Genomic DNA, 55,153 nt, shown 5'->3' on the forward strand with positions numbered 1-55,153 from the left:
AATTCGCGGCAGATTGAAATTCGCCTGTCAATGATCCGCTCTCATAATCAGCCGGTGCAACGCGCGCATCCGGAGGGCCAATCCGCGAATGCGATCTAGCCTGATAGACAAGCATCAGCTTCAATTCAACATTAATAAAAAGAGAATTAATGCAAATAAAAGCAATATTTTAGAGAGTGATCGGCTTCTGAAAGAGAGGCTTGAAAGTGATCAGGCTGCACCGCCCCTTTTCTTTAGTGTCCCGATACTCGCCCGCCAATAAACCCTGTGCAGCCCAGGCACGGCGCTGCAGTGACGATGCGCTCTTCTTGGCGTGGGGGAAGTCACCGGCGGATACCGGCTGACGTAAAAGCGGCGCGATGGGGCATCGCGCCGCTTCCGGGAACCGCCGGTTCTCCGTGTTACCAAGTGTATCGCAGGGTCAGCCGAACCGTCCGCCCGTCGCTGTAATAAGCGGTGTTCGCAAAGGTATCGACCTGGGTGACGGACCGTTCGTCGAAGATGTTGCTGGCGTTGAGCTGCAGCGTGGCGTTCTCGATGAACTGGTAGCTGATCGCCGCATCCATGACGGTGCGTGCATCCAGTTTGATCGTGTTCGCGTTGTCCGCAAAGCTCTCGCCGATATAGCGCACGCCGCCACCGATGGTCAGATCGCCGATGGTTCCGCGTCCGGGGATCTTATAGTTCAGCCAGGCCGCGCCGATATTGTTCGGGACAAGCTGCGGCCGGTTACCGGCATTGCCATCGGTGCCATCTTCTTCAATCGTCGGATCCCAGTAGGAATAGGAGAGGATCGCGTCGAGCTGATCGGTGAGCGCCATCTTGCCTTCGAACTCGATGCCGGTCACGTTCACCTCGCCGACCTGTTCCTGTGTGGTGGGGCTGGTATTGTACGGGACGTTGGTCTGCGTGAGATCGAATAGCGCCACTGTAAACAGAGCGTTATCGACAAAATCGGGGCTGTATTTCACACCGATTTCATACTGCGTTCCCTCTTTCGGCTCCGGCGTGCTCTGCAGGGCGGTTTCCGCCGAGACAGGTTCGAAGGATTCGGAATAGTTCGCATAGACAGACAGATCGTCCCGTACCTTGACGGTCACGCCGGCGCGGCCGGTCAGGGAATTGTCGGACGAGCTGTAGGACAGGCCGAAACCCGGATATTCGGACTCGGTCTCCACATGATCGTAACGCCCGCCGAGGGTGAGAATGACCCTGTCGTAGAACGTCATTTCTTCCTGCAGATAGGCGCCGACAGCCGTCCGGTCCGTCAGCCATTCATAGGCGGGCGGCTGGGTGATGCAGGTGAGACCGCAATAGACGGGATTGTTGATGTCGATACCGGTGGCGGAACCGAAGGCGCGCTTCTCGTCCACTTCTTCATAATAATAATCGACGCCGACGAGGGTGCGGCTGTCCACGGCGCTGATGCGCGTGTCGTACTGTAGCTGATTGTCGAGCGCGACCCGCTGCGTGCCGCCCTTCACCGCGTAAGAATAGCGGGAAGCGGTGGCATCCGTGCTCGCCCCGTAGACGGTTTCGTAATTCAGGCTGAGGTCGGTGAAGCGAAAATTCTGCCGGAACTGCAGGCCGTTGCCGAAGCTGTGGCTGAACTGATAGCCCGCATTCCATTCCTCAGTGTCCATGTTGTCGAATTCCGGCTCGCCCAGAAAGGTGTCCGGATCGATGCTGGAGCCGTATGGAATGCCGTGCCCCGGATTGCCGTTACGCTTGTTGAAATCGGTAAGCAGGGTCAGTTCGGTCGAGTCGTTCGGCCGCCATGTCAGCGAGGGGGCGAAATAGACCCGGTCATCATCGGAGAAATCCGTGCCGTCGCTGCTGTCCTGGCCCTTCATGGTCAACCGGTAGAAGAACTTGTCCTGGCTGTCGACGGGCCCGCCGAAGTCGGTGCCGAACTCGACATGCTCGTCGCCGAAGGTCGAATAGACTTCGCCGAATGTGAAATCGAGCGGCTTCTTCGAGACAGCGTTCACGAGACCGCCCGGAGAATTCAGGCCGAACAACGAGGAGGTGGAGCCTTTGAGGATCTCAACCCGCTCCAGACCGTATGGCTCGAGCCGATTGCCGATAAAGCCCGGAATGCGCATCGGCAGGGCATCGCGGTAGGAGCCGAGAGAGGTCTGGTAGAAGCCGCGAACGAGGTAGTGGTCGTAGCGGTTGTCGCTGCCGTAAAGATCGCTGACGACGCCCGAGCTATAGGCCAGCGCTTCATCAAGGTTTTCGACCCCGCGCTGTTTCATCTCTTTCTCGGTGACGACGGAGACGGATGCCGGCACGTCAAGGATCGGTGTGCCGGTCTTGCTGCCCACGGTCGATTGATCGGCGATGATCGATTCTCTGTCGCCGGCGCTCCTGGAGGCGCGCTCGGCCGCCGGCCCGGAGGCTGTTCCCTCTGCTTCAACGACGATCTTGTCGAGGTGTTTCGTTGTCTCCGTTGCGCTGTCCTGCGCCATGGCCCCTTGAGCCGACAGCAGGAGCGTCGCCGTGATCAGACTGGAATATTTCAGCATTCGCGCTTTTCCCCATGGTGCGAAATCCTGGCTACCGGCTTGGATTGTTCATGATGCCGTTTCGATAATGAGAAGCATATGCAAGTGCAATCAAAAATGTAAGTTGGAACTTACATTTTGTTCTGCGGCTACCTATATTTGGGGGAAAGGCTCGGGTTTGGTGTGTTTGTCACATTGTCGGCCCTGGGTCGCGGCTCCGGTCCGGGCCGCAGGCGTTTGGGGCGTGTGCCCTGTGCTATGCTGCTGTTAATGTTGGATGTCGTGTTCCGCCACCCGGCCAAGGAAAAAGAATGCGGGCGCGATCAGAAGAGTGGGAGGGAAGAGTGCAGAGGGTGGAAGGCGGTTCGGTCGTTGTACGAAAACAGGCCAAGCAACAGCGCTCCAGGGAAAAGGTTCAGCTCATCCTTGATGTGACGCTGGAGATGCTGGGCAATACGCCCGCCGAGAAAATAACGACGAATGACATTGCGAAAACGGCTGGTGTGAATATCGCGAGCCTCTATCAGTTCTTCCCGAAGAAGGAGGCTGTCTTCTTCGAGCTGTACAGGCAATGGCTGGAGCAGACACTGACCTTGCTGGACGGAGTCGATGCCCAATTCGATGGCTCAGAGGGGCTTGAGGCCTACGCCGACGCGGTGTTCGACTGCCTGTCTACCGATGAAAGCGTGAATACGCCGGGTCACTGGAAGCTCAGATTCGCGCTCGGGAATTCCCCGGAGCTGGCGGAGCTGAATGCCCGGCACGAGGAAAAGGCGTTCCGCCGCATCATCGCGGCGCAGGAAAAATTCTCCCGCAAGGTCACACCAGAGCAGGCCCGCGCGCTTGCCCGTCTGCAGCACCATGTCTCGGTCTCCTGCCTTTATGCGGCGGCCGAGGCGGCAGGGCAGCCGGAACATGGCATCCTGCTGGAGTGGTGCCGGAAAACAGTGCGTCTCGTCTACGACGCGGAGAAGCTCAGCGCCTGACCGTTGCCCGGGCGGGAGGCGGCTGAAAGCGCACCGCCCGCCCGAGTATTTCCGGCTTTTATTTGTAGCGGGACGTCGCATTCGTGAAGGCGTTGGAAATATCGTCCCAGGCCTTGTCGAAGCCGGATTTCACGTCTTCCCAGGCCTCGTCACTCGCGTTCCGGAGCTCGGTCAGCCGGCTATCGGCTTCGTCGCGCTGCGTGCGCATCTCGCTCAGCTGCTTCTGATACTCGATCTTCGCGTCGGCTTCGGCTTCATCGGCCTTGGCTTTCATCTTGTCGATCTCTGCATCCCACTGCGCGATGCGCGCCTTGGCTTTCTCAATGTACTGATTTTTCTCTGACATTTGGTACCTCCTTTGAAAGCAAAACGCGTGAGGAGGCGGGTTGTTCCGGCAGGAATTAAAGCGCTCATAGAAAACACTTACCCATTGACCTAACTGTTTGGTGTTTTATAGTTAGCTTTATGGATAACTATAAAACACCTCTCGACACCGTCTTTCACGCCCTTGCGGACCCAACCCGCCGGGCCGTGGTGCAGCGCTTGGTAAAAGGCCCTGCATCGGTGAAGGAACTTGCGGCCCCATTCGATATGGCTCTGCCTTCCTTCATGAAACATATCGGCGTGCTGGAAGAAGCTGGATTGCTTGCTTCGCGCAAGCAGGGCCGGGTGCGCACCTGCACGTTCAATCCCGACAAGCTGGCGGCAGCGGAGAAATGGTTTGGCGAGCAGCGGGCCATCTGGGCGAGCCGCTTCGACAATCTCGATACCCTGCTGACAACCCTCGCTGACAACCCACAAGGAAAAGACAAATGAGATCTGATCTGCGCTTTGATTTCATTGCGGATATGCAGAAAAGCACGCTGACCGTGAGGCGCGAATTTGCCGCCGGACGTCCATTGGTGTGGGACTGTTACACCAAGAGCGAACTCCTGGATCAATGGTACGCCCCCAAGCCGTTGATCACGAAGACCAAGTCTTTCGATTTCAGCGAGGGCGGCCACTGGCACTTCGCCATGATCGACCCGAACGGCACACATTATTGGAGCCGCACGGACTACGAAACGATCACTCCCATTGACGGCTACACAGGGTATGACGCCTTCACCGACGAGACGGGCGTGGTGAATCCCGATCTGCCCCGCTCACATGTGAACATGACCTTCACGGACAAGGGCGAGCACACACTCGTTGAAACACTCGTTGCCTATAACTCGGCCGAAGACCTGCAAGTGGTCATCGATATGGGCATGCAGGAAGGTTTGGCCTCGACACTCGAACGGCTGGACGCGTTGCTTGTGACGCTGGCTGTATAATCAAGGGGGCATGGGGGCAGGCTATTAGGGGGTACGTGCCCCCTAATTTCCGGATCCCTTAGTCCTTCTATTTGAAATATTCAGGCAGCTCCGAGACCAGCGCCGCGCGAATACGGTCGCGCACGGGGACTGCGGGATCGGTGCGATCGAATTCCAGACCGGTCAGCTGCTCGTAGAGGCTGACATACTTGTCGCTGAAGGCGATCAGGGTGTCGGCGGGGATTTCCGGAATGGGGTCCTTGTAGGGATCGCACTTACCGGCAATCCACAGGCGCAGGAATTCCTTGTCCAGACTGTCCGGCTCCGCGCCAGCCGCGAATTTCTGCTCGTAGCTGTCGGCACGCCAGTAGCGGCTTGAATCCGGCGTGTGGATCTCGTCGGCGATGGTGATCGTGCCGTTCTCGTCGATGCCGAATTCGTATTTGGTATCGACCAGAATAAGCCCCTGTTTGGCGGCAAGTTCCTGCCCGCGCGCGAACAGCGCCAGACTTTTCTCCGCCAGCTCGCGCCATTGCTCATTCGTCACGAGCTGGCTTTCGAGAATTTCGGCTTCCGTGATCGGCGCGTCATGCCCGCCGTCTGCGGGTTTCGTCGTCGGCGTGATGATGGTCCCGGCGAGTTTCTGGTTCTTCTTCATGCCGTCGGGGAGCTGATGGCCGTAGATCACTCGCTCGCCCCGGTCATACATGGTCCAGGCGCTGGTGTTGGTGGAGCCGGTGAGGTAGGCCCGCACGACAATCTCGATCGGCACCATCTCGAGATCCTTGCACAGGACGACATTCGGGTCCGGGTAGGAAATCACATGGTTCGGGCAGATATCGCCGGTGTGATCGAACCAGTAGCGCGCCGTCTGGGTCAGTACTTGCCCCTTGTAGGGCACGGCCGCCAGGACCTGATCGAACGCTGATTGCCGGTCGGTCGCGATCAGCAGCCGCCGCCGGTCCGGCAGTTTGTAGGCATCCCGCACCTTGCCGCGGACGAAGCCCGGCAGTTCGGGAAATTCCGCGTCGGTGAGGCAATTGTCGAGAAGCTGTGAGGTGGCCGTCTGCGGCGCCATGGGGATGTCCTGTGATCGAGAGTCTGAATGCGGCGGCACGATAGCGCTTTTACGCGCGGGTGCAACGGTGGGGTTGGTGGAGTGGGGGCTGGTGAGACTGGGCAGGGTGTCGAATTAAGTATTGTGTCGCTTAGTTCATTGGCCACCCCATTTGTCATCCCGTCGAAGGACGGGATCCAGGGATCATAAAACGCCGCCCGCCATCCCCTGGGCCCCGGCCTCCGCCGGGGTGACGTCGCGAGTTGGGGCAAAATAAGTATCGTGCCCCGTAATTTCGCCCGTCGTTTACCCGGCCTTCTGTAGTGTCGGGATCTGCTCGATGATATCGGCCAGATCCCTCTCCGCCTGTGCAACGTCCCATTGAGACTGGAGGTTGACCCAGATCGTGGGGCCGTTGCCGCAGAGCTTGCCGAGCCTCACCGCCATCTGGGCGGTCACAGGGGCTTTCTCGCTCAGGATGTCATGGAGCGTCTGTCGAGAGATCTTCAGGTTCTCCGCCAGTCTGGTTTTGCTGACGCCAAGCGCGGGCAGGATCTGGTCACGCAACAGCGCGCCGGGGTGCATCGGGGGGAGACCGTGAAGCATCAGTGATAATCCTCCAGTTTGACGTTGGCGGCGCCCGCGTCCCATTCGAAAGTGAGGCGCCAGTTGCCGGTGACACGAATGCTGTATGTGCCCCTGCGGTTGCCGGTCAGCTCGTGGAAGTGGAAACCCGGCAGGTTCATGTCTTCCGGCTGTGACGCGGCATTCAGGGTTTGAAGCATCTGCACGAGCCTGATTTGGGCGGCGCCCTGAACCGGCAATTTTGCGCCTTTTCCTGTGGCGGCGAACTGCTTGAGGCCCTTGTGAGCGATGCTCTTGATCATGGAAAAATGTAAGGTGATTCCTTACAAGCGTCAAGCGTTGGCTTACGCCGATTTGTGCTCTGGCGGCGGGAAGAGATATGGCCCGATACGGAACGCGATTTGATATGGGGGCGTGCGATTGATCCAATTGCCGTGAGTCATGCGCTTAAAATTAAGTCGCATGTCCCCTTATTTCTATGTCCCCTTATTTCTGCCCAAACCACTCACCAACACCCACCGCCGTCATCCCGGCCGGAGAGCGGGATTAGGTATCAAATGCACCTAGGTGGCGACGATGGGAGGAAAACGGCTATATTCCCGCTATGCGGGATTGGTTCAAGCGGCTCAGCGGCTTTGATTCTGTCGTATCGCTCGGTAGTGCGGCGATTGCGGTTGCAACGTGGGCTGTCGCCAACGTGACCTTCGTTCGCGAAGTTTGGTTCTATCTAGACCAAGCCGCTCAAATCGAGGGCGATTGGATCTATATCCTATTCGCGTTCTACAACCTCGCGTCTGTGGCGGTTGTTGTTTGGGCGATAAGGCGGTTGGCGGTTTTTGCGGTCAAGCGGGTCTGGCCAGAAAGATTTTCGGCACATTTATATGATCAAGACGATGTGCATCTAAACCAGATCAGAAGCGATGTGCTGCGCCTCCTCGACCTTTTGTCAGACTTTAGCGACCCTCTTCTTCAGAAGGAGCGGGTTATCGACCTGCTGCTTGCTGTAGATGGATCGGATCATCGGGTTTGGCTGGACCCAAAAGCACGTCAGGCGAGAAAAGATTTTCTGCATTGGTGTGAGGTCGCTTTCGAACAGCGCGTTCGCAACGGCCCCGCGTTTCGCGAGTTGAGCGAGAGGGAAGAAATTATTGGGAGCATCCGAGATGCTTCTGATCGAATTGCGGCGGCAATAGGTGAGAAGCGGATTGCTTAGTCCAATTCGGCAAGGCGGACAGAGTTGCAGCCAATTGCCGATAAGCACTGCACCATAAACGCTGCCGTGAACTTCCCTCGGGAATTAAGGGGACACACGATCTAATTAGATATTCCCAGGCTATGGCCTTTATTCTCACTGGACCTATTAACCGGTTTAATTAGTCGGTATCCCCTCAATCCCCTCGGTCAATTCCCGGCTGAATTCGGCTCGTTACGGCGCGTTCTAGTGCAGGTTCTCACAGTCCGTCGGCCCGGTTCCCCAACTCATTCCGGCATACTGGCCATTCTTTCTCTTGAGATCGGCGCATTGCCGCTTGGTGTATTCGCCCTGCCACTTTCCGTCGTCCGGGCAATTATGGTGGAAATAACAGGTCTCCTTCGCCTTCGCGATGACGATACGGCCGTCATTCTGCGCCAGGACGCAGCGGCCCAGTCCCACATCCGAAGGGCTGGAGCTATTCTGGACGCCGGCGCCTGACAGGCAATTCAGCGTCATGTCCGAAGCTTGTCCGGCATATGCTGCGGAAGCAGCAAGGCTGGTCATTGATGCCAAAAGCAAAGCCGCAACAGCCGCTTTCGCAGATTGGTGGCGCATGATCTGAAATGACATCACTAAGTCCTCGTCTGTTGATGTGAGAACGAGAGACGAATGACAGGGCCGTTGTGTGAAGAATCAAAAGAGCGGGTGACCAACGTCGCCCGCTCTTCTTGGATCGGTTTCAAAAGCCGGAAGCAGCCTTAAACCGCCAGCCCGCGCTCCATCGCCATCGCCAGCCGCCGGGCAAAAGCTTTCGGGTCCGGGATGGTTTCCCCTTCCATGATCCGGGCCTGGTCGAGCAGCAGGTGGGCCGCGTCGTCGAGTTCCTGGCCGGTCTTGCCGTCCTTCACCCGTTTGGCCAGCGCCTTGATGACCGCGTGCTTGGTGTTGACTTCCAGAACGCGCGGGACGGCATTATCGAGCTGTTTGTGCTGGCGCAGCAGGCGCTCGAGGTTGATGTCCATGTCGCCGTCATCGGCGATCAGACAGACCGGGCTGTCGGTCAGGCGGGTTGATTCCCGGACGTCCTTCACGGTCTCGCCCAGGGCCAGTTTGAGGGAGGCGAGCAGCGGCGCGATATCGGCGGATGCTTTCTCCTCGTTCTTCTTGTCCTCGGCCTTGTCTTCATCGGTCTTGTCAGCGTCGGCGCCCTTGACGGCGTCGAGATCGGCGGAGCCGCGGGTGATCGACTTGAAGTCCTTGCCTTCATAGCCGCCGAACATGGCCTGGATCCAGAAATCGTCGATCGGATCGGACAGCAGCAGAACTTCCACGCCCTTGGCCTTGAAGCCTTCGATATGCGGGGAGTTCAGCAATGCTTCCTTGCTGTCGCCGATGATGTAGTAGATCGCCTCCTGGCCTTCCTTCATCCGCTCCTTGTATTCGGCGAGGCTGACGAGCGTGTCGCTCTCCGTGGTGTGGAAGCGGATCAGGGACAGCAGGGTTTCCTTGTGGTCGCCCGTATCGGAATAGAGGCCTTCCTTCATCACCGCGCCAAAGGCGTCCCAGAACTTGGCGTATTCTTCCGGCTCCTTCTTGGCCTTCTTGCCGAGCTCGGAGAGCACGCGCTTGGTGACGGCGGAGGAGATCTTCTGCAGCACCGGGTTACGCTGCAGCAGCTCCCGGCTGACATTCAGCGGCAGGTCCTCGCAATCGATCACGCCGCGCAGGAAGCGCAGATATTCCGGCACCAGCCCTTCGCAATCGTCGGTGATGAAGACCCGCTTCACATAGAGCTTCACCTTGTTCTTCCGCTCCGGGTGGAACAGGTCGAACGGGCGCTGGGTCGGCACATAGAGCAGGGAGCTGTATTCGATCACGCCCTCCGCCTTCCAGTGCATGGTCAGCCAGGGATCGTCGAACGCATGGGCCGCGTGCTTGTAGAATTCGCCGTACTGTTCCGGCGTGATGTCGCTCTTGGAGCGGGTCCACAGCGCGGAGGCCTCGTTCAGCGGGCGTTCCTCGGTTTCCCCGTCCTTGGTCTCCACGAACAGGATCGGCACCGGGATATGATCGGAATAGCGCTTCACGATGTGCTGCAGGCGCTGCTCCTCGAGGAATTCGAGGGCGTCGTCCTTCAGATGCATGGTGATGATGGTGCCGCGATTGGCCTTCTCGGCATCCGCTATGGTGTATTCGCCGAGACCGTCCGAGCTCCAGAGATGGGCCTTGTCCTCGCCGGCGCGGCGGGTCAGCACCTCAAGCTTGTCCGAGACCATGAAGGCCGAATAGAAACCGACGCCGAACTGACCGATCAGCCCACTGTCCTTTTTCTCGTCGCCGGACAGGTTGGAGACGAAGGCTTCCGTGCCGGAACGCGCGATGGTGCCGAGATTGTCGTTCAGCTCATCGGCGCTCATGCCGATACCGTTATCCGACAGGGTCAGGGTCTTGTTGTCCTTGTCGGCGGCGATCCTGATCTTGTAATCGCCGTCGCCGGTGGTCAGCTCAGGCTGTGTAAGCGCCAGGTAACGCAGCTTGTCGCAGGCATCTGATGCGTTGGAGATCAACTCGCGCAGGAACACCTCACGCTCACTATAGAGCGAATTGGCGACGATCTTCAGGAGCTTGCTGACCTCGGCCTGGAACGTCCGCTTTTCCGCAGTCATCTTTTTGATCACCTCTTGCCTAGAATGACATCGTTATGATTGATGGAGCCTGATATGTGGGAAGTTGGCATTAATCGCAAGACCCCAGCGCTTTCCGCCTGAGCCGAGATCGGACCCGAATTTCCCATGAGCAGCGTTTTCGAGGACGGTCGGATCACCGCAATGCTGGGACCGACCAATACCGGCAAGACCTATTTCGCCATCGAGCGGATGCTGGCGCATGCCTCCGGCATGATCGGCTTTCCGTTGCGTTTGCTGGCCCGGGAGAACTATGAGCGCATCGTTGCCCTGAAGGGGAAGAATGCCGTTGCGCTGATCACCGGCGAGGAAAAGATACTTCCACCATACGCCCGTTATTTCGTCTGCACGGTGGAATCCATGCCGGTCGACCGGGTGGTGGATTTTCTGGCTATCGACGAGATCCAGCTCTGCGGCGACCGGGAGCGCGGCCATGTCTTTACCGACAGGCTGCTGCATGCGCGCGGCCGTCAGGAAACCATGTTCCTCGGCTCCGATACCATTCGCCCGCTGATCCGCAAGCTGGTGCCGAAGGCCGAGATTGTCGGCCGGCAGCGGCTGTCCCGGCTGACCTATACCGGCCCGCGCAAACTGACGCGGCTGCCGCGCCGGACCGCCATCGTCGCCTTTTCGGCGGCGGATGTTTATGTGCTGGCCGAAATCATCCGGCGCCAGCGCGGCGGTGCCGCCGTCGTGCTGGGCGCGCTCTCGCCCCGGGCCCGGAACGCGCAGGTGGCGATGTATCAGGAGGGCGAGGTCGATTACCTGATCGCGACGGACGCGATCGGCATGGGCCTCAACATGGATGTCGATCATGTCGCTTTCGCCGAGGACATGAAATTCGACGGCCGTGCCCCGCGCCGCCTGACGCCGCCGGAAATGGCGCAGATCGCCGGGCGCGCCGGACGGCACATGAATGACGGCACGTTCGGTGTGACAGGGGATTGTCCGCCGTTTGATGAAGAAATGGTCGAGGCGCTGGAGAGCCACCGGTTCGATCCGCTCCGTCATGTCTACTGGCGCAATCACCGGATGTCGTTCCGCAGCCTCGGCGATCTCAAGCGGTCGCTCGAATTCCACAGCGACCAGCCGCACATGATTCGCAAGCGGGACGGTGAGGATCACCGGACGCTGGAAGCCTTGTCCAGGATGGAGCCTGTCGTGGAGCGGGCAACGGGAACGGACCGGGTGAAGCTGCTTTGGGATATCTGCCAGATCCCGGATTTCCGCAAGACCATGACGGAATCCCACGCTAATCTGCTGTCGAAGATCTATTTCGACCTGACAGAGGGGCCGGAGCGTCTGGCAACCGATTGGGTGGCCAATCAAGTTAATCGTTTCGACCGGGCGGATGGCGATATAGACACTCTGGTAAACCGTATCGCACATATTCGAACTTGGACGTATATTACGCATCGGGGAGACTGGGTATCCGACCCGGTGCATTGGCAGGCTCAGACCAGAGCTGTTGAAGACCGGCTCTCGGATGCTTTACATGACAAGCTTACCCAGCGTTTCGTCGACAAGCGCGCGGCATTGTTCATGCGCAAGTTGAAGGACGGGGGGAACTTGGCGGCGGCAGTAAAACCTGACAGCACAGTGGTCGTGGAGGGCCATGCCGTCGGTCACATGGAAGGATTGAAGTTCGTGCCTGATGTAGTGGATAGCGCCAACGCGAAGCCCGTGCTGACGGCCGCGCGTAAGGTACTGCCGGAAGAATTGGCCCGGCGTACGGGACAGATCGAAGCCGCGGACAATGCGGCGTTTTCGATCGGCCCGAAGGGGACGGTAATCTGGCTCGGAGCGGAAATCGCATCGCTGGAAGCGGGCGCCGATATTCTGTCGCCGCAGATTCGCGTCGTGAACGAAGAGCTGATCGACGGCGAGATGCGCAAGCGGATCGAGACGCGCTTGCGGACCTGGCTGACGGGAGAGATGGAAGACCGGCTCGGCCCGCTGCTTGCGGTCAAGGCGGCTGAACTCGAAGGTGCCGCGCGCGGTATCGGCTTCCAGGTGCTCGAGGGAATCGGTGGCGTGTCCGCTGACCAGATCGGCGGCTTGCGCCGGGATCTCGACGACGAGCAGCGCAAGTCGCTGGCCCGCCTCGGCATCCGCTTCGGCACCGAGACCGTGTTCCTGCCGGTATTGTTGAAGCCGAAGGCGGTGGAATTCCGGGCCATGCTCTGGAGTGTGTTCTCCGGCCAGTATCCCGAAGGCGGTCCGCCGCCGGCCGGCCGGGTGATGATCACGCGCGCCGAGGATGCGACAGACGCCTTCTATCTGGCGATCGGCTACAAGCGGGTCGGCGGTCATGCCGTGCGGGCGGACATGCTCGAACGTGTCGCCCAGATGGTCCGTCAGGCGGCTCGCGAAGGGGCGTTCGCGATCTCCGCGGACATGCTGTCCCTTGCCGGTGTCGGCCATGAAGCCATGGCGGAGATCCTGAAGGATCTCGGATATCGCCGTGGTGAGGATGTCGAGGAACAGCCCCGCTTCATCGCCCGCCGCCGCCAGGAACAGAAGCGCCGGCCGGAAGGTGAGCGCAAGGCGGAGAAGGACGGCAAAGCTGAGCGGGGAAGCAAGTCCGAGCAGGATGGCAAACCGGAACGCGGCAACCGGCCCGGCAAGGCGGCCCAGGATGGCTCCGGCGAAAAGCGGGACCGCAAGGGCGGCCAAAAAGGCGGGCCGCGGAAGCCGAAACGGCACGGTGACGGGCCGAAGCGCGATGACCGGCCGAAGGTGATCAGCTCGAACGGACCGGCCATGCGTCCCGAAGATTCTCCGTTTGCCATATTGCAGCAGCTCAAACTGGCAAAATGAACGAAGACGAGACACAGCGTCTCGACAAGTGGCTCTGGTGCGCGCGGTTCTTCAAGAGCCGCGCGCTCGCCAACAAGATGGTCGGGGCAGGGCGCTTGCGTCTTTCCGGCAAGGTGGTGTCGAAGTCACACCAGCTTGTCCGTCCCGGAGACGTGCTGACCTTTCCCCAGGGGCCTCATATCCGTGTCGTGAAGGTGCTGTTTCTGGCGGACCGCCGCGGACCGGCTCCTGAAGCGCTGCTGTTGTATGAAGACCTGTCGCCGATTGTGCCCGGGGCCGGGAAAAGCGAAGATTCCAAACCCGGCTCTGCACCGGCACGGCGCGATCCGGGTGCCGGCCGGCCGACGAAACGGGACCGGCGCCTGATCGATCATTTTCGGACGGCTGACGAATAAGGCGGCGTGTCTGACCGGGCTCGCGGTTCAGGGCCCATACGGAAACGTGCTTGCGGAATCAGGCCAAGGGCTTAGATAAAAGACCGCCCCTCAACCAACCCCGGGAAGTGCCATGCTCGGCTCCCTCAAAGTGTTTTTCGATGCGGTCCGTTCCGGCGGATCTGGCGAAGCCTCAAAGGTCGACGGGTCTGAAGATGCCGTCGCCGCGCTGCTGGTGAAGGCCGCGACGCTGGATGGCGAATTCGGTGCTGACGAACGCCGCGCCATCGAAAGCCTGCTTGCGTCCCGTTTCGCCTGTTCGCCGGTTGAGGCGGCGGCAAAGGTTGACGCGGCGGAGAAAGACCTGGAAAGCAGCGTTGATTTTTACAGCTTTACCAAGGTGATCCGTGATGAATTCGATCATGATCAGCGGGTCGAACTTATGGAAATGCTGTGGGAAGTCGCCTATGCCGACGGTGTGCTGCATGACTATGAAGCCAGCCTGATGCGCCGGGTCACGGGGCTGATTTACGTGACGGACCAGGAGAGTGGCGCTGCACGCAAGCGTGTCATGCAGAAACTCGGACTTGCCGAGTAGATGTTTTTTCATTAACGAAACCGTCCAATGAAGCCGGACCCGGAGCGTGCCGATGACGTATATCGTCAACGACCTGTGCATTAAGTGCAAATACACCGACTGCGTCGAAGTCTGTCCGGTTGACTGTTTCTATGAAGGCGAAAACATGCTCGTCATCCATCCGGATGAGTGCATCGATTGCGGTGTGTGCGAACCGGAATGCCCGGCCGAGGCGATTCTCCCGGATACGGAACCGGAGGCAGAGGCCTGGCTGGAAATGAATCGGAAATATTCCGAGGAATGGCCGAACATCACCCGGAAGATCGACGCCATGCCGGGAGCTGACGATTTGCAGCAGGTCCAGGGCAAGTTCGAGAAGTTTTTTTCGCCCGCTCCGGGCAAGGGAGACTGAGGCTGACCGTCACAAAACGGTAAGCCATGCGTCAAACGTGGACGCGCCATGCGCCCGCAGACTCCCATTTTGCTCGGATTTGTGATAAGGTCTCTGAATTCGGTGAGGCAAAACGTCTCGCCTCGCCGCCGTTTCCGAGAAGGTTTCGGACCATACTGAGCGGTATCCGCAAAGACGGGCTGAGGCCTGCTTTTTAGGGGTACCGGCGATTCCTTGCGCTTTACGCGTTTCACGTGGTCCTGACAAGTGAGAGAGACCAAATAATGACAAAAAAAGTGGAGTTCAAGGCTGGGGATTTTGTGGTCTATCCGACGCATGGCGTCGGCAAGATCATTGGCACCGAGACGCAGCAGATCGCTGGTACTGAGCTCGATCTCCTGGTTATCACCTTCGAGCAGGATCGCATGACGTTGCGCATCCCCGTCGGAAAAGCCAACGATTCCGGCCTGCGCCGTCTCAGCACGCGCAAACAGATGGATGTTGCGCTGACGAAGCTGAAAGGCCGTGCACGTGTCCGGCGCACGATGTGGTCACGCCGTGCCCAGGAATACGAAGCGAAGATCAATTCCGGCGATCCGGTATCGATCGCCGAAGTGATCCGGGATCTGCGCCGTAACACAGGTCAGGCCGATCAGTCCTACAGCGAACGCCAGATGTATCAGGCGGCGCTTGATCGTCTTGCCCGTGAGTTTGCCGCAATTGAAAAAATCGACGAAGACGCGGCTACCGACCGGCTCGAAAAAATCATGGCGGCAGCCTGAACGGCTCCTGAAATATCATGATTATCTGATTGCAGGCGGCACTTCGGTGCCGCCTGTTTCATTTCTCCCGGAGTGTCGGATTAACCACAAGCGTTGGCGATTGCCTCTGGAATTGCTATCTGGGGTGTAGGAGCACATCAGCAATGTCAGACGCGGCACAGAACGTGATCCACCAAACCGGCCTTTCACCCGAGACGGACAAGCGCTTCGCGGTGCTGCGCCGGTGCCGGAGGATCTGGGCCGTCGCCTCCATACATGGCGACGCTGAGCGGCTTGCAGCCCTGCATGACGGGTTGACCGATCGCTACGAAGCGGGTGACCGCTTTATCTATCTTGGAAATTATTACGGGCATGGCGAGGCCGTTCTTGAAACGGTGAACGAGCTGTTGCGGTTCCGGCGCATTCTGCTGGCGCAACCGCCCTACACGCATCTCGACGATATTGTGTATCTGCGCGGCCGCCAGGAAGAAATGTGGCGCAAGCTGCTGCAGCTGCAGTTCGCCGGCGATTGTCAGGATATCCTGGACTGGATGCTGGAGCGCGGTGCGGATGCGACCCTTGCCGCCTATGGCGGGCGTCCGGCGGATGCCCGCATGGCGATCATGGAGGGCCTGCTCGCCGTCAGCAGGTGGACGGGGCAACTGCGTCAGGCCATCCGTGGCCACCCGGGGCACAACAGCTTCATGACAGGCTTCCGGCGGGCGGCCTATACCGATGAGGGCAAACTGCTGTTTGTCAGCGGCGGACTCGATCCGTTGAAAGACCTGAGCGATCAGGAAGACGGTTTCTGGTGGAACAGCCAGGGCTTCACGGAAATTCCGTCATCGGGATATGGCACCTTCAGCCGTGTGGTGCGCGGGTACGACCCGAAGCACGAGGGCATCGTTGATAAGGGGGCCACGCTCAGCATCGATGGAGGCGCCGGTTTTGGCGGCGTGCTGAATGCGGTCTGCCTTGATGCGTCAGGGCATGTGGTCGATCAGATCAGCGCATAGGGCCGGGGCTCTGTCCGCCATGGATATCCATATCTGGTAGGCTCGCGGTTATGTGATCCGATAGGAGTCGCCAAGGGCGAGCCAAAATGATCCGATTTCCATGAGGGAGCGTATTCACTTGTGAGAGTGCTCACAGGTGCGGTCTGGAGGTGGAGCCATGGCACATATCGACGATCCCGAAACGCGGCGCGCCAACGTCTCTTATATCAAGTCGAGCATGAACGAGCCGCTGCTTGAGCGGGACGTGGAGTTCGAGCTTGCCAGGGCCTGGCGTGAAGAGCGCTGCGAGAAATCCCTGCATCTTCTGGTGCGGTCCTACACCAGGCTGGTGGTCAGCTCCGCAACGCGATACCGCAATTACGGTCTGCCCATTGGCGACCTGATACAGGAAGGCAATGTCGGCCTGATGCAGGCCGCCGCCCGGTTCGAGCCGGAGCGTGAGGTGCGTTTCTCCACCTATGCCAACTGGTGGATACGCTCAGCCATCCAGGATTACGTGCTGCGTAACTGGTCCATCGTGCGGACCGGGACCACGGCCGCCCAGAAATCACTGTTCTTCAACCTGCGGCGCCTGCGGGCAAAGATCCAGCAGGCATCCGAAATTCTCTCCCCGGAAGAGCAACGCAAACAGATTGCAGTCGAGCTTGGTGTCCCCCTCAAGGATGTCGAGGCCATGGAGCAGCGCATGTCCGGCGCCGATCAGTCGCTCAATTCCCCGATAGGGGAGAGCGGCGAGGATGAGTGGCTGGAGATGCTGTCGGATGAACGTCCGACTCCGGAAACGATCGTGACCGGGATGCGGGACGCGGAAACCCGCTCAAAATGGCTGAAGGATGCACTGTCCGAGCTGAGCCCGCGCGAGCAGACCATTATCGAGCGCCGCCGCCTCGTCGAGGATGGCGCAACGCTGGAAGAGCTCGGGACGGTTCTCGGGGTCAGCAAGGAGCGCGTGCGGCAGCTTGAGCACCGCGCGATGCTCAAGCTGAAGCAGCATATCAGCCGTAATGTGGACCGCAGCTCGGATCTTTATTCCGAAGTCTGATATTCCCGCGGCAGGGCGCTCTCTAGCGCGGCCTGATTGTCTTTACGCGTGATCCGGAAGGTGCCTGCGCGCCGCCTTCAAGGCCATTCATGACCTTGAAATAACGCACTTCATATCCGGGGAACGGTATCGTCGATGCAAGCGATGCCTCCGACGTGCCGCCGTCCATGCGGACCACTTCAACCTGATAGGGCCGTATGCCCGCGCGTTCCTCGCTGGTCAGCGGACGGAAGCTGTAGGTCGTCCTGCGCATGTCTTCATTGAGGCTGCCTGCCCGCTGTCGCGGGATCAGAAACTGCATGCGGTAAAGAGTGTTCGCATCATAGCGGACGGCGAGCAGCCGCAATGTGTATACGGTGCCGTCCTTTGCCGTGATGGCCAGCCAGCCGGTCGCCGCGTCCATACCGTTGATGGCGATGCTTTCGAGATCCCGGACTGAATAGTCCTTCGCCCAGATATTCCGCAAATACGCAGCCGGTGCCTGTCCATCGGCCTTCGGGGCCTTGTCGAAAATAAACCGGCCGCCGCTCTGGTCCGCAGCCAGGACGCGGCTCTCTTCATTGATAAGCCGGAAGCCCGGCGGTACTTCGAAGCGGAAATTGAGATCCTTGTGCAGGAAGACCCGGTCGCGGATCACCCCTTCCTTTGGATCGCTTCCGAAGAGGATGCCGTCAACCTGGTCCAGAAACGGGTCTTTTCCGATGAACGGATTGGCGACCGGCCGGACGCTGGCCGCTGCCTGTGCTTTTTGCACCCGGTCCACGGTGCGTGGGTGGGTCGCCATCAGGTCTACGGCGTCGGGATCATGATCGGCACCGGCAATTTCCGCCTGGAGGCGGCTGGCATTGCCGAGTTTCTGGAGGAAACTTGCCATGGCACCTGTCTCATATCCGGCGCGGCTGAGATAGCGCACACCCAGCGTGTCCGCCTGAAACTCCTGTTCCCTGGAATAACCCTTCAGGTAGAGCTGCGATCCGAGATTGGCGAGGTCGGAGACGGCCTGACTGTCCGTCAGCGCACCGAGGACGGCGGCGCCGAGCCCGATGGCCGTGCCCCGGCTGTAGCGCTCGGCGCTGTGCCGGGCCGTCACATGGCCGATCTCATGGGCGATCACGCCGGCCAGTTCCGCCTCGTTCTCCGCCAGGGCGATCAGACCGCGTGTGACGTAAACATACCCGCCCGGCAGGGCGAAGGCGTTGATGTCCGGCGTGTTCAGCACGGTGAATTTGAAGTCGAGATTCGGCATCTCCGACGTTGCTGCGAGCTTCTTGCCGATCTGCGTGACATAGGCCGCGAGCTCGGCATCGCTATAGGCGCCGCCAAATTCCTTTTTGATTTGCGGATCCTGCTCCTGGCCGACCTGCCGTTCCTGTTCCGGAGACATGAAAGCGGTGAAGCTTTGCTCTCCGGTGGCGGGATTGGTGCTGCAGCCACCGAGGACTGGCAGGACAGTGACGATGGTAAGCACAAGGGCGGTATGCAGCGGCCTGATCGATATGGACAAGAGTCTCTCCAGCGGTCGGATCACGGTTCCCGTGTTTGTCATGTTTACTGAACGTCCAGAACTTCAAGTTGTTCCGGATGGGTTATCTCGATCAAGGGGCCATTTTGAGCCTTGACCCAGCCGCGCCCGCGCACGGCCCGGCCCGTAAAGGATAGAGGATCTATGCCTGCGCGTTCAAACAGCCGGAGGGCGCGATGATCGATCCTGAAGGTGAAGTCGGTCCGCCAGTCCGGCCCGAAATTGAGATAGACGACATTGCGAACCCGCGCCGCATCGACCACCCGTCCCTCGACAAGCTGGAAGCTGTTGATGTCGTCCCAGGTCTCGGCCGGGTTCCGGATGCGGTAATAGGGCAGGGCCCAGATACCGCGCCGGTCGCGGCGGGCAGTCTGTTCGAGGGCGAGCATTTCACCGATCAGTTTGCGGTTGTCCTTGAAGCTGTAGACACGCGCCATGCCGGCCGCGAGCAAGGCTCCCTGGATCCATGTGCCGTCGGGCAAGGTGAGATGGGCCAGATAGCGCCTGTACCGGTCCTCCCGCCGCCCGCCGAAATGGAGGGAGACAGCTTTTCCGTCCGACAGCGCCTGCAGGGCAGTTCTGGATTCCTCTGCCAGCGGCCATGTCTTGAACCCCGCCCGGCCCAGTGGAAGTTTCGGGGCCTGTATGCCAACGAGCCGCACTTCCTTACCTGACGCCAGCAGCACTGTGTCGCCGTCGACAATCTCCGTCACGGGTTGTGCCTTGATGGTTGCGGCAGGTGCACCCGGCGGCCATTCAATGGCCTGGGCAGCCCCCATGCCGGACAGCAGAAGGCTGCCCGTCAGAAGGAGGGACCGTAGTGTCTTGAAGGAAAAATCCATGCGCTATCCGATCATGCCCGGCGCGCGGTCTCAAGAGCGGGGGCTTGTCCGGATGGATAATCGATTCCTGGCGGAGAAGCGATCCGGACATTTGATACCCGGCCCATCACCCATCATCCATTACTCAGCGCCCTTGCCCATCAGACGTGACGCGGCCGGGGGCGCGGGGTAAGGATGGTAGGGTGAGAATGATTGGGTATTCTTTAGGATAGCGTGCAGGAGTTGATGTGTCGGACAGAGTTCTTTTCCCTCGGACGGATCCGCGTCTCAGCGGTTACCTGGATGTAGGCGAGCCGCACCGGCTTTACTGGGAGCAGGTTGGCAATCCCGATGGCATACCCGTTGTCTTCCTGCATGGCGGGCCGGGCTCCGGCATTTCCGACGCACATCGCCGGTTTTTCGATCCCGATCATTTCAATGTTCTGCTGTTCGATCAGAGGGGAACGGGGCGCTCGGCGCCCGTTGCGGAACTGTCGGGTAATACAACGCAGGATCTGATCTCCGATATCGAGCGTTTCCGGGAAATGCTGGGGGTTGAGCGCTGGATCGTTTTTGGCGGGTCCTGGGGCAGCACCCTGGCCCTCGCCTATGGAGAGGCGCATCCGGAGCGATGTCTCGGCTTTGTCTTGCGCGGAATATTTCTCGGCACGGATGCCGAGCTCGACTGGTTCATGCACGGGATGGGGCATTTCTTTCCGGAAGCCGCGCAGCGTTTCGAGCAGTTCTTGCCGGAGGACGAACGCGACAATCTGCTGATCAACTATTACCGCCGCCTGATCGATCCTGACCCGGCCGTTCACTTGCCGGCGGCGGAAGTCTGGGCGGGGTATGAGGGGGCGTGTTCGACCTTGCTGCCGCTGCCCTCTGTCGGGCAGGAAGATCCGTCACGCGCGCTGGCTCTTGCCCGGCTGGAAGCACATTATTTCGTGAACCGGGTATTCCTTGAGCCGGGACAATTGCTGGACCGCCTTGAGCGTATCGCACACCTGCCGGCCATTATCATTCAAGGGCGATATGACGTGATCTGTCCGATAAAGACGGCGCTGGCCCTCGCTTCGGCTTGGCCGGGGGCGGATCTTGACGTGATATCGGATGCCGGACATTCCGCCATGGAGCCCGGCATTGCCAGAGGACTCGTCGCGGCAATGGAACGTCTGAGGACGCGTATCGACGCTTGATGCATGCGCCGGTCTGGCTATCATACGCACATCCAAGTGGGGGGATTACGGTGCGTAAACATCTGAGCGTCGCCATTCTGGCGATTACTGCTTTGGTTTCTATGGAAAAAACCGTCCTGGCCGAAGAACCGGCTTTCCTGTCCGTCGGCGCCGGTGTCTATGATGTGAATGACAGCGAGACGACCGCGGAGGGCCGTGTCGAATACCGGTTTTCCGAAGCCAACAAGATCTGGCATTTCTCGCCGTTTATCGGACTTATGGCGAATGCCGAGGGCGCGACCTACGGCTATGGCGGGGTCGGCCTCGACATTTTCTTCGGTAAACGCTGGGTCCTGACGCCGAACTTTGCGGTTGGCCTGTATGGCAACGGAGACAGCAAGGATCTTGGCCATGCTGTCGAATTCCGTTCCGGCGTGGAGCTGGCCTACCGGTTCGATGACCGTTCCCGCCTTGGCCTGACCTTCCACCATATATCGAATGCGGGACTAGACGACCAGAATCCGGGAACGGAATCGGTGCTTCTGGTCTATTCGATGCCGTTCGACAAACTGTTCAGCAATTAGTCTGGCGCGGCCTGGTCAGGGCTCAATGCCCTCTGCCCGGCACCATGCCTTGAAGTTTTCGATACCGGTCTCGTCACTCGCATAGAGGACCTGATCGCGGTATTCGAGATCGGAAGCGTAATCCACCTCGCCGACAGGCTTGTTGGTTGCCGGATCAAGTTCATTGCGGATCAGGATGTCGGCCCGAAAACTGACTTCCCAGCCATCCGCGCCGGGCTTGATGAATGAGCCGCGCCGGATCTCGTGAATGACGGTCTGCAGCCGGTCGATCTTGGTTTCCTGTTTGACCATTTCCTCGAATGCCGGATCGAAGAACAGGGCCTGATAGCCCATCAGCGCGATGGAAAACTGATAGCCGTCTGTCTGGCGCGCATGGACGAGTTGACCGATGGCGTCAATGAAGTGCGGGTCGGTAAGTCTCGGATAGTCTGCGCTGGTCCAACTAATTCCCATTATCGTCCGTCCGAATGCTGTTTGCGGCGATCATTTGCGTAACCCGGTATACCTTGTCCCGGGCATAATGAGAACGCAGCAAGAAGCATGCCGCTCGCTTCTGGCGTTGTGCAGAAATTTCTGATATTATTATTTAGATTGTATTTGCGACAAAAGCGTCGCGGTTAGGGGGCAAAATGCGTCCATGCACCAGATTTCTTGGCCTTTTGATCATTCTTGCCGGTCTTTCAGGCTGTACTGCCGCGGTTGTTGGCGGCGCGACATGGGTTGGCACGGAAGCTTATGCCGATAAAAACCCGTTCGAGTATATGGCCGGTTTTTTTGAGCGCGATTGCGCGAATTTAACACTCTACGATCAGCCGCCACGCTGCCGCCGTTAATATTCCCGCCTTTTACCTCCGGGTTTTAGCCGCTATCCTTCTGTCAAAATTCGGAGGATGGCTCTCGTGGCATCGGCAAATAAAACAGCATTCATCAGTGGCTCGGCGCGGAATATCGGGCGGGCCATCGCGCTCCGTCTGGCTCGGGACGGATGCAATATCATTGTGAATGGAAGCCGTGACCGCGACGCCTGTGAGCGCGTGGCGGCCGAAGCCCGTGAGGCGGGCGTCGATGCCATGGTCGTCATGGGTAATGTCGGCAGCAGTGCCGATGTGCGCAGGATGGCCGGCGAGGCGCTTGAGCGGTTCGGGCGGGTCGACATCCTCGTCAACAATGCGGCGATCCGGCCCCAGAAGAAGCTCCTGGAAATGTCGGATGACGATTGGGACCAGGTCATTTCCGTGGACCTGAACGGCGCCTTTTACCTCTCCCGTGCGTTTTTGCCGGGGATGGTGGAAGCCGGCTGGGGCCGTATCGTGAACATGGCGGGAATGAACGCTATTCATGGATATGCCGGCCGCGCTCCGGTTTCTGCCGCCAAGCACGGGGTCTGGGGATTGACGAAGGCGCTGGGCAAGGAGTTCGCTCCGGCGGGTATTACCACGAATGTCATTTCGCCGGGTCCCATCAGGCCCGAGGAGACCGATGCGGAGCACGCGGAGCATATCCGTTCCCAGTTGTCGCGCATCCCGGTGGGACGCCTGGGGGAGGCAAGCGATATCGCGGCCATGGTCTCTTTGTTGTGCAGTGACGAAGGCGGTTTCGTCTGCAGTCAGATGATTGCCGTCAACGGGGGCACCGAAACCTAGGCCCTTCTGAAAATAATTGAGTAAGCGCATGTGCGCCGAAGGGAAATAAAGGTTCTTCGGATTTATGAATAAACTCTAAACGAATCCTCGCCTGATTCGCATTCAAGTCGTGTATAATTACATACAGGCGGATGCTACTTCGTGATGATGGAACTTAGAACTGTGATCCGCTGTTTAACTTGGAAACTTGCAGTTGAAGCTGCAAGACCATTATTTGCAGCCGGCAGAACGCCGTGCGCTTGTGATCGGCGGCGCTAGAAAATTGGCAATGCCGTCGGATTCAAGGCGGGGTTATCAATTATGGATTACTCATCTTCAGCTCTGGTGCCGCGTTGCCGGCGTGTGTTTTCAAGTTACCTTGAAAGCTTCGGGTATAGTCTTGAAAGCGGTACGGACATGGAATTCTGGTGTGATGAAATCCGCCGGCATTCCGAATTCGTGAATCCGCAATTCATGCCGGAAAACCTCGATCAGTCTGCAAGCCGTTATGTCAGCATCCGGAAAGACACAGGAGAGCTTGCCTGCACGATTGCTTTCCGTTTCTTCGAGACGGACGACTTCCTGGATGATTTCGAGGAAGGCCGCTTTTTCTACGACCGCCCGGAAGAGCATGACTGGCGGCATCACCAGTCTGGTCTGCGCGGCAAGGTCGATCTGAGTGGGAACATCTGCTCGCGCGGTGGACTCCACAGCTATGACCGCGGCAACAGCATCAGCTGGTATATCACGACGGTGGCCTATACCTATGCGATCGAGGCCGGTGCCTCGGCGACTGTCGGTAACACGCTGCCGAAGATCACGGCGGCCCAGCTTGCCCCCCGCCTTTATGGATATCGTCATACGCTCATGGCGGAGCCGCATGCTTTCCCGTTCGCCGAGGGAGAGGTGCCGCTTGCTCTGGTCTGGATCACTGGAGATGAAATGCGGGAAGAGGTGCGTATGCGCACTCAATTCCTTGAATCGGCTCCGGGGCACAACATGCGCACCACGGTCGACAGCTTCAACGGCATTCTGATGGCCGCCGAATAATTCCGGATTACCCCGCAGGTTTACCTTTCCGTCGCTTTTCTGAAGCGCCGGAAAGGGATGGCCAGAGTGAAGGGAAAGCGGGTTAGTGAGGGAGCGGTTTGAGCCGCTGGATGTTATGACCTGGGGCCGGGTGCTTTCTGTAGTCGGAAGAAAGCCGGGCCCGGATTGAATTCAGACGCTTTTCAAGCAGGACCCGCCGTCCCTGTTCTTCCTGTGCCAGATAGCCGGCGGAATCTTCCATGATCACAGTCAGACGCATGACCATGTTCTGCACCAGATCCTGATCGTCTCCGGATTTTTCCGGCCGCTCTTCGATGAGCGTTTCGGTCGCCTTGATCAGGCGTTCGACCGTGCCGAAAAAATTCCAGTTCGGTGGGGCTTCATAATCCATTGCGATGTCACCCGTGCCAGTGATGTGAGTACCATAGCGTGTTCCTGGCGGTGTCGCAACATTATATGCCTCAGTTATTTTGGGTTATTGTTTAACGACTGCAACATACTGAAATCGCAGCCCTGGTCGGCTTGAAGGACCTGTTCCGCATAGAGCCGGTCATAGCCGCGCAAGTTATTCGGGTCGCGTTCCGTGGTGACCAGTTCAGCCCTCCGCCGGTTCAGCTCTTCCTCGTCGACGAGAAGATCGAGCTTCTTGTTTGTCACCGACAAGGCGATGCGGTCCCCGTTCCTTACCAGGGCGAGCGGTCCGCCGATCGCGGCCTCCGGTGTGACATGCAGCACGATGGTGCCAAAGGCGGTGCCGGACATGCGCGCGTCCGAAATCCGAACCATGTCCTTCACGCCTTTGGAGGAGAGCTTCTTCGGGATCGGCAGATAGCCGGCCTCCGGCATGCCGGAGGGGCTGCGCGGCCCGGCATTCTGCAGTACCAGAATATCGTCGGCCGTCACGTCGAGGTCCGGATCGTCGATCCGGGCGGACAGATCTTCCAGCGAGGTGAAGACAACGGCGCGGCCTTCCTTTTCCAGCAGGGCCGGGTCGGCGGCGGAGCGTTTCAGGATGGCACCGCCCGGGGCCAGGCTGCCGAACAGGGCGACCAGTCCGCCCTTGGGCTCCAGCGGGGCGCTGGCCGGGGACACCACATCCCGGTTTACCGGGCCGCTCTCTGCGGCAAGACGCTCGCCCAGGGTTTCCCCGGTTACGGTCATGCAATCGAGATTGAGCAGCGGCTTCAGCTCCCGCAGCACGGCGCCAAGACCGCCGGCAGCGAACAAGTCTTCCATGTAATGGCTGCCGACGGGCTTCAGGTTCACCAGCACCGGCGTGGTTTCCGAAAGCTCGTTGAACCAGTCGAGCGGGATATCGATACCGGCCCGCCCGGCAATGGCGGTCAGGTGGATGACGGCGTTGGTCGAGCCGCCAAGGGCGAGCAGGACGCGCAGCGCGTTCTCGACGGATTTGCGGGTGACGATCTCGGTCGGCTTGATCGGCCGGCTGATCATCCGCACGGCTGCCGCGCCTGTAGCCTCGGCCGCGCGCAGCCGGTCGGCATGGACGGCCGGAATGGCGGCGGTGCCGGGCAGGGCCATGCCGAGGGCTTCGGCGATGCAGGCCATGGTCGAGGCGGTGCCCATCACGGCGCAGCTACCGGCCGTGGTCGCCAGGCGGCGTTCGATGTCCCTGATCTCCACGTCGTCGACGGTGCCGGCACGGTATTGCGCCCAGAAGCGGCGGCAGTCGGTGCAGGCACCGAGCCGTTCCTCGTCTCCGGCCGCAGTGGTGTAGCGGGAGGTCATCATCGGCCCGCCGATCAGCTGGATGGTCGGCAGGTCGGCGGAGACCGCGCCCATCAACTGGGCCGGCACGGTCTTGTCGCAGCCCCCCATCAGGACCACCGCGTCCATCGGCTGGGCCCGAATCATCTCTTCGGTATCCATGCTCATCAGGTTGCGGAACTTCAGGCTGGTCGGGTTGAGGTAGACCTCGCCGAGGGAGATGGTTGGAAAGTCGATCGGCAGGGCGCCGGCCATCAGCACGCCGCGTTTCACCGCTTCCAGAAGCTCCGGGAAATGCCGGTGGCAGTTATTGAAGCCGGAGCCGGTATAGGCGATGCCGACAATCGGTTTTTCCATGGTTTCCGGCAGATAGCCCATGGAAGCGGCGAAGGAGCGGCGCAGATAGAGCGAGAAGTCGAAATCGCCGTAATTGGTCAGGCCCCGGGCGAAGCCGTGCGATGTGGTGTTCTTCGTCATCTCATTCTCCCATTATCCGCCCGTCGCACCGGTTCGGTCCGCCAGCGTGTTTTGTTCGCTTGTTGGTCTGCGGTAACGATGATCCGTCACCAGGACATGTCGGGCGCCAGCCTTCCCCATTGTTGGCTTCAGGACAAGTGCCCGGAATGGAAAATATTCGTATGGAAAATATCCGGGCGGGGTGCTTCGACATGCGCGCGATCCTCGCTTATAGGTGAGGGAGGATTCGGCACGGGAGCAGATCATGGCCAAACATCTTATTGTCGGCGGCGGCGTCTATGGCGCGGCTGTCGCCTGGCATCTGGCGCGGAGCGGGGAAGAGGTCGAGCTGATCGAGATCGGCGGACTCGCCACCGGTGCGTCGGGTGGCCCCGGCCGGCGTGGCGTTCGGGCGAACGGACGCGACGTCAGGGAGATTCCGCTGATGGTCCGGGCCCGGAAGCTCTGGCCGACGCTGCACGAGACACTTGGCACCGAGCCCTTGTTCGAGACGACCGGCCAGTTGCAGCTTATCGAGCGCGAAATCGATATCGCCCCGGCGGAAGCCCGTGCGGCCTTGCAGACCCGGCTTGGCATTCCGTCCCGCGTATTGTCTTCGGATGAGGTCCGGGAGCTTGAGCCGGATGTATCGCCGGCGATCCGCGCCGGCCTGTTCTGCCCGGATGACGGCGTTGCCTTTCACGAGAAAACCACGCTGGCCTATGCCGCTCTCGCCAAAGAAGCGGGTGCGATCCTGCGCGAGGGTGTCGAGGCGGCGCAATTGCTGGAGCGGAACGGCAAGGTCTTTGGCGTTCTGACGGCGGCAGGAGAGGAAATCCTGGTGGACGGCAAGGTGCTGCTGTTCTGCAATGCCGGGGTGAAGAGCCTGGCCGCCCCGTGGGTCGACCTGCCGGTCTGGAGCCGGACTTTCCTCGTCGCGGTCTCCAAACCGCTGGAGAACAATCCGGTGCGCCATCTCGTCGGCCATGCCAGCCGCACCCTGTCCCTGAAGCGGGAGCCGGACGGGCGCTTGATGATCTCCGGCGGCCGTCCGGGTGTCTGGGATCCGGCGACACGCACCGGAACGCCGATCCAGAAGGAAGTCGATCTCAACGTCGCCGATGCGGTGGCAACCTACCCGTCGCTTGAAGGCATGCAGATCGAGACGGCCGACACGAATCATCTTGAGGCCGAAAGCACCGACCATATCCCGATTATCGACAGCCTGCCGGGCAATGCCAACGTGCTCTACGCCGTCGGCTGGAACGGCCACGGTTGGGCCATCGCACCGGCCGTGGCGGAGATGCTGGCGGACTGGGTGCTGGAAGGGCGGAAACCGAAACTGCTGGAGCCGTTCGCGTTCTCGCGCTTCGGGTGATGAGAGTGACGCTGCTCACAGTGACCATGCCTGCCTGATACGTTCGCGGATGCCGGTGAGGCGTGCGACCGGTTCGTTCGCGAAGACGAAGCGGAGATAGCGTCCGGCACATTCCGGGGCGCCCCAGCCGGTCATTGGCGTGGCGGCAATGGCGCCCTTGTCGAACAGTTTTTGCGATGCTTCGCCTGGCGACATGCCGAGTGTTTGCGTATCGATCAGCAGGGACCAGCCGCCGTCGGGTGCGACGACGGGAATATCGTGCAGCTCCTTCAGGATCAGGTCGCGCCGGGCTTCCCATTCCCGTGTCGCTTCGGCGACGCCATCCTGTTCCGCGGAGAGCGCGGCGGCGGCGCCCGGCATGCCGATGCCAACCTGGCAAACCACGTTGGTCAGACTGACCAGGCCGATATCGTTCATGATGGATTTCGGCCCGATGATCCAGCCGACCCGCCAGCCGATCATCCTGTATTCCTTCGAAACGGAGCCGACCGTGATGACCCGCTCCGCCATGCCGGGCAGGGACGCCGGATGGATCACCGGCGCGCCGGTAAAGAGGATCCGTTCCATCGCCGCGTCATGCAGGATCCAGGCGTCGCATCGTTCCGCCACATCCGCGATAACCGCCCATTCTTCCGCCGTGTGCACGATGCCGCTCGGCATCGACGGACTCATGGTCAGGATCGCGCGGGTCTTGGCCGAGGCCGCATCCCGGAGCGCGTCGAGATCGAGCCGCCAGCGTCCGCCAACGACCAGCAGGGGCACGAATTTCGGCACCCCGCCGGCAAGCCGGATGCGGTTGATCAGTCCGGCATAGGCCGGGTCGGAGATGATCACCTCGTCGCCCGGCTCCAGAATCGCGAGCAGGCAGTTCAGCACACCGGAAAGACCACCAGCGGAGACGATGCATTGTGCCTCCGGATCGCAATCAATACCGGTGCTGGCCGTGAAACGCTTTGCCGCCGCGTCCCGCAGGGAGTGAATGCCGAGAAACGGCAGGTAGCTGTTCGCATCGTCCCGCGTGACGGCGGCGAGTGTCGCCTCGATCGCGGCTTTCGGCGGCGCGATATCCGTATCCAGGTTTTCCAGCCGCAGCATATCCGCATTGCCGAGCGCATCCGCCGCATTGCCCATCCGGTCGACCCCGATACCCGGAATCTCCGCCAGTCGTGATATTGTCATGCAAAAATCCTTTTTGGATCCAATTTATAAATATGAATGCAATTACGTGACTTGTCTGTCAACCCGCTCGCTGATACGAACAATGCATGGATGCTGTGCCGTCGAAAAAAGGGGACCGCGCGGAACGGCTGGTGGAGGAGATCCGCCAGGCGATCATTTCCGGTGCGCTGAAGCCGGGTGCGGCGCTGCGCCAGGAAGAGCTGGCCAAGACTTACCAGTCCAGCCGCATGCCGATCCGGGAAGCCTTGCGCACACTGGGGGGCGAGGGGCTGGTTCAGCTCACGCCGAACCGGGGAGGCATCGTCGCGCCGATCGATGCGGCGGAGCTGCGCGAGAATGTGGAGATGCGTGAAGCAGCGGAGGTGCTGGCGATGCGGGTGGCCCTGCCGCATCTTTCGAATGCGCAGATCGACAAGGCGGCGGCACTGCAGGAGGAGCTTTCACGCTCGGATATCAGCGCTTTCGGGCGCCTGAACAAGGCTTTTCATCTGGCCCTCTATGCGCCGTCGAACCGGCATCGGCTGCTCGCGCATATCTCCGGGCTGCACGACATCGCGGAACGCTATCTCCGTCTGACGCTGGTCGAGTTCGACTATATTTCCAGGTCGTCGGCGGAACATGAAGAGATCATCGACGCCTGTTACCGGCGTGATGCGGAGGCGGCGATCGCGGCCACCTCGCGCCATATCCTCGATGCGGGCGAGACGCTTCTGGCTTTGCTCGAAAAGGGAAGGCAAGCCGGTTGAAGGACCGTACGCTTCCGTCCGGTGCGGATCGTGTCGTGATTTTGCACGGCATCGGCCAGACTACCTGGAATATGGCGGCGGTGAGATGGACCCTGCGCCGGGAAGGGTTCGGAGCACTGGCGCTATCCTATCCGTCGACCCGTTATCCGCTCGACAAGCTTGCCGAGTGGCTGCACGGACGACTCACGGACGAGGGTGTCTGGGAGGGCGGTGACCGGGTGCATTTTGTCACCCATTCCATGGGCGGTTTGCTGGCCAGCCGTTACCTTGCGAAATACAGAGATCAGTTTTCGGATACCCTGCTTGGCCGGGTTGTCATGCTGGCGCCGCCGCATGGAGGCAGCGAGATTGCCGATCTGCTGCATGGCTACGGCCTCTACCGCTGGTTCTACGGCCCGGCCGGGCAGGAGCTTACCACGGCAGCGCGGAACGCTTCCGAGATACCGTACTATGAGCTTGGCATTATCGCCGGAAGCAGCGGATGGCTTTACCCCGTGGCAAGCCGGATTATCGAAGGGACGCATGATGGCCGGGTCTCGGTCGTGCGGACAAAGGTCCCGGGGATGAGAGAGCATCTGAGTATCGCCACGACACACACGTTGATCCCGTGGCGTCCGGCGGTGTTACGGCAGATTGCGTCTTTTCTGAAAACAGGAGCATTCGAACGCCTGAAGTGACGTGTCGTGCCGTGCGTCAGGTCAGAGCTTTAGGGGGACGGGTGCCTGCGCCAGATTGCTCTGCACGAAGGCACCGAAGGCCGTGGCGATGGGCGGCGGGCGTGTCGAGGCGTAGGCGAGACTGATCCCGATATTCGGCAGGGCGGGCAGGAGCCCGTCCAGCACATACAGATCCTGCGGCACGGCGGAACGGGTGATGACGCTGATGGCCTCTCCGGAGCGGGTGACGGCAAGCAGTCCGGCAAGGCTGTTGCTGGCAAAGGCGATACGGTACGCGCTCCCGGCGCCACTCATCGCGCTGATCGCGGCCTCGTGGTCCAGGGTGCCGGGCGCCGACAGGGCAAGCGGCAGAATAGCCCGGTCGAGGATTGGCGGGCGCGGGTGATTGGCGACCCAGACAAATGTTTCCGGCCGGATGATGTGCCCGGCTTCCGCATCTTCCGGCACGGAGACCAGCGCAAGATCGACCCGCTTTCTTTGCAGCAGCTTGCGGAGTTCGACCGTGCCGGCGCAGACGACCTCGATCTCGACACCGCTGTGAACGGCGGCGAAGCCCTTCAACAGGTCGGGGAAGAAGGTGGTCAGATAATCCTCGGGACATCCGAAGCTGATCGAGCCCTGCAGCCCGGTTCCCGAAATCGCGGCAAGGGCTTCGTCATGTGCCCCCAGAATCCGCTCCGCATGGGACAGCAGCCGGTCTCCCGCGGCAGTCAGCGCGACACCGGCGCCGGTCCGGCGGAGGATCGGCTGGCCGACGAGGGCTTCCAACCGCTGCATCTGCATGCTGATCGCCGACTGTGTTCGCCCGACCTGCCGGGCGGCGGTACTGATCGAGCGGCTTCTTGAGACAGCGACGAAGCTGCGGAGCAAAAGGATTTCGAGATCAGGCATTCGATATCAATATCAATATAAGTGATTTCCGGTTCTTGTATTATGAATTTGATTGAAAGTAATGCTCCGCGTTATGGCATTGAGGCAATTCCCGGCAGATAGAGAGTGATTCCCATGGCCCCCGTCTCCCCTGTCCACGCTTCCCCCGCTGACCAGAATGCCGATACCGCCTTCTGGTCGTCCGTTTCGGATCACGTCATGCGGTACGGTCCCGTGTTTGAAAAACGGGTGATCGATCGTGCCGAGGGCAGCTTCGTTTATGACGTGGCGGGCGAGCCGATCCTCGATTTCACGTCCGGCCAGATGAGTGCGGTCCTGGGGCATTCCCATCCGGATATCGTGCGGACGGTCCGCGAGCAGGTCGGCCGGCTTGATCACCTGTTCAGCGGAATGCTTTCCCGTCCGGTGGTGGAGCTGTCGAAGCGTCTGGGCTTGCTGGTGCCGGGTCTGGAAAAGGTGCTGCTGCTGTCCACCGGCGGGGAGTCGAACGAGGCGGCGATCCGCCTGGCCAAGATCGTCACCGGCAAGCACGAGATCGTTGCCTTCTCGAAAAGCTGGCACGGGATGACGGGAGCGGCGGCCTCGGTCACCTTCAGCGCCGCCCGCCGCGGCTATGGCCCGGCCGCCGTGGGATCGTTCGCGATCCCCGCGCCGAACGCCTACCGGCCGCGCTTCACCCATGCCGATGGCAGCCTCGACTGGCAGACCGAACTGGATGACGCCTTTGCGCTGATCGACAGCCAGTCGACCGGAAATCTGGCGGCTTTCATCGCTGAGCCGATCCTGTCTTCGGGCGGCATCATCGAGTTGCCGGAAGGCTATCTGGCTGCCCTGAAGAAGAAATGCGAGGAGCGCGGCATGCTGCTGATCCTCGATGAAGCGCAGACCGGGATGGGCCGCACCGGCGACATGTTCGCGTTCCAGCGCGACGGGGTCACGCCCGATATCCTGACATTGTCAAAGACGCTCGGCGCCGGGTTGCCGCTTGCCGCGGTGCTGACAAGCCGGGAGATTGAGGAGCGGGCACATGAACGCGGCTTCGTCTTCCTGACCACCCATGTCTCCGACCCGCTGCTCGCCGCCGTGGGCCTGACGGTGATGGATGTGCTCGAAAGGGACAAGCTGATCGACCGGGCACGGACAGCCGGCAGCCGGTTGCGCTCCGGGCTGGAAGCATTGCAACAGCGTTTCGAATGTATCGGTGACGTGCGCGGCCGTGGCCTGTTGCTGGGGCTTGAGATCGTGACCGATCGTGCCAGCCGCCAGCCCGATCTGGAGATGGCGGACCGGATCGGCGACGAGGCGATGGCGCGCGGATTAAGCATGAACATTGTCAAGGTGCCGGCAATGGGCGCGGTGTTCCGGATTGCCCCGCCGCTGACGGTGTCGGACGAGGAGCTCGATCAGGGGCTGCGGCTGATGGGCGATGCGATCGAGGCGGCGAAACGCTAGCGCACAGTAAAAAAGCTTGCTGAATATAGGTGATGGTCCTGGCGCTTCTGTACGCACTACGCCCTTGATAGTACCTTGATTTGACGGATTTGCCCGACGAGGGATCCGTGCGGATGGAGGATGGTCGCATGGGGCGTCCGGAGGGGCTGGTGGCTTGAATATTCTGCGGATCGTGAAGCTGCTCCTGCCCGCCTTGTTCCCGTCATGGCGCTTCTTTGACGTGATCGGACCGTCGCCGCGCGTGGAGCTTTGTCTGCTCGATCACGTGGACGACGCGCCGGAGAGCTGGCGGGAATGCCGTCCGAGGCCCGAGCGGCTCGGTTTCCCGGATATGCTCAGGGCGTTCTTCTGGAATGCGCGCTGGAACGAGACACTCTATCTGGGAAACTGCGCCGAACGCTTCATCCAGGGGCAGGAGGAGCATTGCAGCCGGGAGATCCGGCGCCGCCTCCGCGCCGACCTTCTGGCCGGGACGCCCTCACTTCCGGCCGCATCCTTCTTCCGGTACAGGCTGGTTTTCGTCAGTCCGTTCGAAGGTGCGCTCAGGCGTGATATCGCCTTTGTCTCACCGCCACACCCGGTATCGGACCCGCTCGACCGATGAGTCTCGAACTCGCAATCCGCTGGACGGAAATCCTGCTGTCGATTGCTCTCATCCAGCAAAGTCTGGAGCATTTTTTCGGGCTTCGTGACGAGCGGCTGCACTACTTCGCGCGGCTGGTCCTGAGCGTATTGCTGCTGGCCGGCATCCAGCCGCAATGGGTCTGCGTCGCCCTGTTTATCAATATGCTGTTCATTCTTGGGCGGTTTCAGGGGCCGTATAACGGCGGCAGCGATCTGTTGAGCATGCTGCTGATCACCTGTCTGTGCGCCGTACACCTGATGCCGAATGCGCAATGGCGGGAATATGTCATCGCCTATCTGGCGCTGCAGGTGGTGTTCTCCTACTTCAAATCCGGCTGGTCCAAGGTCGTTCATGCGGACTGGCGGAAAGGGCAGGCCTTGCGGGATGTTTTCGCCTTTTCCGTCTATCCGGTCAGCGAGAGGACGAGAGCATGGGCGGATTATCCGCGATTGCTCTGCGTCATGTCATGGGCCGTCATCCTGCTCGAGTTGTTCTTCCCGCTGGCGCTGCTGTCCCGGGAAGCACTGTTCGCCGGACTGGCGCTCGCCATGGCGTTCCATGCCGCCAATTTCATCCTGTTCGGCTTCAATCGATTCGTCTGGGTCTGGGCCGCCGCCTATCCGTCGCTGATCTGGCTGCAAGCACGGCTGGATCTGCTCGGCTGAGCTGCGGCCCAATACCGCTCGGTCATGCAAACAGAATATTGACGTCCTCGATCTTTGCGACGCCGATGAGGGAGACGGTGACGTCTCCTGCTGTGAGGGTGAGACCGGTTTCGGTGGCGGCGGAGGTCACGTTGGTGCCCGTGTCGAACTGGATGACGTCGCCTTCGGCCGCGTTGTAGCCGGAAACGGTGTCGTTGCCGTCTCCGAAATGGAAGGTGAAGGTGTCGGCTCCGAGATTGCCGAAGAGCAGGTCGTCGCCCTTGTTCCCGGCGAGAGTGTCGTCGCCCTGACCGCCGTAAATCGTATCGCTGCCCTGTCCGCCGAATAGCATGTCGGCCCCGAGATTGCCGTAGACGACGTCGTTGCCGGTATTGCCGTAGAGGATGTCGTTGTCCCGATTGCCGCAGAGCCAGTCATTGTCCGCGCCCCCGTAAACCACGTCGGCGCCCTGTCCGCCGAACACGGTGTCGTTGCCGCCCTCGCCCCGGAGCAGATCGCTGCCCTGGTTGCCGTAGATGAGGTCGTCTCCGTCCCCCGCGCTGACGATATCACCGCTGCCATAGCTGCGGATGACGTCGTCGCCTCCGAGGCCGGAGATTGTGTCAGCGAAGCTGCCGCCATCCAGGACGTCCGCATTCTCGGATCCGACGATCGCCGTCCGGGGGGAGGGCGCAACGGGAACAGCGCCGTTGTCCGTCAGGGTGAGGTCGTTGCCGGTATCTCCGGTGTAGCTGATCTTGTAGATACGCCCGTTCGCATTGAAGGTCGCGCCTTCGGCGAGGGCGGAGAAGGTGCCGGTGATCGCGTCGGCCCCGTCATTGGCGATCAGGGTAAAGACATCGCCGGTGGCGGAGGTGAAGCCGAAGACCGGCGTGAGCGTCGCCCCGGTGACGTCGACGGCGCCGGTGACGTCGATCTGGTCGTGGTTCGTGCCCGCCGCCACGCCGTTGATCTCGAACTTGCCGGTGGAGCCGGAGGAGAGTGTGAGGTCGCCGGTGGAGAGCGTCCCCGGGCTGTTGCCGGGCGCGAGGGTTCCGCCGGAGGAGACGGTTACGGCATTGGCGACGCTGCCCGAGCCGCCGAGCGTGCCGCCGGAGGCAACCGTGACAGTGCTCGCGGTGAGCGAGCCGTCGATGGCGAGGGTACCGCCATTGACGGTGGTGGTACCGCTGTAGGTGTTGGTGCCGGACAGGGTCAGCGTGCCGGAGCCGCTCTTCGTGAGGTCGCCTGTGCCGGAGACGATACTGGACACGGTGACGTCGCTCCCGGCTGTCGAGAGCGTCCCGTCTCCGGCGCCGAGGGTGATCGCCTTGCTGAAGGTGCCGGTGACGGTGAGCCCGCCGCCGTCGAGGGTCAGTGTACCGCTGCCGAGATTGCTGTTTCCTGAAACGGAAAGGGAGCCGCTGCTGACGGTGGTGGTGCCGCTATAAGTGTTGGTGCCAGACAGGGTCAGCGTGCCCGTCCCCGCTTTGGTCAGGTTGTTGGCGCCGGAGATGACGCCGGAGAGCGTGGCGTCGGCGCTTGCCGTGATCGTCGCATCGGAGGAAAGAGCGATGCCGTTGTCGATAGTGGTCGCGCCGGTGACGGTGAGATTGCCGCCATTGAGGGTGACCGCTCCGCTGCCGAGATTGCTGTCCGAGGAGACGGAAAGCGTGCCGGCATTGACGCTCGTCGTCCCACTGTAAGTGTTGGTGCCGGAGAGGGTGAGCGTACTGGCGCCAGTCTTGGTCAGGCTGCCGGAACTTGAGATGGCACCGGAAATGGTCGCGCCGGCTGTCGTCTCGATCGTGTTGTCGCTGCCGGTGAGCGTGATCGAATTGTCGATCGTGGTCGCACCGGTGACCGTGAGCGTACCGGTGTCGAGTTCGAGTGCGCCGCTTCCGAGGTTTGCGTCCGCCGAGATCGACAGCTTGTCGCTCATGCTGACTCTGGTATCGGAGCTGAAGCTGTTGGTGCCGCTGAGGATGACGGTCTGGCTGCCGACCGCAGAACCGAAATTGACGGTTCCGCTGGCCCCGCCTGTAATGTTCGAGCTGATAGTGACGGTGTTCGTGCCGGAGCCACCAAATATCTGGAACAGACCTGTATGTGCGAGAGCGATGTCGTCCCCGCCGATGGTGAAGTTTCCTCCACCGGCGAAACGCATATAGGGACCGCTGCCGCCGATCGTAACCGCGCCGGTTGTGAGCGTGATGGTCTGGGTGCCGGTGAGCCCCGTGAAATTGTAGTCGCTCGGTGAGCCGGCCGCCGCTGCACGGAGCGAGCCTGCGCCGCTGTCCGCCGTGTTCGCGATTGCGATCAACAGGCCCGGCCAGGTGTCGTGGGCACGTCGGAAGGCGCTTGCGGTGGCGGACGGACGCGTCCCGGAAGAGGTGACGTCGAAGCACCAGTCGCCGCCGCGCGCCGCAGAGCCGGTCGGTGTCGAGGAGGCGAGGACGCGGGCGCCGGTGGCGCGGGCGAGTTTGCGCACGAGATCCCGCCCGGCCTCCCCGCGTCCGATGGAACAGCCGTAGAGCAGGATGGTTGCGTCCGGCGCCAGATGGCGTCGCCAGCGCCGGCCCCGTTCGGCCAGCGCTCGTCCATCGAGCATCTTTCCGCCGACGGTCAGCTGCCCAGGCGCGCCGTGGCTGACCAGATGCAGCTCGTCAACCGGCTGATCCATGTCGGCCAGAGCTGCCGTGATCTGATCAACTCCAGTTGATCCTGAAAGTTGGATAATGACAATTTCCGGATCGGCCCCGGCAACCAGGAGGTCTGGCCGTGGCGTTGCCGCGTCGATGACGGCCAGAACACTTTTTGCTGACGACATGGGCACCGCAGGCGCTATGACGCTATGGCTCCGGGAAATGTGGGGAGACATCAATGATCCTTGTTTCGTCGAATTTTCGGGAGCCTTTACCCGTATGTCGGCGCCATCCCCTGTCGCTCTGTTGCATTGCTTGCGTCGAGCCGGTCCATGGCTGCACCTGCCGCGCAATGCGCAGCTCCAGATGACGGCGCCACGTGCAATCTAAATCGAGAGTTTTCGGGAAGGGATTGGAATAATTGGAAATTCCAACAATGACGAATATTTTACGAGCGCTTTTATTTGAAATTTTCTGGAAATGAAAAGTAAGTTCGCGGAATGACTGTTTTTTTTGTTTAAATGCCGGGTTTGAGGCTGGCGGATAGAGAAAGAGCGCGGCACTCTTATAATATTCGTTGGCGCCAAGGCCACCGTTCACGATATGGTCGGCTGGAAATTACCACTAAGATTTCCAATTTTTCCAAAGGATGTTTCTATTGGACGGTTCCGACCGTATCAACGGTGCTCCCCAGAGATTTGCCGACAAGCTCCGCCTGATCATGCGGGTTACCGGCTGCGAGACTCAAAAGGCGCTCTACACCAAATTGAAAGCCTCGAATCCGGATACAAGTTATGATCCGGTTCGGGCATATAAATGGATTCAGGGGCGTGCAAGCCCGCGGAACCATTCCGTTTATGACGACCTTGCCCGGTTGCTCGGGCTCAGTGTCGGCGGGGAGGAGCTGCGAACCTGTAGTTACGAGGCTTTTTGCACCCAGCTCACCGAGCTTTATGGCGACCAGATGCCGGATCTTCAGATATCCGAAAACACGGTATCGAAAGAACCGGATGGTGGACCGGTTTACCCGGCCAGTCAGCTTCCGGAATATCTTGCCGGACGCTACCTGTCGATCTCGCGGGCATGGTCTCCGCACCGGCCCGGAATGCTGATCTGTGGAATTTCCACTGTATGCCGGGATGGCGTGGGTGGGTTGGAGCTTGAATATGCCGAGCATCTGCCCTGGGGGGAATTGAAGGTTACGGGCCAGATGCAAAGGGTTGGCCGGAACATGATTGCCCCGCTGACGGACATGGACGCAGAGATGGCAATTATTTTCACCTACGTTATTCCGCCGGCTCCAGGTGCCGTGCTTGCGGGTGTCATGAGCGGGGTCACCATGAGCGACACTGAAATGCGGCCGGTTGCCTGCCGTATTCTCAGCCTGCGTATCCCGGACGACTCAATGTTGCAGGAAGATCCGAGCGGCTATTTCGAGGTGACGGCGGACGAGGTGGCGGCCCGTTTGACGTGCTGCGGGATGACGCTTGAGCAGGGGGCGGGACTTGTGCCCGACATCCTGGACTTTCTGCTCGATCCCGGAGACCGGGGCGTGATCGAGGCATCAATTGCGACAATCAATAACATGATCGGCAAAATGCTCGCGCGCTAGAGGCCCGGCCGGTGGGCAGGAAGCTCCGACGTACACATGGGGGCGGAAGGCGCTCTGCTGCCGGCATCAACCGGCATCACGGGCTTATTCTTGGTAAGTGCGGGGGAATATAAGGATTTAATGGTCGGGGAGAGAGGATTCGAACCTCCGGCCCCTGCCTCCCGAAGGCAGTACTCTACCAGGCTGAGCTACTCCCCGACCGAGGAGAGGCCGCTATATAGCGTGGCCTCCCGAGTGCATCAAGCGCTGTTTTGCACTTGTGCGCATGTTTTCTGTGTGGACCGTTTCAGTAGGCCCGCTCGACGCAGAAATCGACCACGTCGATCAGCGCTTCCTTCGCCGGTCCGTCCTCGAACAGGCCGAGCGCATCGCGGGCGATGGCGGCGTAGTGCCGGGCCCGCTCCAGGCTGTCGGCCAGCGTGTTGTGCTGCGCCATCAGCTTCTGGGCGCGTGCCAGGTCACCATCCTGCTGATCCAGCTCTTCCAGGGTACGGCGCCAGAAGGCGCGCTCCTCGTCGTCGCCGCGCCGGAAGGCGAGGATCACCGGCAGGGTGATCTTGCCCTCGAGGAAATCGTCGCCGACCGTCTTGCCGAGCTTTTCCTGCTCGGCCGAATAATCCAGCACATCGTCCACCAGCTGGAAGGCGATGCCGAGATTCATGCCGTAGCTTTCCAGCGCCTGCTGCTCCGCCTTCGGCCGTTCGGCGACCACGGCGCCGATCTCGGCGGCGGCGGCGAACAGTTTCGCGGTCTTGCCCCGGATCACTTCGAGATAGGCGCTTTCGTCCGTCTCCGTGTCGTTCGTGGTGATCAGCTGCTGCACTTCACCCTCGGCAATCACGGCCGACGCTTCCGAGAGAATCCGCAGGACCTCGATCGAGCCATCGGCGGTCATCAGCTGGAAGGAGCGGCTGAACAGGAAGTCGCCGACCAGCACGCTGGCCTGGTTGCCCCAGACCGCGTTCGCCGATTCCTGCCCGCGCCGCAGATCGCTTTCGTCGACCACGTCGTCATGCAGCAGGGTGGCCGTGTGAATGAACTCGACACAGGCCGCGAGGCGGATATGCCGGTCGCCCTTATAGTCGCAGAGGGCCGCCGCGCCGAGCGTCAGCATCGGCCGCAGCCGCTTGCCGCCGGCGGCAATCAGGTGCCCCGCGAGCTGGGGGATCAAGGCCACCGGGCTCTGCATATGTTCGATGATGGTCTTGTTGACCCGCTCCAGATCGGCTTGCACCAGATCGGTCAGACCCTTGATGGAGGCTTTGCGCTTTCCGCTGTCCTCGAAATCCACAACCACGCCCAAGGCAAACTCCGTGTCGCTTGACGGCTTTCTATCGCGCAGCGAGCATAGAACCGGTTTTGCGGTGGTCAAGTGTTGCGCCCGCTTCCCGGTGACGCACCCGGGAATATGTGGCGATATTGTGCCCGGCGATCACATTTCATCCAGGGAAGCATCATGAAGGAATTGCTGCGCACGACGGACATTGTCCGGCTTTCTTTTCTGACCGCGCTGTTGCGCGATGCGGGGCTGGAGCCGCTGGTGCTGGACAATCACATGAGCGTTCTCGAGGGCAGCGCCAATGCGATTCCGCGCCGGCTGGCCGTGCGGGACGAGGATTTCAGCCGGGCGAAATGGGTGCTGGAGGAGTCCGGTGAGCAGCTTGACGCGGAGTGACCTTTCCGTCGCGGTGACCGAAGACAGCCTGCTCGACGGGCGGGTGCGGTTCCTGCAGCCGGTGGATGGCTATCGTGCGGCGGTTGACCCTGTGCTGCTGGCGGCGTCCGTCGATGCGAGTGGCGGGGATCGGGTGCTTGATCTCGGCTGCGGTGCCGGGGCGATTTCCCTCTGTCTGCTGGCGCGGGTGCCGGAGCTTTCTGTCACGGGGATCGAGCAGGCGCCGGAAATGCGCGATCTCGCCGAACGGAATGCCGCCCTCAACGGAGCCATGGACCGGTTTCTGCCGCAGCTCGGACGGGTGGAGGCGCGCCCGCCTCTCTTCGAGGAAGGGAGTTTCGATTTCGTCGTGGCCAACCCGCCTTATCTGGAAACGGAACGGGCGGATCTGCCGGAGAGCGCGTTGAAGGCGGCGGCGCATGTCGAGGGGGATGTGCCGCTGGCCGAGTGGGTCGAGGCGGCATACCGGGCGCTCCGGCACAAGGGCAGGCTTGCCATGGTGCATCGTGCGGACCGGCTGGCGGATATGCTGGAGCCGATGCAGAAGCGTTTCGGCGGGCTGGAGGTCCATCCGCTTTACCCAAAGGCGGGGCGCGCTGCGAAAAGGGTGATCGTCATGGCCCGAAAAGGTGTGCGGACACCGCTTTCCCTTACATCCGGCGTGGTGCTGCACAATATGGATGGGAGCTATACATCGCCGGTTGCGGCCGCTCTGGGTGGAGAGGCGCTTACGTTCGGCGGATCGCTTTAGAGGAGAACGTCCATGTCCCGCCCTGTCTGGTCACGGCTGAACCCGTTTGGTCCAAAAGATCCGCAAATTGCCGTGGTGCGCCTGCATGGTCCCATCGGCGGGGGCTCGTCCTTTCGTCAGGGGCTGTCCATCGACCGGCTGGAAGGGCCGCTGCGGGCCGCGTTCGCCTCCCGCCGGACAACGGCGGTGGCGCTTTCGATCAATTCGCCCGGCGGCTCGCCGGTGCAGTCCGATCTGATCAAGACCCGGATCGAGGCGCTGGCCCGTGAATTCGACAAACCGGTCACAGCCTTCACCGAGGATCTCTGTGCGTCCGGCGGTTACTGGATTGCGCAGGGCGCGGACGAGATCATCGCCCACCCGTCCTCCGTCGTCGGCTCCATCGGCGTGATCACGGCCGGGTTCGGCTTGCAGGACGCCATTGCGAAGCTCGGCATCGAACGGCGCGTTCATACGAAAGGCAGCTCCAAGGGCATGCTGGACCCGTTCCAGCCGGAAAAGCCGGCGGATCTGGCGCATCTCGATGAGCTGCAGCAGGATCTCTACGATTCCTTCAAGGACATGGTCCGGCTCCGGCGCGGCGCCAAGCTGAAGGGCGAGGAAGAGGAACTGTTCAGCGGCGCCGTCTGGACCGGTAAGCGGGCACTTGAGAAAGGCCTGGTGGACGGGCTGGGCGAGCTGCGTGGCGTCATGCGGGAACGCTATGGCGAGGATGTTCGCTTCCGCCGTTACGGGCCGAAACGCTCGCTCTGGCAGCGGCTCCGGCGCGGGACCGATCTTGCCGGCGGGGCGCCATCCTTTGCGCATTCCCTGATCGCCGCAATCGAGGAACGGTTGCTCTGGAACAGGTTCGGGCTCTAGCTCACCCGTTCGGGCGCAGCAGCACCTTGCCGCTCCGGCCCTCGCGCTTGGCGTGAGCCATCGCCTGCTGGATATCGTCGAGGCCGTAGCGGGCTTCGACCGCGACCTTCAGCGTACCGTCGATGAAATAACCGCTCAGCTCGGCATACATGTCCCGTATTTGTTTCGGCTGCATGCCGCGCATCAGCTTGGCCAGCCAGAAGCCGGTGAGGGTGATGTCGCGGAACACGACCTGGTGTGCGTCGAGCGTGCAGGGACGGCCGCTGAGCAGCCCGTAATTGACGATGATGCCACCTTCGGCAAGGCTGGCGGCCATGTCGTTCACGGCAGAGCCGGCAACGGCGTCGAGGCCGAGCTTGATCTCCGCGCTGTTGGTTGCGGCTGCTACCCGTCTGGCGAGGTCGGGCCCTTCCAGCACCACGACATTGGCGCCCATGTCGTGTAAGGGCTTGATCAGCTCATGCCGGCGCACGACGCTGACCGTTTTCAGGCCGCGCTTCCGGGCCAGCTTGATGACATCGGTGCCGACCCCCGAATTGCCGGCATTCTGCATTACCCAGTCACCGGGTTTCAGCGTGACGTAGCTTTTCAGCATGAGCAGTGCGGTGGCGGCGTTGACCTTCATCATGGCCGCCTGTTCCGGATCGATTTCCGGAGGGAGTTTTATCAGGGCTGCGGCGGGGACTGTCAGGCTCTGGCTCCAGTTGGCGCGGTGCAGGCTCATCACCAGATCGCCCACGGCGAGATCCTTCACTCCGGCGCCGATGGCGGTCACGCGCCCGGCGCCTTCAATGCCAAGCGGAGACGGTGTTTCCGGAACGCTGGCGTAATTGCCTTCGATGCCGAGAATGTCCGCCGGATTGATCGAGCAGGCGATCAGGTCGATACTGGCCTCCCCCTTGCCTGGAGGCGGCGCATCCGCGACCTCCCGGCAGAGCACGACTTCCTCGGCCGGACCAACACGTGATAATTCGGCGGCTTTCATTCGCACTCTCCTCGGGATGCTTCAGGCTTTGGCGTACAGGCATCGCCTGCATTTGTAATGAAGAAATGATCGCATGAGCCGACAATTCAACACCAACGGAGGATTTCCCGTGATGCGGAAGTCCCGTGCGGAGCAGGACAGCAATGAAAATAATGGTGCCGGACAGGCTGGAAACGGAGCGGCTCGTGCTGCGCCGGTTCACGGAAACAGACCGTGCCGAAATGGTGCGCTTCTATGGCGATCCCGAGGTCATGGCGATCCGGAAATACGGCGCGCGCGCGCCGGAAGCCGCCAGCGCGGCATTCGATGTCCTGACGGAGCATTGGCGCGCGCACGGTTTCGGCCTGTATGCCGTGATCGAGCGGGAGAGCGGTGCATTCTGCGGGGAATGCGGGCTGCGCTATACGGATGACGGCGCGGAGGTGGAGATTTCCTACGGCCTGTTCACGCCGTTTCGCGGGAAGGGATATGCAACCGAAGGGGCAGGGGCTATCCGCGATATCGCCCTGAATGTTCTGAAGCTTCCGGTTCTGGTTGCCCGCTCTCGCGGCGACAATCGAGGCTCGCACACCGTGCTGGAAAAGATCGGGATGGTCTTTCAAGGGCGGCAGGAAAGCCCCGGTAATCCGCACGGAGTGGTCAAGTATGTGCTACATCGCGATTCAGGCTCTTGAACTCCGGGAACGATGCGCTAAAACGGATAGATGTTCAGTATTCAGAAAATCCTCGTGCTCGTCGCCGTCGTCGCGGCGATCTGGTATGGCTTCAAGCTCGTGGGCCGGCTCGACGCCGCGCGTAAGCAGAAGCTGAAAGAGACCGCGCAGGGCAATGCCGGCAATACGCCGCGCACGGCCCAAAAAGACGATGTGGTCGATCTGGTGCAGAACGAGGACGGTACATACGTCAGCACCAAGAAAAACCGGAAGGTCTGACGCCCTCCGGTCTCCCCGGATAAGTTACCCTCAGCGTTGCCGTTTTTGCAGGTTACCCCGGACTTTTTCCAGCTTCAGGGTCAGGAAATTCGCAAGCTGCGGCATTTGCTCGGCATTCTGTGACACCGCATTCAGGCATTGCAGCAGATCGGCGTTCATCTGGCGCATGAAGGGGTCGGCGATCTCGCTCTGGATCCAGGTGACGGCAACATCGCGCGTGCCGGACGTCACAGGGTTGACCCGATGGATCGAATTGGTGGCATAGAGCACGGCGCCGCCTGCCGGCATCTTGAAGCTCGGCGCGAATGTCATGTCGCTGTCGACCACCAGCTCCCCGCCCTGATAGCTTTCCGGATCGGACAGGAAGATCGTCATGGACATGTCCGAGCGAAGCTCTTCCGACGTTCCCTTGGCCATCACATTATTGTCCATGTGATCGTTGTAACCGCCGCCGGTCTCCGTGCTGGACACCAGGAACTTGCCGATTTTCGCGGGTGCAGCGAGAAAGGTGAAAAGCAGGGACTCGCGCCTCTGATAATCGCGCAGCACCGTCGTGATCGCATCCGAGATCTGCACCCTGAGCGCGCTGTCGCTTGCGAGTTCCCGGTTGTTTTTCTTCGGGGCATCCCGGCCAGCGGTTTGCGCGCCATCGACCCAGCTATCCGGCTCCGACGCCAGCCGGTTGCGGATTTCGGTGACCAGTTCCGGCGGTAACAGGTTGGGGATCGGATAGACGTAAGGCATTGCGCTAAGTTCCTCCAGGCAAGATGTCGCGCACCGTAGCCGAGGCATTCCCGCTGGGCCAGCGGCAAGTCCATCTGTCGGGCAAAGAGGGTGGGCGCACTGCCTGCCATCCAGTATCGTTGAGGCGAATCAGGGGCGCCCGAATGTCGGCGCGGGGGAGGAAGCGGCAATGGTGCGGAAACGGATGGCGAAGGATGGCGATGCGGCGCCCGCAGGTGAGCCGCGTGGAGAGACCGCCTATCTGAAGCTGAAGGACGCAATCCGCTCGGGAGACCTCAAGCCGGGGCAGCGGGTCCGGGAAAGCGAGATGGCGGCGCGGCTCGATGTCAGCCGCACGCCGGTGCGCGAGGCTTTCCGCCGTCTGGAAGCGGACGGGTTGCTCAGTTTCGCGCCCTATCGCGGAATGGTGATCTCCGAGCTGGACCACCAGGCGGTGATGGAGCTCTATTTCATGCGCGAGGTGCTGGAAGGCACCGCAGCCGGTCTTGCCGCCCACCGGGCCTCGGAAGCCGAAGTGTCGATGCTGCAGGAAATCGTTGCGCTCGACCCGGCCGGCGAAGGTTCTCCCGCCGCGGTCGCCGGGCATAACCGGCGCTTTCACAGCAGTATGTATCATGCGGCCCATAATCGTTATCTCCTGAAAACGCTCAATGTTCTGCAAGATGCGATGGCATTGCTGGGGCCGACGACGATGCGTGTGCAGGGACGTTCCGATGCGGCAAAGGCGGAACATGCCGCGATCGTTCAGGCGATTGCCGACAAGGACCCGGACAGTGCGGAACGTCTGATGCGGGAACATATAAGGGGCGCACAGAAAGCCCGTCTGCATCTGCTCGCGGCCAGCGAGAATGACGACTGAATTATGGGATGGCTCGTGCCGTTATCCATCGATAAAGGTGCCGCGAAGTGACCTTTGTCATTTCCCCCGGCAGGAGTAATGATAGACATAGGTCCATGATTATTTCCTAATGGCCAATATGCCCTTGATCGTCCTCAGGGATCTGCGATCCCGCTTCAATGCTATCCCGGCCAATGTTCAGGGCATGATCTGGATCGCCCTCTCGGGGCTGGTCTTTTCCTGTTTCATGGCAATCGTGCGCTATGTCGGCGCCACGCTGGACCCGATCCAGACCGGCTTCCTGCGCTATGCCTTCGCGCTGATCTTCATGGCGCCCTTCTTCCTGAAGCTGCGACCGTCGGATCTTCGCGGCGCCAAGCTGCCCATGCATGCCCTGCGCGGTTTTCTGCACGGTACAGGTGTCTTACTCTGGTTTTATGCCATGTCACGGATGCCGCTGGCGGAGGTGACGGCCATGGGCTTCACGGCGCCGGTCTATACCACGCTGCTGGCGGCCTTGTTCCTGGGTGAGGCTATCCGCCTGCGCCGGATGGTAGCTATCGTGATCGGGCTGTTTGGTGCTCTTGTCATCATCCGGCCGGGTTTCGAGGTGGTGGATCCGGGCGCAATCGCCATGCTGCTGGCGGCGCCGATCTTTGCCTGCGCCGATATTGTCGCGAAAAAACTGACGGTGACGGAGACGGGTCCCGCCGTGGTCGCCTACCTGTCGGTTTTTGTGACCATCTTCACCCTGATTCCCGCACTCTATATCTGGCGGGCACCGACCATTGAAGAGCTGGCACTGGTTTTTGTCACGGCCGGTCTGGCGACGCTTGGACATTTGCTGATGACCCAGGGCTTCAAGGTCGCGGAGATGTCGGCGATTCAGCCCATCAAGTTCGTGCAACTGGTCTGGTCCGCCCTGATCGGGCTGGCGGTGTTCGGCGAAGTGCCGGAGATCTTCACCTGGATCGGAGCGGCGATCATCGTCGGCAGTATTTCCTACATCGCGCATCGTGAAGCGGTGGCCCGGCGCAAAAACGCCGTTTCCGATATCAGGCCCTGACTGCGGGGGAAGCTCTCCGGGGCCATTGTGCCCAGAGGATCGCCGCCAGGATAAGCCCGCCTCCCATGAAGGTTTCGACGGGCGGTATCTCGTCGAGAAACAGAAAGGCGAGCAGCGGCGCCACCGGTGTTTCGAGTGCGCTGAGCAAGGCTGTCTCGGCTGAAGGGAGCAGGCGTGCTCCGGCCATCAGCGTGATCGAGGCGACGGCAAAGACGAGACCGAAACCGACAAGGGCGGGCAGATTCTCCGGGTCGGCATCGAGAGGGGCGGCCACCAGCAGGGCGACGGGGAGCAGCACGATTGACGAGAAGGCGGACGGCAGTCCCGCCGGTGTCTCCGGCCAGCGCCTGTAGACCACCATCGAGCCTGCCAGCGTCACCGTCATCCAGAGCGCCAGCAGATCCCCTTCAAGGCTGATCCCGCCGATGGACCCGGCAACGATAATGAGCACCCCGCCCAGTGTCGCCAGACTGGCGATCAGCGTGCGGCGCGTCGGCCGCTCCCTGAGACAGACCCAGGCAAGCCCGGCGGCCATGAACGGCACGGTCGCGTAGATCAGCGCGACATTGGCGACGCTGGTCAGCTTGAAAGAGTTGATAAAGGCCGCCGAGCCACTCGCCCCCAGCAGGGTGACGAAGAGGGCGGGCCAGCCGAAATTCGCAACCTCCCGGCGCCAGCGCCCCGTTGTCAGCAGATACCCGAAGGTAAAGGAGGCGGCAGCCAGGCCGCGCCAGAACACAATGGTCCAGGCATCCTCCGGCACCCCCTTGGTGAAGAGGCCGGCTGTACTGAAGAACAGGCTGGAGAGGCAGACGAGGGCTATTCCGCCGGCAAGGGCGGACGATATGGGCCGGGGGGCGGGCAGGCTGGCTGACATGGCGCAAAATCCTCGGATTGATGCTGTGATCCGGGGCTTTAGCAATTTCCTACTGACAACATGTTGTCAGTAATGATTTGTTATTTTTCAGTATGAAAGGCATCGGTGAATGCGTCCTACTGACAGATTGTTCGAGATTATCCAGATTTTGCGCGGCGCCCGGTCTCCGGTGATCGCCGCGCGCCTGGCTGAACAGCTTGAGGTCTCGGCCCGGACGATCTATCGCGACATCGCGGCGCTTCAGTCCATGCGGATACCGGTCGCGGGTGAGGCCGGTATTGGCTACGTCCTGCAGCGCGGCTATGACCTGCCGCCGATCAATTTTGATATCGAGGAGGCGGAGGCGATCTCGGTCGGATTGTCCATGCTGGCGCGGACGGGCGATGCGGGGCTGAAGCGGGCGGCGGAGCGCGCCGCGCGCAAGCTCAACGCCGCCACACCGCTTAGCGAGGCTCTGCTGACGAGCAGCTGGGGGGCGCCGGATCTGGATCTGCTTCCGGAAATCAGGGCGGCGATCCGGGAAGAGCGCGCCTTGCAGATCGTCTACGGGGACGATTCAGGCTCGCTGACCCGGCGCAAGGTTCTGCCGGTTGCCCTGATCTATTACGCCGAGGTTGCCGTGCTGGCGGCGTGGTGCCGGTTGCGGAAGGACTTCCGGCATTTCCGGCCGGACCGGATGCATGAATGTACGCCGCTGGACGAACGGTTCGAAGGAGAGGGCGAGAGCCTCAGACGTGCCTGGGAGGCAAGCCGGTCAGCGGATCCCGCCGCCAATCGCCTTGCCGGTCAGAGGTCGAATTCGACAAAGACCGGATAATGGTCGGAGGCGATCTCGTCCGTCGCCACCCAGCTCTTCGTGACCTTCGGTGCGAGGTCATCGGTTGTTAGCACATGGTCGATCTTGTAGTCGCCGTCCCGGGTATAGATGGTTGAGACACCTTCCTCGCCGTTACCGGCGGCAACCCAGCTATCGACCAGTTGATCGTAATGCCGGATCCGTCCGTGCTTCGGATGGGGCTCGCCGCAGAGATGGGCATATTCCTCGGATGTCGGGCGGCAATTCAGGTCACCCGCGAGAATGGCAGAGCGCGGCGCCGGGGCGAATTCCAGCCCTTCCGTCCAGTCGAAGGCCGATTGCGGCGGCAGGGGATGCGGGCTGTCGATCGGGCCGCCTTCATAGGGCGCGCGGAAGATATATTCCCTCAACGCCTCTACCTGCGGCATGCGGTGCGACGGTGCCTGATGCGCCAGGTGGGTGCTGTAGACCCGGATCGGGCCGGACGGCAGAGCGATGATGGTTTCGACGGCGCAGCGCTGCAGGTCGAACAGATCGGGGGACGGTTTCTTGCGCAGGTGCAGGGTGCGGGAGGCCGTGATCGGCCAGCGGCTTGCCACCATGTTGCCGAAGGTCCGGCGCCGGTTCACGACCTTGCCGTTCTCGTCCCGGAAGCTGCCATCCACGTTGAAGCTGGAGCCGAAAACGTAGAACAGGTTCAGCCGCTCCGCGATGCTGGCGGCCTGATCCTCGTAATCGTCGCGCGGCCAGTTCTGCACCACTTCCTGAAAACAGATGATGTCTGCTTCGGAGACGGCATCGGCAATGCGGCCGGTATCGAATGCGCCGTCCTGGCCGAGGCCGAACTGGATATTGTAGGTCGCGAAGGTGAGGGACATGACTGTTCCGGGATGACGTCTGAAGGAAAGACCGAAACCTTAGCCGGGGAGCATGACAGAGACGTGACGCGGCGGGTGAAATTTATTCGGTGGGAAGAGCCTTGCGCAGGATCATCCCGTGCTTCTCATTCCCGTCAAAGCCGAGCTTTTCATAGAAACCGCGCGCCTCTGCGCGGCGGCCTGTCAGCAGCATGATCTTGTAGGCATCGGCAGCCCATGCCGCTTCGATCAGGGCGTTCATCACCCCGCGCCCCATGCCCTGTCCCTGATAAGCCTTCAGGGTCACGACATTCTCCACCAGCGCGTAAGGCCGGCCGCCATAGGTCATGTTCGGCATCAGGTGGAGCGTCGCCATGGAGACGATCCGTCCGTCCGTCTCGGCGCCGTGAATGGCGGTGCCGTCGCGGGTGAGGATTTGCTGAAAGATGTCGCGGCCGAACTCGCCGTCGGCAACCGGGCGCGTTCCGGACAATTCCCGGTACAACGTCACTGCGTCATCGAAATCGTCAGGGCACAGCGTCCGGTAAAGCATCGGTGCGTCTCTGTCTCTGCCCTCAGGCGTAGAGATGGCACTCCACGCGGCCGTCGGCGTCCTGGATGACCGGCGGCTTCTCCACCGGGCAGGGACCGAACGCCTTGGCGCAGCGCGGGTGGAAGGTGCAGCCGCTCGGCGGATTGATCGGGTTCGGGAAGGCAATGCCGAGGCCGCTGTCCGGGACGCCGAGACCGGGCTCCGGTGTCAGCACGGAACTGAGCAGGGCGCCGGTATAGGGATGCCGGGAGGCCTCGAAGAGCTTGTCCGTGCCGGTTTCCTCGACGATCCGACCGAGATACATCACCGCCACCTTGGTGGCGATATGCTCGACCACGGCGAGATTGTGGCTGATCAGCACGTAGGTGAGGTTCAGCTCCTCGCGCAGGTCCATCAGCAGGTTCAGGATCTGGGATTGCACGGAGACGTCGAGCGCGGAGGTCGGCTCGTCGCAGATGACGATTTCCGGCTTCATGATGAGTGCGCGGGCGATGGCGACGCGCTGGCGCTGACCGCCGGAAAGCTGGTTCGGATAACTGTCATAGACCCGCCGCGGCAGGCCGACGATATCGAGGATATCCTCGACGGCTTTCCGCCAGGTCGACGGATCGCCCACCTTGTGCACGCGCAACGGCAGCGAGACGATAGAGCCGATGGTCTTGCGCGGGTTGAGCGAAGAGTAAGGGTCCTGGAAGATCGGCTGGATACGGCGGGAGATCGCTTTCCGGTCGCCGCTCTGGTGGGCCGTCTCTCCATCGATGAAGATCTCGCCCGTGCTCGGCAATTCGAGGCCGAGCAAAATCTTGGCGAGGGTCGACTTGCCGCAGCCGGATTCACCGACCAGGCCGAGAACGTCGCCTTTATTGATCTTCAGGGAGATGCCGTTCACCGCATGCAGAGGCTGCTTCGGGCTGAAGATACCGCGGCGGATCATGTAGGTCTTCGTGACGTCCCGCATTTCGAGGACGGGGGGCGGGGTCTGTCCGGTCATGCCGATACCAGCTCCTTCGCATTGGCTTCACACGTGGACACATCGAGAGTGCAGCGGTAACCGCGCCCCGGGCTCAACGTGTGGAACGGATCCTTGATGTTGCATTCGTCATGGGCGAAGGCACAGCGGTTGCGGAAGCTGCATCCCTTTATGTCGCCGATCAGGGTCGGGACGATGCCGGGGATGGAGCCGAGACGGGAGCCGCGCTTGGTCTTGCCCGGCACCGGAATGCAGTTGATCAGGCCTTGCGTATAAGGGTGCAGAGGTTGGTTGAAGATTTCCTCGACCGTACCGGCCTCGACGATCTTGCCCGCATACATCACCGCCACCTTGTCCGCGACCCGGGCGACCACGCCAAGGTCATGGGTGATCAGGATCAGGGCCGAGTTGAACTCGTTCCGCAGCTCGGCCAGCAGGTGCAGGATCTGCGCCTGGATGGTGACGTCGAGCGCGGTGGTCGGCTCGTCCGCGATGATCAGTTCCGGGTCACACATCAGCGCCATGGCGATCATCACGCGCTGGCGCAAGCCGCCGGAAAGCTGATGCGGATATTGCGAGAGACGGCTGGCCGCAGCCGTGATGCCGACCCGCTCAAGCAGGTAGATCGCCCGCTCGCGGGCTTCCTTGTCGCTTGATTTCTTGTGCCGCAGATACGGCTCCATCAACTGGTTGCCGATGGTGTAAGCCGGGTTCAGCGAGGTCATCGGCTCCTGGAAGATCATTGCCATCCGGTTGCCGCGAATGGCCGCCAGCTCGCGCTCTTTCAGGCTGAGCAGATCGGTGCCGGTAAACTGCATCTTGTCCGCGTTGATCTTCGCCCGCTTCGGCAACAGGCCCATGATCGAAAGGGACGTCAGGGATTTGCCGCAGCCGGACTCGCCGACGATACAGAGCGTCTCGCCTTTATTGACCGAGAAGTCGATGCCGCGCACGGCATGCAGATCACCCGCCGCGACAGGGATGTCGACCGTAAGGCCGCTGATTTCAAGAACGGCTGACATGCTGCGCTCCATTCGGGGAAATACGGGGGGCGTACATCAGTTCCTGTGCTCCGGCGCGGTGACGTCACGGATGCCGTCGCCGACAAGGTTGATGGCGAGCACGAGAAGGAACAGCGCGATACCGGGAATGGTGATCATCCAGGCCTCGAAATAGATCTGCTCCTTGCCTTCGGAAACCATCAGGCCCCAGGAAGGGGTTGGCGGCTGGACGCCCATGCCGAGGAAGGACAGGGCGGCTTCAAGCAGGATGGCGTGCGCCATTTCCAGCGTCACCACGACGATCAGGCTGTTCACGATGTTCGGCAGGATCTCGGTCAGCAGGATGCGCGGCGTGGAGCAGCCGACGGCCTTGGCGGCGGCGACATAATCCATTTGCCGGATCTGCATTGTCGCCGATCGCATGACCACCGCGAAGCGGTCCCACAGCAACAGGCCAAGCACGCTGATCACCACCGTCAGCGAGCCGCCGATCAGGGCGACAACGGCGAGAGCCACGAGAACCACGGGCATGGACAGCCGCACCGTGATCAGGAAGGTGACGATCATATCCACCCGGCCGCCGAAATATCCGGCCGCGACGCCCATGCTGGTGCCGATGATGCCGGAGATGAAGGCGGCGGCAAAACCGATCAGCAGGGAGATCTGGGCGCCATATACCAGACGGGCGAGAAAGTCCCGGCCGAGATGGTCCGTGCCGAGGATATGGTCCCAGTTTCCGTTCATCCAGACCGGCTGTCGCATGCGGGCAAGCAGTTCCTGCGCGTATGGGTCATGCAGTGGAAGGACCGGAGCCAGGATCGCCATCAGGAACATGATGATGAGAATGCCGCCGCCGAACAGCAGGCCGTAATGGCCGAAAATCCGGCGCCGCATCTGCTGTCCCGGAGTCGGGCCGACAATGTCTTCGGCGGCGGGCAGGCCTCGGTTCGTGATTGTTGTGGTCATGCTCTTAGCCCACCCGGATACGCGGATCGAGCCAGGCATTCAGCAGATCCGAAAGAAATGTCAGGACGATGTAGAAAAGCGAGAAGATCAGCACCACGGCCTGCACAACGGGCAGGTCGTTCCGGCCGATCGATTCCCAGGCGAGATAGCCGGCCCCGTGCAGGGCGAAGATGCTCTCGATGACGATGGAGCCGCCGAGCATGAAGCCGAACTGGACCGCCGCGAGCGAGACCACCGGGATCACCGCGTTGCGCAGGGCGTGCTTGAAGAGGATGACATGCAGCGGCAGGCCCTTGGCCCGGGCCGTGCGGATATAGTCGGAGCCGAGCACTTCGAGCATGCCTGTACGGGTCAGCCGCATGATGGCCGGCGTCGCGTAATATCCGAGAACGATCGTCGGCAGAACGAAATGCTGCCAGCTCTCCGATCCGGTGATCGGCAGAAGGTTGAGATTGACGCCGAAGACGAGGATCAGCAGCAGTGCGAACCAGAAGCTTGGCATGGCCTGTCCGACAACGGAGATGCCAAGGGCCAGTCTGTCGAGGAAGCTGTTCGGCCGGATGGCGGCGAGCACGCCGAGAGGGATCGACAGAATGATCGCGAAACTGATGGCGCATACACCGAGGATCATGGAAACGGGCAGGCGCTCCAGCAGCAGATCCGCGACCGGGAGCTTGAAGTAGAAGCTCTGTCCGAAATCACCCCGAATGGCACCAAGGGCCCAGTCTACGTACTGCACCAGAATGGGGCGGTCGAAGCCGTATAATTGATTGACGTAAGCGATGTCCGCGTCGGTCGCTGCTTCCCCGGCAATCGCAATGGCTGGATCGCCCGCGACATAGGTCAGGGAGAATGTAATCAGCGATACCGTCACCGCGACAAAAAACGCGAGGACAAGGCGCTTGAGCGTAAAGACCAGCATAATCGTGCGTCCCGCACAGGCGCCGGTTTGTCCGGCGGCCCAATTATATCTGAAGAAAAGATCGCCGGCTCCCGACCGAAGGTCCGGGAGCCGGCGTACCGTTAGGTGTTATTTCCAGCTCGCGTTGAAGAACCGGGGAATTTCATCCGAAGAGGGAGTGAAATTCAGGTCGTTCGAGAACGCGTAGTTGGTGTTGTAGGACCAGAGCGGCAGCCAGTAGGCCTTGTCCGCGATGATCTGCAGCGCTTCCTTGTAGGCGGCGCTGCGGGCAGCGGTATCGACCGTGGTGTCGCCCTTTTTCAGCAGTGCCTGAACTTCCGTGTCGTTCGCAAGGTCGTCACTGGTGCCGCCGAAGAAGTGGCTGGTGATGGCGGAAACGTCATTCACCGAGTTGGACCCCCAGGTCATGAATGCCATCGGCACTTCCTTGGCCCGGATCTTGTCACGCAGCGCGGCATATTTCAGGAAGCCGAAATTCACCTTGATGCCGACCTGATTGAGGAAGCCCATCATTGCTTCGGCATAATCGCGGTCGCGATAGGCGTAGAAATCAAGAGTGAAACCGTCCGGATAACCAGCTTCGGCCAGCAGTTCCTTGGCTTTCTTCGGATCGAACGGATACTTCGTGACGTCGTCGGTGCAGCCGACCTGGGACGGGAAGCAGGCCGAGTTCACGACCGAGGACTTACCGCGCACCAGCGCCTTGACGATGCCTTCACGGTCGATGGCGTAGGAAATGGCCTTGCGGACCAGCGGGTTCTTCAGGGGCGTGTCGCCGGTGGAACCGGAGGCATCCATCGTCAGATAGCCGATACGGAAGGTCTCTTCGTTGACCACCTGGACCCGGCCGGAGCTTTCCATGCGCTCGGCCTGATCGGCGGGAACCCGCCACATCCAGTCGGCGCGACCGGACAGCAGTTCGGCGATCTGGGTGTTACGCTCCGGGATGGTGCGCTGGGTGATCTTGCCGATGGTCGGGGTGCCCTTCGGGCTGCCCTTCATGTAACCGTCGAACTTTTCCCAGACGATCTTTTTGCCGGGCTCAAGCTCAACCACCTTGTAGGGACCGGAGCCGACCGGCTTCTGACCCATACCGTCCGGACCGACCTTCGAATAATAGTCCTGCGGATAGATCGGCAGGGTGCCGGAGACGAATTCGAGTGCTGCCGGGAACGGCTTCTTCAGGTGAACAAGCACCTTGTACTTGTCGACCTTCTCGGCGTTCTTGATCCAGTTGACGTTGCTCTGGGTTTTCACACCGTTATCCGGGTTGGCCACCCAGTTGATGGTGTAAACCACGTCGTCCGCGTCGAGCTCTTCACCGTTATGGAAGGTGATGCCTTCGTTCAGGACGAATTCCAGCGTGGTGTCGTTTGCCCATTTGTAGGACTTTGCGATGAGGGGCTTGTATTCCATCGTCTTCGGGTCACGCCACAACAGCGCGTCCCAGGTCAGGCGCTGGAAGATGATGCCTTCGCGCGCGGTGTTGAAATAGAAATCAACATTCTCCAGCTCGCGTTCCCAGACAATATTCAGGTTGTCGTCGGCTTTGCCGGCATGAGCCGCCGGAATTGCCGAGACGATCGCCAGCGAGGCTAACGCCGACGCAGCAAGAAATTTCTTCATGTCCACTCCTGTTCGTTAGGCCGGTTTCTGGACTGCAAAGCAAATAAGAAACGTTGCGCTGCACAGCCGTCGGACTGACTGTCCTGACCGATTAGGAAGCGAAGCATTGCAGGCTCAATTTCGCATTGCAAGAACTTGAACCGTTATTCCCACAGGAATTTTCCGCGTTGCAGCATCAGTAGTTGCGATCCGGTCGTTTTCCGGCGCGCTATACGCGTGTCACGGGGCGGGCGGAGTGATCCCGTATTCCTGCGCCCAGGGCTGTAGTGCTTCCATGATGCCTGGATAGAGCAGCACGCCTTTTTCCTTGGAGTCCTTGCGTTTCTGGATCGCATTTTGCCCCGGCAACCGGACAGGGGCACTTCCCGGGACGGGCTTGTTGGCGAGGCATTTTGAGACAATATGGTCGATTTGCCGGTTAAAGGCGTCCCTGCCGGAAAAAGCGGTCGGGTCGCACACCTGTATATGCACGCTGGCTCCCCAACCTTCCGCGGGGTCGGCACGTCCATGTCCTGAAAGCCCCTGGGTGAGCGCTTCGATCATCAGGGCCAGGCCATATCCCTTGTGTCCGTATTCCTGCCCGCCGATGGGCAGAATGGTGCCGGGCGGGTCGGTGAACAGCACACCCGGATC

Annotated in this window: 59 protein-coding genes and 1 tRNA gene (1 of these 60 cut by a window edge); 31 read left to right on the forward strand and 29 right to left on the reverse strand. The window is 61.0% G+C overall.

Annotated features, from left to right (window positions below; all coding sequences use genetic code 11):
• Positions 1-401: 401 nt before the first annotated feature.
• Positions 402-2,528, reverse strand: coding sequence for a TonB-dependent siderophore receptor (locus tag AAC126_RS00630; RefSeq protein ID WP_339848821.1), 2,127 nt, complete (start codon positions 2,526-2,528; stop codon positions 402-404).
• A 323-nt stretch (positions 2,529-2,851) separates the two neighbouring features.
• On the opposite strand from AAC126_RS00630, the gene AAC126_RS00635 reads away from it, so the two are divergent.
• The gene (locus tag AAC126_RS00635; RefSeq protein ID WP_339848823.1) at positions 2,852-3,493 is read left to right on the forward strand and encodes a TetR/AcrR family transcriptional regulator; all 642 of its coding nucleotides are present in this window, start codon (positions 2,852-2,854) and stop codon (positions 3,491-3,493) included.
• Between the two features lie 58 nt (positions 3,494-3,551).
• Here AAC126_RS00635 and AAC126_RS00640 read toward each other — a convergent pair whose 3' ends face one another.
• Complete coding sequence (locus AAC126_RS00640) at positions 3,552-3,839, reverse strand: coiled coil domain-containing protein (RefSeq protein ID WP_339848826.1); 288 nt, start codon at positions 3,837-3,839, stop codon at positions 3,552-3,554.
• A 119-nt stretch (positions 3,840-3,958) separates the two neighbouring features.
• Here AAC126_RS00640 and AAC126_RS00645 point away from each other — a divergent pair, with 119 nt between their 5' ends.
• Together AAC126_RS00645 and AAC126_RS00650 are read left to right on the forward strand one after the other, a co-directional pair.
• The gene (locus AAC126_RS00645) at positions 3,959-4,309 is read left to right on the forward strand and encodes a metalloregulator ArsR/SmtB family transcription factor (RefSeq protein ID WP_339848829.1); all 351 of its coding nucleotides are present in this window, start codon (positions 3,959-3,961) and stop codon (positions 4,307-4,309) included.
• Positions 4,306-4,809, forward strand: a complete 504-nt coding sequence (locus AAC126_RS00650; RefSeq protein WP_339848831.1) for an SRPBCC domain-containing protein — start codon at positions 4,306-4,308, stop codon at positions 4,807-4,809. Before AAC126_RS00645 ends, AAC126_RS00650 begins: the two co-directional genes overlap by 4 nt.
• 67 nt (positions 4,810-4,876) lie before the next feature.
• Here the strand turns inward: AAC126_RS00650 and AAC126_RS00655 are convergent, their stop codons facing one another.
• From AAC126_RS00655 to AAC126_RS00665, 3 genes are all read right to left on the reverse strand, one after another.
• Positions 4,877-5,866 (reverse strand): phosphoribosylaminoimidazolesuccinocarboxamide synthase, encoded by a 990-nt coding sequence (locus tag AAC126_RS00655; protein WP_339848834.1) that lies wholly within the window; start codon positions 5,864-5,866, stop codon positions 4,877-4,879.
• Between the two features lie 285 nt (positions 5,867-6,151).
• On the reverse strand, positions 6,152-6,451 hold the full coding sequence (locus AAC126_RS00660) for a HigA family addiction module antitoxin (RefSeq protein WP_339848837.1): 300 nt from the start codon (positions 6,449-6,451) through the stop codon (positions 6,152-6,154).
• Entirely contained in the window at positions 6,451-6,732 is a 282-nt protein-coding gene (locus tag AAC126_RS00665; protein ID WP_339848840.1) for a type II toxin-antitoxin system RelE/ParE family toxin, read from the reverse strand. The genes AAC126_RS00660 and AAC126_RS00665 overlap by 1 nt, the downstream gene beginning before the upstream one ends.
• A gap of 302 nt (positions 6,733-7,034) precedes the next feature.
• Between AAC126_RS00665 and AAC126_RS00670 the strand changes: the two genes are divergently transcribed.
• Positions 7,035-7,643: a hypothetical protein gene (locus tag AAC126_RS00670; protein WP_339848843.1), complete on the forward strand. Its 609-nt coding sequence runs from the start codon at positions 7,035-7,037 to the stop codon at positions 7,641-7,643.
• Between the two features lie 225 nt (positions 7,644-7,868).
• Here AAC126_RS00670 and AAC126_RS00675 read toward each other — a convergent pair whose 3' ends face one another.
• Positions 7,869-8,141: a hypothetical protein gene (locus tag AAC126_RS00675; RefSeq protein WP_339848845.1), complete on the reverse strand. Its 273-nt coding sequence runs from the start codon at positions 8,139-8,141 to the stop codon at positions 7,869-7,871.
• 242 nt (positions 8,142-8,383) lie between these two features.
• Entirely contained in the window at positions 8,384-10,291 is a 1,908-nt protein-coding gene (gene htpG, locus AAC126_RS00680; RefSeq protein ID WP_339848848.1) for a molecular chaperone HtpG, read from the reverse strand.
• A 126-nt stretch (positions 10,292-10,417) separates the two neighbouring features.
• Between htpG and AAC126_RS00685 the strand changes: the two genes are divergently transcribed.
• From AAC126_RS00685 to AAC126_RS00715, 7 genes are all read left to right on the forward strand, one after another.
• Complete coding sequence (locus AAC126_RS00685; protein ID WP_339848850.1) at positions 10,418-13,129, forward strand: helicase-related protein; 2,712 nt, start codon at positions 10,418-10,420, stop codon at positions 13,127-13,129.
• Positions 13,126-13,524 (forward strand): RNA-binding S4 domain-containing protein, encoded by a 399-nt coding sequence (locus AAC126_RS00690; protein WP_339848853.1) that lies wholly within the window; start codon positions 13,126-13,128, stop codon positions 13,522-13,524. The genes AAC126_RS00685 and AAC126_RS00690 overlap by 4 nt, the downstream gene beginning before the upstream one ends.
• Positions 13,525-13,636: 112 nt before the next feature.
• Positions 13,637-14,101 carry a TerB family tellurite resistance protein gene (locus AAC126_RS00695; RefSeq protein ID WP_339848855.1) on the forward strand — a complete coding sequence of 155 codons (465 nt, stop codon included), beginning with the start codon at positions 13,637-13,639 and terminating at the stop codon, positions 14,099-14,101.
• Between the two features lie 52 nt (positions 14,102-14,153).
• Positions 14,154-14,492: a ferredoxin FdxA gene (fdxA, locus tag AAC126_RS00700; RefSeq protein ID WP_193172833.1), complete on the forward strand. Its 339-nt coding sequence runs from the start codon at positions 14,154-14,156 to the stop codon at positions 14,490-14,492.
• 263 nt (positions 14,493-14,755) lie between these two features.
• Entirely contained in the window at positions 14,756-15,253 is a 498-nt protein-coding gene (locus AAC126_RS00705) for a CarD family transcriptional regulator (RefSeq protein WP_339848862.1), read from the forward strand.
• Positions 15,254-15,396: 143 nt separating this feature from the next.
• A complete protein-coding gene (locus AAC126_RS00710; RefSeq protein WP_339848865.1) occupies positions 15,397-16,248 on the forward strand; it encodes a hypothetical protein in 852 nt (283 codons plus the stop codon).
• Between the two features lie 157 nt (positions 16,249-16,405).
• The gene (locus AAC126_RS00715) at positions 16,406-17,290 is read left to right on the forward strand and encodes an RNA polymerase factor sigma-32 (RefSeq protein ID WP_339848868.1); all 885 of its coding nucleotides are present in this window, start codon (positions 16,406-16,408) and stop codon (positions 17,288-17,290) included.
• A 22-nt stretch (positions 17,291-17,312) separates the two neighbouring features.
• On the opposite strand, the gene AAC126_RS00720 is transcribed toward AAC126_RS00715, so the two are convergent.
• Together AAC126_RS00720 and AAC126_RS00725 are read right to left on the reverse strand one after the other, a co-directional pair.
• Entirely contained in the window at positions 17,313-18,794 is a 1,482-nt protein-coding gene (locus tag AAC126_RS00720; RefSeq protein WP_339848870.1) for a M48 family metalloprotease, read from the reverse strand.
• A gap of 44 nt (positions 18,795-18,838) precedes the next feature.
• On the reverse strand, positions 18,839-19,654 hold the full coding sequence (locus AAC126_RS00725; RefSeq protein WP_339848873.1) for a thermonuclease family protein: 816 nt from the start codon (positions 19,652-19,654) through the stop codon (positions 18,839-18,841).
• Between the two features lie 227 nt (positions 19,655-19,881).
• Here AAC126_RS00725 and pip point away from each other — a divergent pair, with 227 nt between their 5' ends.
• Positions 19,882-20,832, forward strand: coding sequence for a prolyl aminopeptidase (gene pip / locus AAC126_RS00730; protein ID WP_339848875.1), 951 nt, complete (start codon positions 19,882-19,884; stop codon positions 20,830-20,832).
• A gap of 50 nt (positions 20,833-20,882) precedes the next feature.
• Entirely contained in the window at positions 20,883-21,395 is a 513-nt protein-coding gene (locus AAC126_RS00735) for an acyloxyacyl hydrolase (RefSeq protein WP_339848878.1), read from the forward strand.
• Between the two features lie 15 nt (positions 21,396-21,410).
• Here the strand turns inward: AAC126_RS00735 and AAC126_RS00740 are convergent, their stop codons facing one another.
• The gene (locus AAC126_RS00740) at positions 21,411-21,848 is read right to left on the reverse strand and encodes a hypothetical protein (RefSeq protein WP_339848880.1); all 438 of its coding nucleotides are present in this window, start codon (positions 21,846-21,848) and stop codon (positions 21,411-21,413) included.
• A 437-nt stretch (positions 21,849-22,285) separates the two neighbouring features.
• Between AAC126_RS00740 and AAC126_RS00745 the strand changes: the two genes are divergently transcribed.
• From AAC126_RS00745 to AAC126_RS00755, 3 genes are all read left to right on the forward strand, one after another.
• The gene (locus AAC126_RS00745; RefSeq protein ID WP_339848883.1) at positions 22,286-23,038 is read left to right on the forward strand and encodes a 3-oxoacyl-ACP reductase family protein; all 753 of its coding nucleotides are present in this window, start codon (positions 22,286-22,288) and stop codon (positions 23,036-23,038) included.
• Between the two features lie 193 nt (positions 23,039-23,231).
• Positions 23,232-23,480, forward strand: a complete 249-nt coding sequence (locus tag AAC126_RS00750) for a hypothetical protein (protein ID WP_339848885.1) — start codon at positions 23,232-23,234, stop codon at positions 23,478-23,480.
• An 11-nt stretch (positions 23,481-23,491) separates the two neighbouring features.
• The gene (locus tag AAC126_RS00755; protein WP_339848888.1) at positions 23,492-24,067 is read left to right on the forward strand and encodes a hypothetical protein; all 576 of its coding nucleotides are present in this window, start codon (positions 23,492-23,494) and stop codon (positions 24,065-24,067) included.
• Between the two features lie 82 nt (positions 24,068-24,149).
• Here the strand turns inward: AAC126_RS00755 and AAC126_RS00760 are convergent, their stop codons facing one another.
• Positions 24,150-24,458, reverse strand: coding sequence for a hypothetical protein (locus AAC126_RS00760; protein WP_339848889.1), 309 nt, complete (start codon positions 24,456-24,458; stop codon positions 24,150-24,152).
• 74 nt (positions 24,459-24,532) lie between these two features.
• The gene (locus AAC126_RS00765) at positions 24,533-26,272 is read right to left on the reverse strand and encodes a dihydroxy-acid dehydratase (RefSeq protein ID WP_339848891.1); all 1,740 of its coding nucleotides are present in this window, start codon (positions 26,270-26,272) and stop codon (positions 24,533-24,535) included.
• 244 nt (positions 26,273-26,516) lie between these two features.
• On the opposite strand from AAC126_RS00765, the gene AAC126_RS00770 reads away from it, so the two are divergent.
• A complete protein-coding gene (locus tag AAC126_RS00770; RefSeq protein WP_339848893.1) occupies positions 26,517-27,629 on the forward strand; it encodes an FAD-binding oxidoreductase in 1,113 nt (370 codons plus the stop codon).
• A gap of 15 nt (positions 27,630-27,644) precedes the next feature.
• Here AAC126_RS00770 and AAC126_RS00775 read toward each other — a convergent pair whose 3' ends face one another.
• The gene (locus AAC126_RS00775; RefSeq protein ID WP_339848896.1) at positions 27,645-28,808 is read right to left on the reverse strand and encodes a pyridoxal phosphate-dependent aminotransferase; all 1,164 of its coding nucleotides are present in this window, start codon (positions 28,806-28,808) and stop codon (positions 27,645-27,647) included.
• 86 nt (positions 28,809-28,894) lie between these two features.
• On the opposite strand from AAC126_RS00775, the gene AAC126_RS00780 reads away from it, so the two are divergent.
• On the forward strand, positions 28,895-29,554 hold the full coding sequence (locus AAC126_RS00780; protein ID WP_339848898.1) for a GntR family transcriptional regulator: 660 nt from the start codon (positions 28,895-28,897) through the stop codon (positions 29,552-29,554).
• The gene (locus tag AAC126_RS00785; protein WP_339848901.1) at positions 29,551-30,231 is read left to right on the forward strand and encodes an alpha/beta fold hydrolase; all 681 of its coding nucleotides are present in this window, start codon (positions 29,551-29,553) and stop codon (positions 30,229-30,231) included. Before AAC126_RS00780 ends, AAC126_RS00785 begins: the two co-directional genes overlap by 4 nt.
• A 21-nt stretch (positions 30,232-30,252) precedes the next feature.
• On the opposite strand, the gene AAC126_RS00790 is transcribed toward AAC126_RS00785, so the two are convergent.
• The gene (locus AAC126_RS00790) at positions 30,253-31,122 is read right to left on the reverse strand and encodes a LysR family transcriptional regulator (RefSeq protein WP_339848903.1); all 870 of its coding nucleotides are present in this window, start codon (positions 31,120-31,122) and stop codon (positions 30,253-30,255) included.
• A gap of 114 nt (positions 31,123-31,236) precedes the next feature.
• On the opposite strand from AAC126_RS00790, the gene AAC126_RS00795 reads away from it, so the two are divergent.
• From AAC126_RS00795 to AAC126_RS00805, 3 genes are all read left to right on the forward strand, one after another.
• Entirely contained in the window at positions 31,237-32,574 is a 1,338-nt protein-coding gene (locus AAC126_RS00795; protein ID WP_339848905.1) for an aspartate aminotransferase family protein, read from the forward strand.
• Between the two features lie 154 nt (positions 32,575-32,728).
• Entirely contained in the window at positions 32,729-33,178 is a 450-nt protein-coding gene (locus tag AAC126_RS00800; RefSeq protein WP_339848907.1) for a hypothetical protein, read from the forward strand.
• A complete protein-coding gene (locus AAC126_RS00805) occupies positions 33,175-33,864 on the forward strand; it encodes a hypothetical protein (protein WP_339848911.1) in 690 nt (229 codons plus the stop codon). The genes AAC126_RS00800 and AAC126_RS00805 overlap by 4 nt, the downstream gene beginning before the upstream one ends.
• A gap of 22 nt (positions 33,865-33,886) precedes the next feature.
• Here AAC126_RS00805 and AAC126_RS00810 read toward each other — a convergent pair whose 3' ends face one another.
• Positions 33,887-36,673 (reverse strand): DUF4347 domain-containing protein, encoded by a 2,787-nt coding sequence (locus tag AAC126_RS00810; protein ID WP_339848914.1) that lies wholly within the window; start codon positions 36,671-36,673, stop codon positions 33,887-33,889.
• A 22-nt stretch (positions 36,674-36,695) separates the two neighbouring features.
• Entirely contained in the window at positions 36,696-37,088 is a 393-nt protein-coding gene (locus tag AAC126_RS00815) for a hypothetical protein (protein ID WP_339848917.1), read from the reverse strand.
• 58 nt (positions 37,089-37,146) lie between these two features.
• Between AAC126_RS00815 and AAC126_RS00820 the strand changes: the two genes are divergently transcribed.
• The gene (locus AAC126_RS00820; RefSeq protein WP_339848919.1) at positions 37,147-38,100 is read left to right on the forward strand and encodes a hypothetical protein; all 954 of its coding nucleotides are present in this window, start codon (positions 37,147-37,149) and stop codon (positions 38,098-38,100) included.
• Positions 38,101-38,221: 121 nt separating this feature from the next.
• On the opposite strand, the gene AAC126_RS00825 is transcribed toward AAC126_RS00820, so the two are convergent.
• A tRNA-Pro gene (locus AAC126_RS00825) sits at positions 38,222-38,298 on the reverse strand.
• An 88-nt stretch (positions 38,299-38,386) separates the two neighbouring features.
• A complete protein-coding gene (locus tag AAC126_RS00830; RefSeq protein ID WP_339848922.1) occupies positions 38,387-39,403 on the reverse strand; it encodes a polyprenyl synthetase family protein in 1,017 nt (338 codons plus the stop codon).
• A gap of 153 nt (positions 39,404-39,556) precedes the next feature.
• On the opposite strand from AAC126_RS00830, the gene AAC126_RS00835 reads away from it, so the two are divergent.
• The 3 genes from AAC126_RS00835 to AAC126_RS00845 are packed head-to-tail and all read left to right on the forward strand — an operon-like array spanning position 39,557 to position 41,387.
• The gene (locus tag AAC126_RS00835) at positions 39,557-39,775 is read left to right on the forward strand and encodes a DUF2007 domain-containing protein (protein ID WP_339848924.1); all 219 of its coding nucleotides are present in this window, start codon (positions 39,557-39,559) and stop codon (positions 39,773-39,775) included.
• Positions 39,753-40,526, forward strand: a complete 774-nt coding sequence (locus AAC126_RS00840) for a methyltransferase (RefSeq protein WP_339848926.1) — start codon at positions 39,753-39,755, stop codon at positions 40,524-40,526. Before AAC126_RS00835 ends, AAC126_RS00840 begins: the two co-directional genes overlap by 23 nt.
• A 12-nt stretch (positions 40,527-40,538) precedes the next feature.
• A complete protein-coding gene (locus tag AAC126_RS00845; RefSeq protein WP_339848928.1) occupies positions 40,539-41,387 on the forward strand; it encodes a S49 family peptidase in 849 nt (282 codons plus the stop codon).
• Position 41,388: 1 nt separating this feature from the next.
• Here AAC126_RS00845 and AAC126_RS00850 read toward each other — a convergent pair whose 3' ends face one another.
• Positions 41,389-42,372 (reverse strand): zinc-dependent alcohol dehydrogenase family protein, encoded by a 984-nt coding sequence (locus AAC126_RS00850; RefSeq protein ID WP_339848931.1) that lies wholly within the window; start codon positions 42,370-42,372, stop codon positions 41,389-41,391.
• A 143-nt stretch (positions 42,373-42,515) separates the two neighbouring features.
• Between AAC126_RS00850 and AAC126_RS00855 the strand changes: the two genes are divergently transcribed.
• Positions 42,516-43,046, forward strand: coding sequence for a GNAT family N-acetyltransferase (locus tag AAC126_RS00855; protein WP_339848932.1), 531 nt, complete (start codon positions 42,516-42,518; stop codon positions 43,044-43,046).
• A gap of 30 nt (positions 43,047-43,076) precedes the next feature.
• Positions 43,077-43,304: a hypothetical protein gene (locus tag AAC126_RS00860; protein WP_339848934.1), complete on the forward strand. Its 228-nt coding sequence runs from the start codon at positions 43,077-43,079 to the stop codon at positions 43,302-43,304.
• 30 nt (positions 43,305-43,334) lie between these two features.
• Here AAC126_RS00860 and AAC126_RS00865 read toward each other — a convergent pair whose 3' ends face one another.
• Complete coding sequence (locus AAC126_RS00865; protein WP_339848936.1) at positions 43,335-44,048, reverse strand: Fe2+-dependent dioxygenase; 714 nt, start codon at positions 44,046-44,048, stop codon at positions 43,335-43,337.
• A gap of 169 nt (positions 44,049-44,217) precedes the next feature.
• Between AAC126_RS00865 and AAC126_RS00870 the strand changes: the two genes are divergently transcribed.
• Both AAC126_RS00870 and AAC126_RS00875 read left to right on the forward strand, forming a co-directional pair.
• Positions 44,218-44,907 carry a GntR family transcriptional regulator gene (locus tag AAC126_RS00870; protein ID WP_339848938.1) on the forward strand — a complete coding sequence of 230 codons (690 nt, stop codon included), beginning with the start codon at positions 44,218-44,220 and terminating at the stop codon, positions 44,905-44,907.
• Between the two features lie 109 nt (positions 44,908-45,016).
• Positions 45,017-45,952 (forward strand): DMT family transporter, encoded by a 936-nt coding sequence (locus AAC126_RS00875; protein ID WP_339848940.1) that lies wholly within the window; start codon positions 45,017-45,019, stop codon positions 45,950-45,952.
• On the opposite strand, the gene AAC126_RS00880 is transcribed toward AAC126_RS00875, so the two are convergent.
• Positions 45,942-46,829, reverse strand: a complete 888-nt coding sequence (locus AAC126_RS00880) for a DMT family transporter (protein ID WP_339848942.1) — start codon at positions 46,827-46,829, stop codon at positions 45,942-45,944. The genes AAC126_RS00875 and AAC126_RS00880 overlap by 11 nt on opposite strands.
• 109 nt (positions 46,830-46,938) lie before the next feature.
• Between AAC126_RS00880 and AAC126_RS00885 the strand changes: the two genes are divergently transcribed.
• A complete protein-coding gene (locus AAC126_RS00885; protein WP_339848945.1) occupies positions 46,939-47,646 on the forward strand; it encodes a YafY family protein in 708 nt (235 codons plus the stop codon).
• Here the strand turns inward: AAC126_RS00885 and AAC126_RS00890 are convergent.
• From AAC126_RS00890 to AAC126_RS00925, 8 genes are all read right to left on the reverse strand, one after another.
• Positions 47,616-48,503, reverse strand: coding sequence for an endonuclease/exonuclease/phosphatase family protein (locus AAC126_RS00890; protein ID WP_339848946.1), 888 nt, complete (start codon positions 48,501-48,503; stop codon positions 47,616-47,618). The genes AAC126_RS00885 and AAC126_RS00890 overlap by 31 nt on opposite strands.
• An 82-nt stretch (positions 48,504-48,585) precedes the next feature.
• Positions 48,586-49,035: a GNAT family N-acetyltransferase gene (locus AAC126_RS00895; protein WP_339848949.1), complete on the reverse strand. Its 450-nt coding sequence runs from the start codon at positions 49,033-49,035 to the stop codon at positions 48,586-48,588.
• Between the two features lie 22 nt (positions 49,036-49,057).
• Entirely contained in the window at positions 49,058-50,026 is a 969-nt protein-coding gene (locus AAC126_RS00900) for an oligopeptide/dipeptide ABC transporter ATP-binding protein (RefSeq protein WP_339848951.1), read from the reverse strand.
• Complete coding sequence (locus AAC126_RS00905; protein ID WP_339848954.1) at positions 50,023-51,027, reverse strand: ABC transporter ATP-binding protein; 1,005 nt, start codon at positions 51,025-51,027, stop codon at positions 50,023-50,025. The genes AAC126_RS00900 and AAC126_RS00905 overlap by 4 nt, the downstream gene beginning before the upstream one ends.
• A gap of 36 nt (positions 51,028-51,063) precedes the next feature.
• Positions 51,064-51,972, reverse strand: a complete 909-nt coding sequence (locus AAC126_RS00910) for an ABC transporter permease (RefSeq protein WP_339848957.1) — start codon at positions 51,970-51,972, stop codon at positions 51,064-51,066.
• Positions 51,973-51,976: 4 nt separating this feature from the next.
• Entirely contained in the window at positions 51,977-52,894 is a 918-nt protein-coding gene (locus tag AAC126_RS00915) for an ABC transporter permease (RefSeq protein ID WP_339848960.1), read from the reverse strand.
• A 108-nt stretch (positions 52,895-53,002) separates the two neighbouring features.
• On the reverse strand, positions 53,003-54,520 hold the full coding sequence (locus AAC126_RS00920; RefSeq protein WP_339848963.1) for an ABC transporter substrate-binding protein: 1,518 nt from the start codon (positions 54,518-54,520) through the stop codon (positions 53,003-53,005).
• Positions 54,521-54,739: 219 nt separating this feature from the next.
• Positions 54,740-55,153 carry the 3' end of an Ldh family oxidoreductase gene (locus tag AAC126_RS00925; RefSeq protein WP_339848965.1) on the reverse strand. The gene runs 639 nt beyond the window's last position, so 414 of the gene's 1,053 nt are visible here — the last part of the coding sequence; its start codon lies off the right edge, out of view; it ends in the stop codon at positions 54,740-54,742.

The sequence above is a fragment of the uncultured Nisaea sp. genome, from assembly GCF_963974195.1.
Lineage (GTDB): Bacteria > Pseudomonadota > Alphaproteobacteria > Thalassobaculales > Thalassobaculaceae > Nisaea.

Bases quoted from the DNA above. Each gene is read 5' to 3' on its own strand.
- AAC126_RS00745 (WP_339848883.1), top strand. From the start codon at position 22,286: ATGGCTCTCGTGGCATCGGCAAATAAAACAGCATTCATCAGTGGCTCG.
- AAC126_RS00630 (WP_339848821.1), bottom strand. From the start codon at position 2,528: ATGCTGAAATATTCCAGTCTGATCACGGCGACGCTCCTGCTGTCGGCT.
- AAC126_RS00895 (WP_339848949.1), bottom strand. From the start codon at position 49,035: ATGCTTTACCGGACGCTGTGCCCTGACGATTTCGATGACGCAGTGACG.
- AAC126_RS00780 (WP_339848898.1), top strand. From the start codon at position 28,895: ATGGATGCTGTGCCGTCGAAAAAAGGGGACCGCGCGGAACGGCTGGTG.
- AAC126_RS00670 (WP_339848843.1), top strand. From the start codon at position 7,035: ATGCGGGATTGGTTCAAGCGGCTCAGCGGCTTTGATTCTGTCGTATCG.
- AAC126_RS00645 (WP_339848829.1), top strand. From the start codon at position 3,959: ATGGATAACTATAAAACACCTCTCGACACCGTCTTTCACGCCCTTGCG.
- AAC126_RS00710 (WP_339848865.1), top strand. From the start codon at position 15,397: ATGTCAGACGCGGCACAGAACGTGATCCACCAAACCGGCCTTTCACCC.
- AAC126_RS00890 (WP_339848946.1), bottom strand. From the start codon at position 48,503: ATGTCCCTCACCTTCGCGACCTACAATATCCAGTTCGGCCTCGGCCAG.
- AAC126_RS00920 (WP_339848963.1), bottom strand. From the start codon at position 54,520: ATGAAGAAATTTCTTGCTGCGTCGGCGTTAGCCTCGCTGGCGATCGTC.
- AAC126_RS00740 (WP_339848880.1), bottom strand. From the start codon at position 21,848: ATGGGAATTAGTTGGACCAGCGCAGACTATCCGAGACTTACCGACCCG.
- fdxA (WP_193172833.1), top strand. From the start codon at position 14,154: ATGACGTATATCGTCAACGACCTGTGCATTAAGTGCAAATACACCGAC.
- AAC126_RS00650 (WP_339848831.1), top strand. From the start codon at position 4,306: ATGAGATCTGATCTGCGCTTTGATTTCATTGCGGATATGCAGAAAAGC.
- AAC126_RS00855 (WP_339848932.1), top strand. From the start codon at position 42,516: ATGAAAATAATGGTGCCGGACAGGCTGGAAACGGAGCGGCTCGTGCTG.
- htpG (WP_339848848.1), bottom strand. From the start codon at position 10,291: ATGACTGCGGAAAAGCGGACGTTCCAGGCCGAGGTCAGCAAGCTCCTG.
- AAC126_RS00805 (WP_339848911.1), top strand. From the start codon at position 33,175: ATGAGTCTCGAACTCGCAATCCGCTGGACGGAAATCCTGCTGTCGATT.
- AAC126_RS00715 (WP_339848868.1), top strand. From the start codon at position 16,406: ATGGCACATATCGACGATCCCGAAACGCGGCGCGCCAACGTCTCTTAT.
- AAC126_RS00860 (WP_339848934.1), top strand. From the start codon at position 43,077: ATGTTCAGTATTCAGAAAATCCTCGTGCTCGTCGCCGTCGTCGCGGCG.
- AAC126_RS00775 (WP_339848896.1), bottom strand. From the start codon at position 28,808: ATGACAATATCACGACTGGCGGAGATTCCGGGTATCGGGGTCGACCGG.
- AAC126_RS00845 (WP_339848928.1), top strand. From the start codon at position 40,539: ATGTCCCGCCCTGTCTGGTCACGGCTGAACCCGTTTGGTCCAAAAGAT.
- AAC126_RS00875 (WP_339848940.1), top strand. From the start codon at position 45,017: ATGGCCAATATGCCCTTGATCGTCCTCAGGGATCTGCGATCCCGCTTC.
- AAC126_RS00880 (WP_339848942.1), bottom strand. From the start codon at position 46,829: ATGTCAGCCAGCCTGCCCGCCCCCCGGCCCATATCGTCCGCCCTTGCC.
- AAC126_RS00765 (WP_339848891.1), bottom strand. From the start codon at position 26,272: ATGACGAAGAACACCACATCGCACGGCTTCGCCCGGGGCCTGACCAAT.
- AAC126_RS00790 (WP_339848903.1), bottom strand. From the start codon at position 31,122: ATGCCTGATCTCGAAATCCTTTTGCTCCGCAGCTTCGTCGCTGTCTCA.
- AAC126_RS00640 (WP_339848826.1), bottom strand. From the start codon at position 3,839: ATGTCAGAGAAAAATCAGTACATTGAGAAAGCCAAGGCGCGCATCGCG.
- AAC126_RS00900 (WP_339848951.1), bottom strand. From the start codon at position 50,026: ATGACCGGACAGACCCCGCCCCCCGTCCTCGAAATGCGGGACGTCACG.
- AAC126_RS00660 (WP_339848837.1), bottom strand. From the start codon at position 6,451: ATGCTTCACGGTCTCCCCCCGATGCACCCCGGCGCGCTGTTGCGTGAC.
- AAC126_RS00760 (WP_339848889.1), bottom strand. From the start codon at position 24,458: ATGGATTATGAAGCCCCACCGAACTGGAATTTTTTCGGCACGGTCGAA.
- AAC126_RS00850 (WP_339848931.1), bottom strand. From the start codon at position 42,372: ATGAAAGCCGCCGAATTATCACGTGTTGGTCCGGCCGAGGAAGTCGTG.
- AAC126_RS00705 (WP_339848862.1), top strand. From the start codon at position 14,756: ATGACAAAAAAAGTGGAGTTCAAGGCTGGGGATTTTGTGGTCTATCCG.
- AAC126_RS00865 (WP_339848936.1), bottom strand. From the start codon at position 44,048: ATGCCTTACGTCTATCCGATCCCCAACCTGTTACCGCCGGAACTGGTC.
- AAC126_RS00885 (WP_339848945.1), top strand. From the start codon at position 46,939: ATGCGTCCTACTGACAGATTGTTCGAGATTATCCAGATTTTGCGCGGC.
- AAC126_RS00795 (WP_339848905.1), top strand. From the start codon at position 31,237: ATGGCCCCCGTCTCCCCTGTCCACGCTTCCCCCGCTGACCAGAATGCC.
- AAC126_RS00835 (WP_339848924.1), top strand. From the start codon at position 39,557: ATGAAGGAATTGCTGCGCACGACGGACATTGTCCGGCTTTCTTTTCTG.
- AAC126_RS00915 (WP_339848960.1), bottom strand. From the start codon at position 52,894: ATGCTGGTCTTTACGCTCAAGCGCCTTGTCCTCGCGTTTTTTGTCGCG.
- AAC126_RS00685 (WP_339848850.1), top strand. From the start codon at position 10,418: ATGAGCAGCGTTTTCGAGGACGGTCGGATCACCGCAATGCTGGGACCG.
- AAC126_RS00675 (WP_339848845.1), bottom strand. From the start codon at position 8,141: ATGACGCTGAATTGCCTGTCAGGCGCCGGCGTCCAGAATAGCTCCAGC.
- AAC126_RS00690 (WP_339848853.1), top strand. From the start codon at position 13,126: ATGAACGAAGACGAGACACAGCGTCTCGACAAGTGGCTCTGGTGCGCG.
- AAC126_RS00695 (WP_339848855.1), top strand. From the start codon at position 13,637: ATGCTCGGCTCCCTCAAAGTGTTTTTCGATGCGGTCCGTTCCGGCGGA.
- AAC126_RS00910 (WP_339848957.1), bottom strand. From the start codon at position 51,972: ATGACCACAACAATCACGAACCGAGGCCTGCCCGCCGCCGAAGACATT.
- AAC126_RS00755 (WP_339848888.1), top strand. From the start codon at position 23,492: ATGCCGGAAAACCTCGATCAGTCTGCAAGCCGTTATGTCAGCATCCGG.
- AAC126_RS00905 (WP_339848954.1), bottom strand. From the start codon at position 51,027: ATGTCAGCCGTTCTTGAAATCAGCGGCCTTACGGTCGACATCCCTGTC.
- AAC126_RS00870 (WP_339848938.1), top strand. From the start codon at position 44,218: ATGGTGCGGAAACGGATGGCGAAGGATGGCGATGCGGCGCCCGCAGGT.
- AAC126_RS00770 (WP_339848893.1), top strand. From the start codon at position 26,517: ATGGCCAAACATCTTATTGTCGGCGGCGGCGTCTATGGCGCGGCTGTC.
- AAC126_RS00725 (WP_339848873.1), bottom strand. From the start codon at position 19,654: ATGGATTTTTCCTTCAAGACACTACGGTCCCTCCTTCTGACGGGCAGC.
- AAC126_RS00655 (WP_339848834.1), bottom strand. From the start codon at position 5,866: ATGGCGCCGCAGACGGCCACCTCACAGCTTCTCGACAATTGCCTCACC.
- AAC126_RS00665 (WP_339848840.1), bottom strand. From the start codon at position 6,732: ATGATCAAGAGCATCGCTCACAAGGGCCTCAAGCAGTTCGCCGCCACA.
- AAC126_RS00810 (WP_339848914.1), bottom strand. From the start codon at position 36,673: ATGTCGTCAGCAAAAAGTGTTCTGGCCGTCATCGACGCGGCAACGCCA.